The organism is Stenotrophomonas sp. YJH_SMC_81 (genome assembly GCF_059370875.1).
Window position 1 is genome coordinate 1 of record NZ_JCAFUB010000013.1, and the last position, 56,740, is coordinate 56,740.

General features: G+C 67.6%; 51 protein-coding genes, 1 other RNA gene and 1 riboswitch (1 of these 53 cut by a window edge). Of the genes, 37 read left to right on the forward strand and 15 right to left on the reverse strand.

Features of this window, described 5'->3' with window-relative positions; all coding sequences use genetic code 11:
- The 4 genes from AC5P8U_RS18360 to pncB form a co-directional block, all read left to right on the forward strand.
- Positions 1-96, forward strand: a 96-nt coding sequence (locus AC5P8U_RS18360; RefSeq protein WP_156476642.1) for an IS3 family transposase, incomplete at its 5' end; no start/stop codon positions are given.
- A gap of 487 nt (positions 97-583) precedes the next feature.
- Positions 584-1,435, forward strand: coding sequence for a glycosyltransferase family 2 protein (locus AC5P8U_RS18365; RefSeq protein WP_111200818.1), 852 nt, complete (start codon positions 584-586; stop codon positions 1,433-1,435).
- Entirely contained in the window at positions 1,432-2,271 is an 840-nt protein-coding gene (locus AC5P8U_RS18370; RefSeq protein WP_088496282.1) for a glycosyltransferase family 2 protein, read from the forward strand. Before AC5P8U_RS18365 ends, AC5P8U_RS18370 begins: the two co-directional genes overlap by 4 nt.
- 108 nt (positions 2,272-2,379) lie before the next feature.
- Entirely contained in the window at positions 2,380-3,558 is a 1,179-nt protein-coding gene (pncB, locus tag AC5P8U_RS18375) for a nicotinate phosphoribosyltransferase (RefSeq protein WP_447897407.1), read from the forward strand.
- A gap of 10 nt (positions 3,559-3,568) precedes the next feature.
- Here the strand turns inward: pncB and AC5P8U_RS18380 are convergent, their stop codons facing one another.
- Positions 3,569-3,934: a hypothetical protein gene (locus AC5P8U_RS18380; RefSeq protein WP_072167823.1), complete on the reverse strand. Its 366-nt coding sequence runs from the start codon at positions 3,932-3,934 to the stop codon at positions 3,569-3,571.
- A 459-nt stretch (positions 3,935-4,393) separates the two neighbouring features.
- On the opposite strand from AC5P8U_RS18380, the gene AC5P8U_RS18385 reads away from it, so the two are divergent.
- From AC5P8U_RS18385 to AC5P8U_RS18420, 8 genes are all read left to right on the forward strand, one after another.
- Positions 4,394-4,933: a fimbrial protein gene (locus AC5P8U_RS18385; protein WP_005415238.1), complete on the forward strand. Its 540-nt coding sequence runs from the start codon at positions 4,394-4,396 to the stop codon at positions 4,931-4,933.
- 85 nt (positions 4,934-5,018) lie between these two features.
- Positions 5,019-5,747 (forward strand): fimbrial biogenesis chaperone, encoded by a 729-nt coding sequence (locus AC5P8U_RS18390; RefSeq protein WP_447897406.1) that lies wholly within the window; start codon positions 5,019-5,021, stop codon positions 5,745-5,747.
- A 92-nt stretch (positions 5,748-5,839) separates the two neighbouring features.
- Entirely contained in the window at positions 5,840-8,404 is a 2,565-nt protein-coding gene (locus tag AC5P8U_RS18395; protein WP_088496284.1) for a fimbria/pilus outer membrane usher protein, read from the forward strand.
- Positions 8,395-9,429, forward strand: a complete 1,035-nt coding sequence (locus tag AC5P8U_RS18400) for a fimbrial protein (RefSeq protein ID WP_088496285.1) — start codon at positions 8,395-8,397, stop codon at positions 9,427-9,429. Before AC5P8U_RS18395 ends, AC5P8U_RS18400 begins: the two co-directional genes overlap by 10 nt.
- Before the next feature lie 266 nt (positions 9,430-9,695).
- Positions 9,696-10,880, forward strand: a complete 1,185-nt coding sequence (wecB, locus tag AC5P8U_RS18405) for a non-hydrolyzing UDP-N-acetylglucosamine 2-epimerase (RefSeq protein ID WP_495214249.1) — start codon at positions 9,696-9,698, stop codon at positions 10,878-10,880.
- Positions 10,877-13,078, forward strand: a complete 2,202-nt coding sequence (locus tag AC5P8U_RS18410) for a hypothetical protein (protein ID WP_111007846.1) — start codon at positions 10,877-10,879, stop codon at positions 13,076-13,078. The genes wecB and AC5P8U_RS18410 overlap by 4 nt, the downstream gene beginning before the upstream one ends.
- A 6-nt stretch (positions 13,079-13,084) precedes the next feature.
- Positions 13,085-15,232 (forward strand): glycosyl transferase family protein, encoded by a 2,148-nt coding sequence (locus AC5P8U_RS18415; RefSeq protein WP_111177889.1) that lies wholly within the window; start codon positions 13,085-13,087, stop codon positions 15,230-15,232.
- Complete coding sequence (locus AC5P8U_RS18420) at positions 15,229-18,063, forward strand: NfrA family protein (RefSeq protein ID WP_447899873.1); 2,835 nt, start codon at positions 15,229-15,231, stop codon at positions 18,061-18,063. Before AC5P8U_RS18415 ends, AC5P8U_RS18420 begins: the two co-directional genes overlap by 4 nt.
- On the opposite strand, the gene AC5P8U_RS18425 is transcribed toward AC5P8U_RS18420, so the two are convergent.
- From AC5P8U_RS18425 to ettA, 3 genes are all read right to left on the reverse strand, one after another.
- Positions 18,057-19,061 (reverse strand): DUF4434 domain-containing protein, encoded by a 1,005-nt coding sequence (locus AC5P8U_RS18425; protein WP_227838184.1) that lies wholly within the window; start codon positions 19,059-19,061, stop codon positions 18,057-18,059. The two genes, AC5P8U_RS18420 and AC5P8U_RS18425, sit on opposite strands and share 7 nt — an antisense overlap.
- Positions 19,062-19,144: 83 nt before the next feature.
- A complete protein-coding gene (locus AC5P8U_RS18430; RefSeq protein WP_072167830.1) occupies positions 19,145-20,461 on the reverse strand; it encodes an NCS2 family permease in 1,317 nt (438 codons plus the stop codon).
- Between the two features lie 183 nt (positions 20,462-20,644).
- Positions 20,645-22,309, reverse strand: a complete 1,665-nt coding sequence (gene ettA, locus AC5P8U_RS18435) for an energy-dependent translational throttle protein EttA (RefSeq protein WP_005415249.1) — start codon at positions 22,307-22,309, stop codon at positions 20,645-20,647.
- Between the two features lie 252 nt (positions 22,310-22,561).
- Between ettA and AC5P8U_RS18440 the strand changes: the two genes are divergently transcribed.
- The 6 genes from AC5P8U_RS18440 to ribD all read left to right on the forward strand — a co-directional run bounded on the left by AC5P8U_RS18440 (position 22,562) and on the right by ribD (position 27,332).
- A complete protein-coding gene (locus tag AC5P8U_RS18440) occupies positions 22,562-23,041 on the forward strand; it encodes an RcnB family protein (protein ID WP_049414548.1) in 480 nt (159 codons plus the stop codon).
- Positions 23,042-23,226: 185 nt separating this feature from the next.
- Positions 23,227-24,480: a serine hydroxymethyltransferase gene (glyA, locus tag AC5P8U_RS18445; RefSeq protein WP_057494411.1), complete on the forward strand. Its 1,254-nt coding sequence runs from the start codon at positions 23,227-23,229 to the stop codon at positions 24,478-24,480.
- Between the two features lie 67 nt (positions 24,481-24,547).
- A complete protein-coding gene (locus tag AC5P8U_RS18450; protein WP_072167831.1) occupies positions 24,548-24,967 on the forward strand; it encodes a hypothetical protein in 420 nt (139 codons plus the stop codon).
- A 27-nt stretch (positions 24,968-24,994) separates the two neighbouring features.
- Positions 24,995-25,444: a hypothetical protein gene (locus tag AC5P8U_RS18455; protein ID WP_447897405.1), complete on the forward strand. Its 450-nt coding sequence runs from the start codon at positions 24,995-24,997 to the stop codon at positions 25,442-25,444.
- 144 nt (positions 25,445-25,588) lie between these two features.
- Positions 25,589-26,110 (forward strand): transcriptional regulator NrdR, encoded by a 522-nt coding sequence (gene nrdR / locus AC5P8U_RS18460; protein WP_005415256.1) that lies wholly within the window; start codon positions 25,589-25,591, stop codon positions 26,108-26,110.
- 136 nt (positions 26,111-26,246) lie between these two features.
- Positions 26,247-27,332 carry a bifunctional diaminohydroxyphosphoribosylaminopyrimidine deaminase/5-amino-6-(5-phosphoribosylamino)uracil reductase RibD gene (gene ribD / locus AC5P8U_RS18465; protein WP_072167921.1) on the forward strand — a complete coding sequence of 362 codons (1,086 nt, stop codon included), beginning with the start codon at positions 26,247-26,249 and terminating at the stop codon, positions 27,330-27,332.
- A gap of 34 nt (positions 27,333-27,366) precedes the next feature.
- On the opposite strand, the gene AC5P8U_RS18470 is transcribed toward ribD, so the two are convergent.
- From AC5P8U_RS18470 to AC5P8U_RS18480, 3 genes are all read right to left on the reverse strand, one after another.
- Positions 27,367-27,651: a hypothetical protein gene (locus AC5P8U_RS18470; protein WP_447897404.1), complete on the reverse strand. Its 285-nt coding sequence runs from the start codon at positions 27,649-27,651 to the stop codon at positions 27,367-27,369.
- 204 nt (positions 27,652-27,855) lie between these two features.
- Complete coding sequence (locus AC5P8U_RS18475) at positions 27,856-28,740, reverse strand: hypothetical protein (protein ID WP_447897403.1); 885 nt, start codon at positions 28,738-28,740, stop codon at positions 27,856-27,858.
- A gap of 149 nt (positions 28,741-28,889) precedes the next feature.
- Positions 28,890-29,510, reverse strand: coding sequence for a hypothetical protein (locus AC5P8U_RS18480; protein ID WP_072167834.1), 621 nt, complete (start codon positions 29,508-29,510; stop codon positions 28,890-28,892).
- A gap of 239 nt (positions 29,511-29,749) precedes the next feature.
- Positions 29,750-29,895, forward strand: a riboswitch (FMN riboswitch).
- Positions 29,896-29,969: 74 nt separating this feature from the next.
- Here AC5P8U_RS18480 and AC5P8U_RS18485 point away from each other — a divergent pair.
- The 5 genes from AC5P8U_RS18485 to thiL all read left to right on the forward strand — a co-directional run bounded on the left by AC5P8U_RS18485 (position 29,970) and on the right by thiL (position 33,891).
- Positions 29,970-30,596, forward strand: a complete 627-nt coding sequence (locus tag AC5P8U_RS18485; protein ID WP_065178777.1) for a riboflavin synthase — start codon at positions 29,970-29,972, stop codon at positions 30,594-30,596.
- Positions 30,593-31,693 (forward strand): 3,4-dihydroxy-2-butanone-4-phosphate synthase, encoded by a 1,101-nt coding sequence (gene ribB / locus AC5P8U_RS18490; RefSeq protein WP_088496293.1) that lies wholly within the window; start codon positions 30,593-30,595, stop codon positions 31,691-31,693. Before AC5P8U_RS18485 ends, ribB begins: the two co-directional genes overlap by 4 nt.
- A 171-nt stretch (positions 31,694-31,864) precedes the next feature.
- On the forward strand, positions 31,865-32,332 hold the full coding sequence (ribH, locus tag AC5P8U_RS18495) for a 6,7-dimethyl-8-ribityllumazine synthase (RefSeq protein WP_005415267.1): 468 nt from the start codon (positions 31,865-31,867) through the stop codon (positions 32,330-32,332).
- The gene (nusB, locus tag AC5P8U_RS18500) at positions 32,329-32,808 is read left to right on the forward strand and encodes a transcription antitermination factor NusB (protein WP_005415268.1); all 480 of its coding nucleotides are present in this window, start codon (positions 32,329-32,331) and stop codon (positions 32,806-32,808) included. Before ribH ends, nusB begins: the two co-directional genes overlap by 4 nt.
- Positions 32,809-32,928: 120 nt before the next feature.
- On the forward strand, positions 32,929-33,891 hold the full coding sequence (gene thiL / locus AC5P8U_RS18505) for a thiamine-phosphate kinase (RefSeq protein ID WP_334272054.1): 963 nt from the start codon (positions 32,929-32,931) through the stop codon (positions 33,889-33,891).
- Positions 33,892-34,083: 192 nt separating this feature from the next.
- Here thiL and AC5P8U_RS18510 read toward each other — a convergent pair whose 3' ends face one another.
- Positions 34,084-34,455: a DUF805 domain-containing protein gene (locus AC5P8U_RS18510; protein ID WP_188241511.1), complete on the reverse strand. Its 372-nt coding sequence runs from the start codon at positions 34,453-34,455 to the stop codon at positions 34,084-34,086.
- Between the two features lie 128 nt (positions 34,456-34,583).
- Positions 34,584-34,994 carry a hypothetical protein gene (locus AC5P8U_RS18515; RefSeq protein WP_447897267.1) on the reverse strand — a complete coding sequence of 137 codons (411 nt, stop codon included), beginning with the start codon at positions 34,992-34,994 and terminating at the stop codon, positions 34,584-34,586.
- A gap of 422 nt (positions 34,995-35,416) precedes the next feature.
- On the opposite strand from AC5P8U_RS18515, the gene AC5P8U_RS18520 reads away from it, so the two are divergent.
- Positions 35,417-37,438: an acyltransferase family protein gene (locus AC5P8U_RS18520; protein ID WP_353080396.1), complete on the forward strand. Its 2,022-nt coding sequence runs from the start codon at positions 35,417-35,419 to the stop codon at positions 37,436-37,438.
- 227 nt (positions 37,439-37,665) lie between these two features.
- Here AC5P8U_RS18520 and AC5P8U_RS18525 read toward each other — a convergent pair whose 3' ends face one another.
- The 4 genes from AC5P8U_RS18525 to AC5P8U_RS18540 form a co-directional block, all read right to left on the reverse strand.
- The gene (locus AC5P8U_RS18525; RefSeq protein ID WP_447897268.1) at positions 37,666-39,051 is read right to left on the reverse strand and encodes an FAD-binding oxidoreductase; all 1,386 of its coding nucleotides are present in this window, start codon (positions 39,049-39,051) and stop codon (positions 37,666-37,668) included.
- Entirely contained in the window at positions 39,048-39,629 is a 582-nt protein-coding gene (locus AC5P8U_RS18530; RefSeq protein ID WP_353080398.1) for a metal-dependent hydrolase, read from the reverse strand. The genes AC5P8U_RS18525 and AC5P8U_RS18530 overlap by 4 nt, the downstream gene beginning before the upstream one ends.
- Before the next feature lie 85 nt (positions 39,630-39,714).
- Positions 39,715-40,083, reverse strand: a complete 369-nt coding sequence (locus AC5P8U_RS18535; RefSeq protein WP_049439300.1) for a YraN family protein — start codon at positions 40,081-40,083, stop codon at positions 39,715-39,717.
- On the reverse strand, positions 40,073-41,794 hold the full coding sequence (locus tag AC5P8U_RS18540; protein ID WP_088497867.1) for a penicillin-binding protein activator: 1,722 nt from the start codon (positions 41,792-41,794) through the stop codon (positions 40,073-40,075). The genes AC5P8U_RS18535 and AC5P8U_RS18540 overlap by 11 nt, the downstream gene beginning before the upstream one ends.
- Positions 41,795-41,875: 81 nt before the next feature.
- Here AC5P8U_RS18540 and rsmI point away from each other — a divergent pair, with 81 nt between their 5' ends.
- Positions 41,876-42,694, forward strand: a complete 819-nt coding sequence (gene rsmI, locus AC5P8U_RS18545) for a 16S rRNA (cytidine(1402)-2'-O)-methyltransferase (protein WP_065178763.1) — start codon at positions 41,876-41,878, stop codon at positions 42,692-42,694.
- 155 nt (positions 42,695-42,849) lie between these two features.
- An RNA gene (gene rnpB / locus AC5P8U_RS18550) (RNase P RNA component class A) lies at positions 42,850-43,201 on the forward strand.
- 127 nt (positions 43,202-43,328) lie between these two features.
- On the opposite strand, the gene AC5P8U_RS18555 is transcribed toward rnpB, so the two are convergent.
- Positions 43,329-43,808, reverse strand: coding sequence for a DM13 domain-containing protein (locus tag AC5P8U_RS18555; RefSeq protein ID WP_005415283.1), 480 nt, complete (start codon positions 43,806-43,808; stop codon positions 43,329-43,331).
- Between the two features lie 354 nt (positions 43,809-44,162).
- Entirely contained in the window at positions 44,163-44,951 is a 789-nt protein-coding gene (locus AC5P8U_RS18560) for an NRDE family protein (protein ID WP_111200834.1), read from the reverse strand.
- A 324-nt stretch (positions 44,952-45,275) separates the two neighbouring features.
- Between AC5P8U_RS18560 and mraZ the strand changes: the two genes are divergently transcribed.
- The 11 genes in view from mraZ to AC5P8U_RS18615 are tightly spaced (at most 40 nt apart) and all read left to right on the forward strand, a layout consistent with a single transcriptional unit that may run on beyond the window.
- Positions 45,276-45,722 carry a division/cell wall cluster transcriptional repressor MraZ gene (mraZ, locus tag AC5P8U_RS18565; RefSeq protein WP_004143635.1) on the forward strand — a complete coding sequence of 149 codons (447 nt, stop codon included), beginning with the start codon at positions 45,276-45,278 and terminating at the stop codon, positions 45,720-45,722.
- Between the two features lie 14 nt (positions 45,723-45,736).
- Entirely contained in the window at positions 45,737-46,705 is a 969-nt protein-coding gene (gene rsmH, locus AC5P8U_RS18570) for a 16S rRNA (cytosine(1402)-N(4))-methyltransferase RsmH (RefSeq protein ID WP_049468237.1), read from the forward strand.
- Positions 46,702-46,965 carry a cell division protein FtsL gene (ftsL, locus tag AC5P8U_RS18575; RefSeq protein ID WP_005415286.1) on the forward strand — a complete coding sequence of 88 codons (264 nt, stop codon included), beginning with the start codon at positions 46,702-46,704 and terminating at the stop codon, positions 46,963-46,965. Before rsmH ends, ftsL begins: the two co-directional genes overlap by 4 nt.
- The gene (locus AC5P8U_RS18580) at positions 46,962-48,806 is read left to right on the forward strand and encodes a peptidoglycan D,D-transpeptidase FtsI family protein (protein ID WP_069139504.1); all 1,845 of its coding nucleotides are present in this window, start codon (positions 46,962-46,964) and stop codon (positions 48,804-48,806) included. The genes ftsL and AC5P8U_RS18580 overlap by 4 nt, the downstream gene beginning before the upstream one ends.
- Positions 48,803-50,311, forward strand: coding sequence for a UDP-N-acetylmuramoyl-L-alanyl-D-glutamate--2,6-diaminopimelate ligase (locus tag AC5P8U_RS18585; protein ID WP_447897270.1), 1,509 nt, complete (start codon positions 48,803-48,805; stop codon positions 50,309-50,311). Before AC5P8U_RS18580 ends, AC5P8U_RS18585 begins: the two co-directional genes overlap by 4 nt.
- Positions 50,308-51,702 (forward strand): UDP-N-acetylmuramoyl-tripeptide--D-alanyl-D-alanine ligase, encoded by a 1,395-nt coding sequence (locus tag AC5P8U_RS18590; RefSeq protein WP_334272047.1) that lies wholly within the window; start codon positions 50,308-50,310, stop codon positions 51,700-51,702. The genes AC5P8U_RS18585 and AC5P8U_RS18590 overlap by 4 nt, the downstream gene beginning before the upstream one ends.
- Positions 51,692-52,777 carry a phospho-N-acetylmuramoyl-pentapeptide-transferase gene (mraY, locus tag AC5P8U_RS18595; protein ID WP_005415291.1) on the forward strand — a complete coding sequence of 362 codons (1,086 nt, stop codon included), beginning with the start codon at positions 51,692-51,694 and terminating at the stop codon, positions 52,775-52,777. Before AC5P8U_RS18590 ends, mraY begins: the two co-directional genes overlap by 11 nt.
- Before the next feature lies 1 nt (position 52,778).
- Complete coding sequence (gene ftsW, locus AC5P8U_RS18600) at positions 52,779-54,098, forward strand: putative lipid II flippase FtsW (RefSeq protein WP_072167850.1); 1,320 nt, start codon at positions 52,779-52,781, stop codon at positions 54,096-54,098.
- On the forward strand, positions 54,095-55,183 hold the full coding sequence (murG, locus tag AC5P8U_RS18605) for an undecaprenyldiphospho-muramoylpentapeptide beta-N-acetylglucosaminyltransferase (protein WP_088497850.1): 1,089 nt from the start codon (positions 54,095-54,097) through the stop codon (positions 55,181-55,183). The genes ftsW and murG overlap by 4 nt, the downstream gene beginning before the upstream one ends.
- A gap of 40 nt (positions 55,184-55,223) precedes the next feature.
- Positions 55,224-56,660: a UDP-N-acetylmuramate--L-alanine ligase gene (gene murC, locus AC5P8U_RS18610; protein WP_088497868.1), complete on the forward strand. Its 1,437-nt coding sequence runs from the start codon at positions 55,224-55,226 to the stop codon at positions 56,658-56,660.
- Positions 56,657-56,740 carry the 5' end (the start) of a D-alanine--D-alanine ligase gene (locus AC5P8U_RS18615; RefSeq protein ID WP_151354731.1) on the forward strand. 879 nt of this gene lie beyond the right edge of the window, so the window shows 84 of its 963 coding nt (coding positions 1-84); its start codon is at positions 56,657-56,659; its stop codon lies off the right edge, out of view. The genes murC and AC5P8U_RS18615 overlap by 4 nt, the downstream gene beginning before the upstream one ends.

Here is a 56,740-nt window from a genome sequence, read left to right on the forward strand (position 1 = left end):
GAGTACATCAAGTACTACAACCAAGAGCGAATCAGATTGAAATTGAAGGGGCTAAGCCCGGTAAAGTACCGGGAACAGGCCCAAGCAGCCGCCTGACCCCACCGTCCAAGTCTCGGGGGTCACTTCACCATGGGGGCTTGGTCGCCGCATCCATGCGGCTCACACCCCGCAAACCCACAGTGCCCGCCTTCGACAGTGTGCTGCTGTTGGTAGGTGTCGACCTTGGTCGACACGGTAGATCCACGCCATGCGTGGATGACTGTCTGTCAGATTTCGAAATCAGAAAAAGGGGTCAGATCCGTTTTCCAGAGGAAAACGGATCTGACCCCAGCTTTTGCTGGCAGAGCGAAGAAATCTGTCGAAGGCGGGGTGGGTCCGGTTGCGGGGGCGTCCGCGGCATGGATGCCGCGGCCAAGCCCCAAGGATGGGTTTACGGCGTCCCCCGCAACCGGACCCACCCCGCCATTCCAAGGATAGCCGGCTTCTGCTGTTGCTTCGGCTCCGGCCTCTGCAGGCGCCGGGTGCAACCCGGCCGATACCCTCCCGGTGCTACGCTGTGGCCACCGACAACCACGGAGGCGGGATGGGGGCGATCGTGTTGTTGCCGCTGTGTGTGGACGATGCCGCGCTCGACCGCTGCCTGGCCGCACTGGATGCCGGCACCGCGCCGGGCACCGCGGTCTGGCTGGCCGATGACGCGCAGGCAGGGCCGCGTGCGCAGGCCGTGGTCGAGCACTGGTTGGCGCATACGCCGCTGCAGGCCGAGTACACCCGGCGCGCGCGGCCACTGGGCGAGGTTGCCCATCTGGATGAGATGCTGCGCGCCTGCGATGGCCTGGACGTGGCCGTGCTGGCGCCGGACAGCGTGCCGTCGCCCGGTTGGTTGCAGCAGTTGCAGGATGCCTTCGCCCGCGATGCCGCCATCGCCACCGCGACCCCCTGGTGCAATGCCGGCGAGACCGCGGCGTGGCCACGGCTGGGCGAGATCAATCCCGAACCCCATGACCCGGCCTTGCTGGCGCATACCTGCGCTACATTGCCGACGCTGCACCCGGAGTTGCCATCGGCGGTCACCCACGCGGTGCTGGTACGTGGCAACGCGCGCCGCCGTGCCGGTGGCCTGGACGTGGACAGCTATGCCGGCTGGAATGCCGCGCTGATCGATCTCAGCCTGCGCATGGCGGGCCTGGGGTGGCGCAATGTGTTGTGCGAGACCGCGTTCGTCAGCCGGGCAGGGGAGGCGGTCAGCCGCGATGGCGACCTGGAGGCCCTGGCGGCACGCTGGCCGGCCTGGGTGCCGCGGCTGGCCGATTTCCTGATGCACGATCCACTGCACGGTCTGCGTGACGACCTGCAGCAGCGCATGCGGCAGGCGATAATGCCGAAGGAACAGGGCGACCTGTTTGTCCCGCCCGCGCCGGAGCCTCCCGTTTGAATGCAACCATTGCCGCCATCGTCGTCACCTACCAGAGTGGCAGCACCATCGATGCCTGCCTGTCGCGCCTGCGCCAGGCGCAGGACATCGCCGAGATCCGGGTGATCGACAATGGTTCGCTGGATGGCACGCTGGACATCGTGCAGCGGCATGCCAGCCATGACCCGCGCGTGCGCTTCGTCGGCAATCCGGACAATCCCGGCTTTGCCGCCGCCAACAACCAAGGCGTGGCCGACTCGCACAGCCCGTGGCTGGCCTTCATCAACCCGGACCTGATGATTGAGGCGGACACCCTGACCGAATTGCGCAGCCGTGGCGAGGTGCTGGGCGATTGCCTGCTGGGCGTGGAGCAGGTGGACGAGCACGGCCACGCCGATGAAGCGGTGCGCCGTCGCGATCCGGATTTCCTGCTGATGCTGCGCTCGCCGGGCAAGGGCTCGAAGCTGGCGGTTCCGCGCGATCCACACCAGGCCGTGCAGCCCGTGCCGGCGTTGTCCGGTGCGCTGCTGATGATGCCGCGTACCCTGTTCGAGCGCATCGGTGGTTGGGATGCGGGTTACCGCCTGCATGCCGAGGACCTGGATCTGTGCCGCCGCGCACGCGAGGCCGGCGCGGTGGTGGCGATCGCCAACGACCTGCAGGTTACCCATGTGCGCGGCGTCTCCAGCCGCTCGCGGCCATTCTTCGTGGAATGGCACAAGCACAGGGGGCTGTGGCGCTACTTCCAGAAGTTCGAGGCGAAGCAGCGGTCGCTGCCGGTACGCGTTGCGGTGTGGGCCGCGATCTGGGCGCATGCGGCGATGCTGGTGCCGAGGCTGCTGCGCAGGTCGCTGTAGCGCCGCAGGAGCATCCACGTATGGCGTGGATCTACCAATGCTGTTCCCCGTGAGCCGAGCGTGGCCGCAGGCACCCCGGTTCACGCCGCCGGGCGCATAATCCGCTCCATGCCTATCATCCAGTCCCTGCTCGACACCGACCTGTACAAGTTCACCATGATGCAGGCGGTGCTGCACCAGCACCCCGGCGCCCAGGTGCAGTACCGGTTCAAGTGCCGTACGCCCGGCATCGACCTGGCCCGCTACATCAACCAGATCGACGAAGAAATCGACCACCTGTGCAGCCTGCGCTTCAGCGACGCGGAGCTGGACTACATGCGTGGCCTGCGCTTCGTGAAGCCGGATTTCGCCGATTTCCTCGGCCTGTTCCACCTCGACCGCAAGTACATCCAGCTGCGCGCGTCGACGGCCGTGCCCGGCGAGATCGAACTGGACATCACCGGCCCGTGGCTGCACACCATCCTGTTCGAAGTGCCGCTGCTGGCGATCATCAACGAAGTCTGGTTCCGCAACACCACCACGGCCGACTTCGCCGAAGGCGAGCGCCGCCTGCAGGCCAAGGCCGCGCTGCTGCGCGATACCCCCGGCTTCGAACAATGCCGCATTGCCGACTATGGCAGCCGTCGCCGCTACTCGCGTGACTGGCACGCGCGGCTGCTGCCGCTGCTGCGCGATGCACTCGGCCCGCAGCTGGTCGGCACCAGCAACGTCCACTTCGCGCGCCTGTACGGCATGACCCCGCACGGCACCATGGCCCACGAGTACCTGCAGGCGTTCCAGGCGCTCGGCCCGCGCCTGCGTGATTCGCAGGTGGCGGCACTGGAATCGTGGGCGCGCGAGTACCGTGGCGATCTGGGCATCGCGCTGTCCGACGTGGTCGGCCTGGACGCGTTCCTGCGCGACTTCGACATGTATTTCTGCAAGCTGTTCGACGGTGTGCGCCATGACTCCGGCGATCCGTTCGACTGGGGCGACCGCATGCTGGCGCACTTCCAGCAGCGTCGCGTCGATCCACGCAGCAAGGTGCTGGTGTTCAGCGATGGGCTCGACATCGCCAAGGTCATGCGCCTGTACGACTACTTCCGCGGTCGCTGCCAGGTCGCGTTCGGCGTCGGCACCCACCTGACCAATGACCTGGGCCCGACGCCGCTCAACATCGTCATCAAGATGGTCCGCTGCAACGGCCAGCCGGTGGCCAAGCTCAGCGATTCGCCCGGCAAGAGCATGTGCGACGACCCGGGTTACCTGGCCTACCTGCGCCAGGTCTTCGAGCTGCCGCCGGCGTAAATACGTCGGCTTACAGGTAGTCGACCACCACCAGGTAGGCGCCCTGCAGCGGCTGCTGCTTCGAAGCCTGCACGCTGTAACGCTCGGAGAAGGCGATATCGCCGGCGCGCATCGCGCTGGCCGACACCGACAGCTTCTGGCCCTGGCGCTTGCCATCGCGCAGCATCGCGGCCTGGCCATCGGCCAGTGCCGTCACTTCCACCGTCGAGCCCTTGGCCGACGGCGGGCAGGCCGCCAGGCTCAGCTCACCCTGGGACAGGTTCGTCGTGCAGCCCGGCTCGGCGATGCGGCCGCTGAAACGGATGCTGCCGCTGCTGGCCTGGGCCAGCGCACTGACGGACATCAGGGCCACACACAGCAGAATGGAATTCCTCATGACACGTTCTCTGGTTCGGTGTGTCCTAGTTAGCGACAGGATCGATCCGCCTTTAATAGGACAAATCCGAATCTGCTAGGGCCATCACCAAGAAAGAGTGATGCGCATCAAATAAGGTGATTTCCGCCTGAAAAATCCCTGTTTCCGCGCCTGCCGAACGCGCCTCTCAACGCGTCATCCACGGTTGTCCGCGACCTGGCGGCCCCGTCGTCAAATCTTCCACACGTCCCAGGTGCTGATTCCGCCTATCACGTCACATTTAGGGCGTCAATGAATTGGCGTTCAGAAAAATAATGAGACTTTCATCACAGTTGTGCATATACTTGCGTCACGGATTCAGGGGAAGGTATGTCCGAGTCCGGCCACAGGTGAGACGCAAGGATGGGTCTTGTTAGCCCGGCAGTGCTCCTTGCTTCCTCCTCTACTTCTCATCTCTTCAGTAGGGTTAGGTAAAAGCGAATGCACAAGATCAACCTCATTGCCGCTCTGATGCTGGCCGCCGCTCCGCTGGCCGCCAACGCCGCCGACGGCACCATCACCTTCAATGGCAAGGTGACCGACAAGACCTGCACCATCTCGACCCCGGGCGGCAAGGACTTCGCCGTGACCCTGCCGACCGTGTCGAAGAACACCCTGGCTACCGCCGGTGCCGTTGCGGGCCGTACCCCGTTCGCCATCAACCTGACCAAGTGCAGCGCCGGCAACGTCGCCACCTACTTCGAGCCGGGTTCGACCGTCGACTTCAACAGCGGCCGCCTGGTCAACCAGGCCTCGGCCAACGCTGCCACCAACGTGCAGCTGCAGCTGCTGGGCTCGAACAACCAGTTCCTGCCGATCAAGGCTGCCGGCGCTGGCCTGGCCCAGACCAACTCGCAGTGGGTCACCGTCGGCACCGACGGCTCGGCCGACCTGAACTACTACGCTGAGTACTACGCCACTGCCGCCGCCACCCCGGGCGACGTCACCAGCAGCGTCAAGTACACGATCATCTACAACTGATCGTAGCTGTACCCGCATTGGCCGGCGTACGCGCCGGCCAGTGCTCCGCGGCCCCTGGCCACACCCCTCGAGCGTAGTACTTCCGATGAAAGCACTCTTTCCCCGGGCGCTGCTGCTGGCAGCGTTCACGCTGCCCCTCTGCCAGAACGCACTGGCCGGCGTGGTGGTCAATGGCACGCGGGTGATCTACCCGGCACAGGCGCGCGAAGTCACCGTGCAGGTCGACAACGTGGGCGACTCGCCCGCACTGGTCCAGGCCTGGATCGACAGTGGCGACGCCAACCAGACCGCCGATACCAGTGATGCTCCGTTCGTGCTGACGCCGCCGATCGCGCGCGTCGAGCCGGGCCGCAGCCAGGCGCTGCGCCTGATCTTCTCCGGCGCACAGCTGCCGACCGATCGCGAGACGGTGTTCTGGCTCAATGTGCTGGACGTACCGCCGTCGCCGGACAACGCCGACAGCGGTGACCAGAATTACCTGCAGGTGGCGTTCCGTTCGCGCCTGAAGCTTTTCTACCGGCCGCAGGGCCTGAAGGGCGTCGCCAACGACGCACCGGCAGCGCTGCGCTGGACCCGCAATGGCGACCGCCTGCGGGTGGAAAACCCGAGCCCCTTCCACGTCACTCTGGCCGAAGTGCATGCCGTGACCGGCAGCAGTGAAAAGGCCGTCGAGGACAAGGGCGCGATGGTCGCGCCGAAGCAGAGCCTGGAGTTCGCCGCACCGGCGGGCACGCAGCAGGTGCGCTTCATCACCATCAATGATTACGGCGGCCGGGTCGAGCACTCCGTCCGCCTCGACAGCACCGGGAGCTGAACGCGCCGCGCCGGCCAAGGGCCTGCGCATCCCGCCACCGCCGCCGTGCGGCGAATTGAAGGAATGTCAGTGTGATCGGAAACAGATTGACATTGTCGATCCATCAGGCGCTTTGCCTGCTGGTTGTTGGCGCGGCCTGCCCAGGATGGGCGCTGGCTGCACCGGCCAATCTCGGCGAACAGGCGCTGATGGCGCAGAGTGGTGCGGCCAATGCGCGTGCACCGGAATCGGCCCAGTTCAATTCCAGCTTCCTGTCCGGCCAGGCCAAGCAGGTCGACCTGGCGGCCTTCAGCAACGGCAACCCGATGGTGGCCGGCAATTACCGCGTCGACGTCTACGTCAACGGCGCCTGGCAGGGCCGTCGTGACCTGCAGTTCAAGGCCGATGCACAGGGCCGTGTCGACGCCTGCCTGCCGCTGCCGATGCTGGAAGAAATGGGCGTGGACAGCGAGGCCGTGCTGCTGCAGCAGGACCCGACGCTGCCGACCGACACGACCAGCTGCGTGCCGGTGCAGCAGCGCATGGCCAATGCCTATGGTGTCTACGACAGCGGCAACCTGCGCTACGACCTCAGCATCCCGCAGGTGTTCCTGCGCCGCGAGGCGCGCGGCTACGTCAACCCGGCGCTGTGGGACCGCGGCATCAATGCCGGTTTCGTCGGCTACAGCTTCAATGCCATCGACAGCAACAGCCGTGTCGAAGGTGGCCAGCGCAACCGCAGTGCCTATCTCGGCCTCAATGCCGGCCTGAACCTGGGCGGCTGGCAGTTCCGCCACGACTCCAACCTGACCTGGTCCGAGGGTGACGGCCGCCATTGGCAGAGCATTGCCACCTACGCACAGCGCGGCATCCCGCAGGTGCGCGGCATGCTCACCATCGGTGAGGCCTATACCACAGGCGAGCTGTTCGACTCGATCGGCTACCGTGGTGCCAGCCTGGCCAGCGACGACCGCATGCTGCCCGATTCGCTGCGCGGTTACGCGCCGGTGGTGCGCGGCATCGCCGAGACCAACGCGCGCATCGAAGTGCGCCAGAACCAGCAGCTGATCTACTCCTCCACCGTTTCGCCGGGCAACTTCGTCATCGACGACCTGTACCCGACCGGCTACGGCGGCGACCTGGAAGTGAGCGTGATCGAGGCCGATGGCCGCCGCCGCGAATTCAAGGTGCCGTTCGGCTCGGTGCCGCAGATGCTGCGCGAAGGCGTGTCGCGTTACTCGCTGACCGCCGGCCAGGTGCGCAACAAGCTGCTGGCCGACGAACCCTGGCTGGTGCAGGGCACCTACCAGCGCGGCATCGGCAACCAGCTGACCCTGTACGGCGGCAGCGCGCTGAGCGATGGCTACCTGTCGCTGCTGTACGGTGTCGGCCTGTCCACGCGGGTCGGTGCCTTCGCGGCAGACGTCACCCATGCACGCACCTCGTTCGACCACTACGGCAGCCACACCGGCGCCAGCGTGCGCTTGAGCTACAGCAACATGATCGGTGAGACCGGCACCAACCTGACCCTGGCCGCCTACCGCTACTCGACCGAAGGTTTCTACAGCCTGCAGGACGCGCTGTATGGCCGTGACTCGGACAAGCGCGGCATCGATCCGACCACCCGTGGTCGCCAGCGCAGCCAGTTCCAGGTGACCTTGAACCAGCCGCTGGGCCGTCGTGGCGGTGCGCTGTACGTGACCGGTTCGGTGCGTGACTTCTATGACCGCTCCGGCACCTCCAAGCAGTACCAGGTGGGCTACAACAACGCCTGGCGTTCAGTGAACTACGGCTTCTCGGCGCTGCGCACCGAAGAAGGCGTGCTCGGCCGTTCCGACACCCAGTACCTGCTGTCGATGAGCGTGCCGCTGGGCCGTGGTACCCACCCGGTGTCGTTCAGTGCCGATCTCGGCGTGCGCGACCGCGGTGGCTACGACAACAGCCGCGTCGGCATCACCGGTTCGGCCGGCGTCGACAACAACTTCAGCTACGGCGTGGCCCTGTCCGATTCCCGCGAGGGTGGCACCACGGCGGTCGGCAATGCCGAATACCGCAGCCGCTACTCCGCGTTGAATGCCACCTACAGCCACTCGCGTGATTTCCGCCAGGCCTCGGTCGGTGCCAACGGCAGCGTGGTGGTGCATCCGGGCGGCTTCACGTTCACCCCGCAGCGTGGCGACACCATGGTGCTGGTCGAGGCCCCGGGCGCGCGCGATGCGATCGTCAGCAACGCCCCGGGCCTGCGCGTCGATGGCCGCGGCTACGCCGTGGTGCCGTACGTGTCGCCGTACCGCCTCAACACCGTCACCCTCGATCCGCAGGGCATGGCCCACGACGTCGAGCTGGAAAGCACCAGCCAGTCGATCGCACCGTTCGCCGGTGCCATCAGCTACCTGCGCTTTGATACCCGCAAGGGCAACGCGTTGCTGATCCAGGTACGCAACCCGGATGGCCGCAGCATGCCGTTCGGTGCGCAGGTCAAGGATGAGCAGGGCCAGCCGGTCGGCATGGTCAGCCAGGGCGGCCGCCTGTACGTGCGCAGTGAAAACAACCAGGGTCGCCTGCTGGTGGAGTGGGGCGCCGGTGCCGACCAGCGCTGCACCATCGATTACCAGGTTCCGGCGGGCGCCGATGCGTCCAAGACCGGCTTCATCCCGCTGGAGGCAGCATGCCGATGATTTCTTCCCGTGGCCGCAAGGCGCTGACGGGCCTTGTACTGCTGGGTGGCGCACTGCTGGCACAGCAGGCCAGCGCGTCGTGCCGCATCCAGTCCAGCTGGTTCACCGCGCAGGACGTGACCATGGACATGGGCCAGATCGTGATCCTGCCCAGCACGCCGGTCGGTGGCGTGATCAAGGAGATCAGCGAGCCGATCAACCAGCAGAACAGCGTGGCACGTTGCGACTGGTCCGGTGGCCGTTCCATTGGCGAGTACGTCAACGCCGCGCAGAAGCGTCCGGTGGCCGGCTTCTCGAACGTCTATGAAACCGATGTGGCGGGCGTGGGTATCCGCCTGTACCGGGACTCCGGTGCGATCCAGACCTACTATCCGCACACCATCAATTTCGGCAGCAGCAGCACCATCTCGCTGGTGGGAGGCACGTTCCGCATCCAGCTGATCAAGACCGCTGCCCAGACCGGCTCGGGCGTGATCGCGCCGAACGGCCGCTTCACCACCTACTACTTCGACGGTGATGGCCCCGGTCGCCCGGTGCTGACCTCGACCTTCAAGGGCTCGGGCACCACCGTGGTCAGCCCGACCTGCGAAGTGCAGGCCGGCAGCCGCAACATCGCCGTCGACTTCGGCAGCGTGCCCAACACCACCTTCACCGGTGTCGGTTCGCGCGCGGTCGATCGTGATTTCGAGATCCGCCTGAACTGCCAGGGCAGCAATGTTGCCGCCTACCAGAGCAAGATCGGCATCCGTCTCGATGCCGACCAGGACAGCTCGAACATGCCGGGCGTGCTGAAGCTCAGCGCGGCCACCAACAGCGCCACCCGCATCGGCATCCAGATGGTCCAGCGCGTTGGCACCACCGAGCGCGAAGTGCGCTTCGGCCAGACCATCAACGTCGGCACCACCGCGCCGGGGACCAGCGTCATGGCGCTGCCGCTGCGTGCGCGCTATGTGCAGACCCAGGCTGGCACGGTGGGTGCGGGTGTCGCGAACGGCCAGGCCACCTTCACCATCCAGTACGAGTAAGGCCGCCCGGGCGGCTGCCCCTGCTGCGTTCCGCCGCAACGTCGCCCGTCCCACGGGCGGCGTTGACTGCGTCTTGATCTTCCAACGATGAAGATCACTGCCACGACGCACGTGCCATCAATCGATTGTGATGGACGTCGCGAATTTGGAGTTTCCTCATGAGGTGGCCGTCTCCTGCCTGCGGGCATTGGACGGTAACGCCGAAAGGATCCAGACGTGGCTACAGCTCCTGGCATTTTCCAGCACCGGCCTTCCGGAGCCCCCCGGTGAAGGTCCTGTCGGTGTTCGGTACCCGGCCGGAAGCGATCAAGATGGGGCCGCTGGTGCGCGCCCTGGCCCAGGCTGCGGATGTCGAATCGGTGGTCTGCATCACCGGCCAGCACCGGGCGATGCTCGACCAGGTGATGTCGCTGTTCGAGATCACCGCCGACCATGACCTGGATGTCATGGTGCCCAACCAGTCCCTCAATGGCCTGTGTTCCAGGCTGTTCGAGCGGCTTGACGCGCTCTACACGCAGGTCCGCCCGGATCGCGTGCTGGTGCACGGCGATACCACCACGGCGATGACCGCCGCCCTGGCCGCGTTCCACCACCGCATTCCGATCGGCCATGTCGAGGCCGGCCTGCGCACCGGCGACATCAACCGGCCATGGCCGGAGGAGATGAACCGGCGGGTGATCGACGTGGTCGGTCATCAGCTGTATGCACCTACTCCCGGCTCGCGCGCCAATCTGGCCCGTGAGCATCTGGGCGGGCAGATCCTGGTCACCGGCAACACCGTCATCGATGCCCTGCAGCAGACCGTGCAGCGCCTGGATGCCGATCCGGCACTGCGTGCCCAGGCCGACGAACCCTTCCACATGCTCGACCCCGGGCGCCGCCTGCTGCTGGTCACCGGCCATCGCCGCGAGAGCTTCGGCCAGGGCTTCGAGGACATCTGCCGTGCGCTGGCCGAACTGGCCCAGCGGCCGGACCTGCAGGTGCTGTACCCGGTGCACCTCAATCCGAACGTCCAGGCACCGGTCAACGCACACCTGGGCAACCTCGACAACGTGCACCTGGTGCCGCCGCAGGACTACCTGCGCTTCGTGCGCCTGATGCAGCGCGCCGACGTCATCCTCACCGACTCCGGTGGCGTGCAGGAAGAAGCGCCGGCATTGGCCAAGCCGGTGCTGGTGATGCGCGACGTCACCGAGCGCCCGGAGGCGGTCGAGGCCGGTGTGGTGACGCTGGTCGGGACCACGCCCTCGCGCATCGTCGAGGGGGTCAATGCGGCCTTGGCGCAGCCACCGCAGCCGACCCGTTTCGACCCCGATGGCAGTCCCTATGGCGACGGCCGCGCCAGCGCCCGCATCGTCGCCGCCCTGTGTGGCGCTCCTCTTCCCGAGTTCTCGCCCGGTCTCCGCAGCGGCGGTGCCGCCCACCACCCTCTCCATGAAGTGACGCCATGAGCCAGACCGGCCGCTGTCCCCTGTTTGTTTCCGCCGCCGCGTTCGTCCTGTCGTGCGCGGTTGGCAGTGCCCACGCCGCCGACAGCGTCGCCGGCCAGTTCGCAGAATGGAGCGGCGACAGCACGGTGAGCCGGCAGATGACCCTGCGCGAACTCGGCTTCCGCCAGCCGCTGGTACTCAGTGGGCAGGAGAGCCAGCGCGAGGTCTACCTGCCGGTGCCGGCCGGTGTTGCCACTCGCGATGCACAGCTGCAGCTCGATGGCCGCTATGTGCGTGGCCACGCCGGGCGAACTTCAGGCCTGTGGTCGGTGGATGGCGATCCGATCGCCGCGCGTTCGATCACCGATGCCCAGGGCGATGCCAGCCAGCTGCTGGCCATCGATGGCGAACCCCGCCAGAACGGCTTCGTGCGGGTCGGTGTCGGCTGGTGGTCGATCGTGTCCGACTACCAATGTGCCGACCAGAGCGCGCCGGCGAACGTGCTGCGGCTGTCGCCGGACTCGCGCTTCAGCTACCGCTTCGATGGGCGTGCCGTGGATACCGTGGCCAAGGCCTGGGGCGCGCTGCCACCGCGGGTGCGCCTGCTGGTGGAGGGCAAGGCGCTGCAGGCGCCCACCTATGATGCCGCCTGGCGCATTGGTACCGCGTTGCAGGCCGGAGGCAAACAGGTTCAGGTGGTGGCGCTGCCCAAGGTCGGCGACAGCGTCGACCTGGCCGGCATCAGCATCCCGGCCAGCCTGCAGGGCGTGCCGGCGTACGCCGCGCTGGCCGCGGGCGAGCGCGTGCACGCGATCAAGGACCTGGCCGAAGTGGGAGCGCTGCTGTCGTTGCGTGACAGCGGGCCGTTGGCCGCCGATGTGATGATCGGCAGCGATGCATTGCGCGTCGGCGTACGCGCGGCGCTGGATGCGCTGGCCGCACAGGTCGGCGCGGCGGGCACCGATGCGGGCGCAGCGTTTGCCACGTGGCGCGATACTGACATGGGCGGCCTGGAGAAGCCCGCCGCCAACGCGTCGGTCAGCGTGGTGGCCGTTGCAGGCCGTCCGACGCTGGTGGTCGACCCGGCGGCAGCGGGCAAGGTTGCCGGACTGTTCGCTGAACAGTGGCGCAGCTATGCGCTGGGCCGCAGCCTGCAGGTCAGCGCAGCAGGAACGCCCAAACTGGACGGTGACCAGGTACTGCTGAGCCGGCTCGGAAACATCGCCGGAACCATGGATGTGGTGACCCGCGCCGACCGCAGCGCCAGCTTCGATCTGGGCACGCTGTCGGCCGATGGCCGCCTGCCCGAGCAGGTGGTGATCGATGTCTCGGCGGCCCCCAATGCGGCGGGTCAGGGCGCGGTGGCCACGATCTACCTCAACGACTACCTGCTGGGCGGCAAGGTGCTGTCGGCCAACGGCCAACCGCAACGGCTGGTGGCCAAGGTACCGGCCTACGCGCTGTCGGCGCGCAACGAGATCCGTGTCAGCTTCCTGCGCCAACCGGCACGCCCCTACTGCCACGATCCGGCGACCGGCTATCCAGTCTCGATCCTGCCCAGCAGCCACCTGACCCTGGCCAGGCGCTCGCTGGGCAGTGATTTCGTCGGTGCCAGCAGCCAGCTGTCACGCGGCAACCAGGTGTTCGTGCCCGGCGCCTGGCTGCAGGATGCACCGGCCTCGCTGGGCAAGGTCATCGCGGTGGCCAGTGCAGTGGGCGCTTCGCCGGAGGTGTCGGAACTGAAGGTGGTCGACGCCGGTGCCGCGGTCAGCCCGGGCGCGCCATGGCTGGCCTTCGGCGTTGCACCGGCCGGTGTCGATGTGGCCGGCCTGAAGGATGGCCACCTGCGCGTCGGTGGCACGTCGCAACCGCTGCTGGATGTCAGCGGCCTGGATCACGCCGCGGTGGTGCAGGTGGGTTCGTCCGGCGGCCAGCTGGGCGTTCTCTACAGCGACCTCGGCGCACAGGCACCGTCGTTCAGCGCACCGTTCCGGTTGCTGCGCGGCGATCTGGCCGTGCTTGACGGCACTGATGTCGTGCGCGAATTCGACCGCCAGGATCCTTATGGCACTCGCCTCGCGCACGACGGCAATCCGCAATCGAAGTGGGAACGGCACATGGTCTGGTTGCTGCTGCTGGTTGGCGTGATCGTATTCGCGCTGCTGGCCGCCCGCGTCACCCAGGTGCGCCGCCGCAAGTCCGCCAACGCAGGACATTGATCCACCGTGGACGGTCTGTTCTGGAACATCCAGCTGGCCAACTACTACGCTGCCCTGGAAACCACGGCGGCGGCGGTGGCCGTGCTGATCCTGATCTCCAGCCTCGATGACCTGTTCATCGATGTCTGGTACTGGGTGCGCGAGAGCTGGCGCGCGCTGACCGTCAAGCGCCGCGACGCGTACCGGCCGCTGACCCAGGAAGACCTGCTGCAGCGGCCGGAACAGCCGCTGGCGATCATGGTGCCGGCGTGGATGGAGTACGACGTCATCGCGCAGATGGTCGAGAACATGATCAACGTGCTCGACTACCGCGAGTACGTCGTGTTCGTCGGCACCTATCCCAACGACCAGCAGACCATCGACGAAGTCGAGCGCATGCGCCGTCGCTACAAGCGCCTGCGCCGCGTGGAGGTGCCGCATGACGGACCGACCAGCAAGGCCGACTGCCTGAACTGGCTGATCCTGGCGATCTTCGACTACGAGAAGCGCCACGACATCGAGTTCGCCGGGGTGATCCTGCACGACAGCGAAGACGTGCTGCACCCGATGGAACTGCGCTTCTACAACTACCTGCTGCCGCGCAAGGACATGATCCAGCTGCCGGTCACCTCACTGGACCGCGAATGGTACGAACTGGTGGCCGGTGTCTACATGGACGAGTTCGCCGAATGGCACGCCAAGGACCTGGTGGTGCGCGAGAGCGTGTCCGGCATGGTGCCGTCGGCCGGCGTCGGCACCTGCTTTTCGCGGCGTGCGCTGCTGGCGCTGAGCGCGCAGACCGACAACCAGCCCTTCAACACCGACAGCCTCACCGAAGATTACGACGTCGGTGCGCGGCTGGCGGCCATGGGCATGCAGTCGATCTTCGCCCGCTTCCCGGTGCAGTTCCGCGTGCGTCGGCCGTCATGGTTCGGCTGGGGGCCGGTGCGCGAGCGCACCCAGCAGATGGCGCTGTGCGTGCGTGAGTACTTCCCCGACAACTTCCGCGCCTCGTACCGGCAGAAGGCGCGCTGGGTGCTGGGCATCGGCCTGCAGAGCTGGGAGTCGCTGGGCTGGCGCGGTTCGCTGGCTACCAAGTACCTGTTGGCGCGCGATCGCAAGGGCATCATCACCTCGTTCGTCAGCATCATCGCCTACCTCATTTTCCTGCAGTTGCTGCTGTTCTGGCTGTTGAAGGCGACAGGGGTGTGGACGATGCAGTTCCCCAGCGTGTTCCAGGCCGGTACCTGGCAGATGAATGTCGCGCTGCTGACCACGGCGGCACTGGCGACCCGCGTCGTGCAGCGCTTCTACTTCGTCAACCGCCTGTACGGCTGGGAGCATGCGCTGATGTCGATCCCGCGCATGGTGGTCGGCAACATGATCAACTTCATGGCCACCGCCCGCGCATGGAAGGTGTTCCTGGCCTACCTGCTGTTCGGCAAGCGCATGGTCTGGGACAAGACCATGCACGACTTTCCCGATGCGGCACAGCTGGTGCAGACCCGCAAGCAGCTCGGTGAGCTGTTGACCACCTGGCAGGCGGTGGAACCGGAGCGGCTGCAGCAGGCGCTGGCGCAGCAGCATGCCGGCCGGCGGCAGCCGCTGGGCCGCATCCTGCTCACCCAGGGCTGGCTGGATGATGAAACCCTGGCCGAAGCCATCGCCTTCCAGGGCGACCTGCCGCGTGCGGTCATCGACATCGATTACCTGCGCGCGGGCTCATTCCCGGTCAGCGCCGATGCCTGCGTGCAGTGGCGCATGCTGCCGCTACCGCCGCGGCAGCAGCAGACACTGCGGCTGGCCGTGGCCAGCCCATTGCCCGAAGACGCGCTGGCGCTACTGAAGCAGGAAACCCGCAGCGCACACATCGAACAGAGCATCGCCCGCGAAAGCGAAATCAACGCAGGCCTGCGCCTGATCGGCGGCGACCAGCACTGGCAGCTGGACAACGTGCCCTTGCTGGGCGACCTGCTGGTGGAGATGCGCCTGATCGACCACGCGCGCTTCGAGATTGCACTGGATGCGTACAAGCCGCAGCGCGATGGCCGCATTGGCGATTACCTGGTCAAGCAGGGCATCACCACCGAGGACGCCGTCGCCCAGGCCATGCAGGAGCAGCGCCGGCGTGCGGCCGCGCTGCAGTCGCCGCCTCCCGGAGCCTTACCGGCATGAAGACCACGCTGCTGTCCACCGTCATCGCTGTCGCCCTGGCAACGGCTACCGCGCCGGCACAGGCGCAGGCCGATGCGCCGCTGCCGTTGTCCGGTGCGGCCTACCGCGTCGCCGAGCAGGCCTTCGCCGCCTACGAGCGCGGTGATTACGCTGCGGCCTACCAGCAGTCCAGCGAAGCGATCCGGTTGCGCCCGGACGTGGTGCGGCTGCGCCTGCTGCAGATCTATGCGTTGCAGAAACTGGGCCGGCCGGCGGAGGCGCAGCAGCAGGCGCGCCGTGCACTGGATGCCGGGTTGAAGGATCCGGCCTTGCCGGCATTGGCCGCTGCCACCGCTGCGCGCAGCACGCCCCCGGATGCCCGGGGCGGGCGCGCACCCTCTCCACCGCGCGCGGCCGGCAGCGGCGCAGACCGCGCCAGGCAGCAGGCCTACACGCTGGCCACCGAGGCCTATGCTGCCTATGACGCCGGGCGCATGTGGGAAGCGGCCAGCAAGGCCGAGCAGGCCTTCCGCCAGCAGCCGAAGCAGGGTGCCTGGGCGATGCTGTGGGTGGCGGCGCTGGAAGCACAGCAACAGGCCGAACTGGCCGACGCGGCCATCGGCACGGCGCTGCAGCTGGGCGCACCGAACGTCGAGGAACTGCGCGCGCGGCGCGTGGCGCTGGCCCGCCAGCGCGCGCTGCTGCAGGCCCAGCAGGCCTACCAGTCGCTGTCCACGCAGAACGATGCGGCGGCCGTCGCGCAGGCGCGCGCCGCCGTCGAGCTTGCGCCGGATGTTGCTTCGTACCGGTTGCTGTTGATCACCGCGCAGCTGCAGCAGGGGCAGCTGGCCGACGCCGAGCGCAGCGCCGACCAGGCACTGCAGGCCGACGGCGGGGATCTCAATGCCCGGGTGATGCGCGGCTATCTGCGCCAGCGCCAGGGCAAGACCGTGCTTGCCAATGAGGACTTCGACACCGCGCTCGCCATGCCGGGGTCCACAACGCAACAGCGCAACGTGCGCCTGCTGGCCGTGGATGCGGCCCTGGCCGCTGGGGATCGCGCACGTGCGGCTGCACTGCTGGCGCCGCTGCGGCCGGTATTGCCAGCCGATGCAGGCGATGCACGCGCGCAGCAGTTGCTGCAGCAGGGCATCGAGCAGCGCGCCAGGGCGACCGGATCCAGTCGCGAGCTTCCGCGCATGAGTGCGCAGGCCTATCCAGCGCCGTTCCAGCATTGCCAATCGGATGACGCCGCCAATATCTGCGAGCTGATGCCGGCTGACCTGCAGGGCGACGGTGGCGCTGCACAGCGCGCATATGCAGCCTACGCGCGGCAGGACTTTGCCGAGGCCATAGATGAAGCACGGCAGGCCGTGCAACTCGCACCGGACGATGCAGACCTGCAAGGCCTGCTGACCACCACGCTGGCGGCAGGCAACCGCAGCCAGCAGGACGAAGCACGGCTGCGCCTGGATGCGACGCTGGCACAACACCCTGATGACGCGGTGGCGCTGATGCAACGCGGCTACCTCAACCAGAAGGCCCGTGAACCGGCGCGCGCACTGGCCGACTTCCGTGCCGCCGAGGCCACCGGCAAGGCACCCGAGAGCGTGGTGATCGACCAGGCGTACGCGAGTGCGGCCAACGGCGATCATCCTCAGGCGGTGTCGCTGCTGCGTAGCGCCATTGATCGCGCCGACGCCGGTGAGCTGCCTCTGGATGCGCATCAGCGCTACAACGTGCGCAATGCCATCGCCAACTATTCGCGCGAGTGGGGCGTGATCGCCTCGGCCGGCTTCCGCGGCGCGCGCCAGGCCGCGACCAATGTCGGCGGCGCGGCGATCAGTACGCCGGGCGATTCGGTGTTCAGCACGCTGGAAGCGTTCTGGCGGCCCCCGGCGTTCAACGACCAGCATGGCACGCTGGAGCTCTACACGCGGCTGCTCAACACGCTGTACGACGAGGGCGGCACCTACGAATCGATCCGCGCAGTGGACCCGTGCACCGGCGAATCGACACCCGACGCACGTGCACGCGCCGACCGTCTCAGCCGTTCGCGTTCCACCACCGGCTGGCCGTCCACCATCGCCTCGTTCGGCATGCGCTACGCCTTCGGCCAGACCGGCCTGAGCGCCGGCATCGAGCGCCGCCAGTTCCTCGGTAGTGCCACGCGCACGGGCGATGTCTATCCCGCCTCCGCGGCCGTGCAGTGCAGCCTGCAGCTGGCCCTGAACCCGCCACTGGAATCCAGCACCCTGGCCCGCTACCGCCTGGCCAGCGGTTCCGGTGGCTGGATGTCCTACCTGACCTACGGCTATTACCACGGTACCGACCTGCGCACCGACGTGAACCAGTGGTGGATGGTCAGCGGCTACGCGCAGGGCGGTTACACATGGGATGACAACAGCGCGCATTTCACCCTGGATGCACTCGATGCCAACGGCATGCCAGTGCGGCGGATCGGTGATGCCAATGGGCGCCTGCATCGCGAACAGTGGTTCGCTGCCGCTGAACTGCGCGCCGGACGCAGCTTCCGTTTCGGTGCCGGGCAGACCCACTGGGTGGTCACGCCGTATGTTGTGGTGGGGGCGGACTGGCTGGACCAGCGCTCGCGCGTGCGCGGCATCCGCTACCCGCTGTTTCCGGTACAGTCGTTCGCGCTCAACGATACGCAGCGCAGCTGGTCAATGGGCGCAGGGCCGGGCCTCGGCGTGCGCTACTGGTTCCGCGAGGACCACTACAACACGCCGCGTTCCTACCTCGACCTGACCGTGCAGTACCGCTTTGCGATCGGTGGCGGTGATACGCAGCGCGCCAAGGGCCTGTTCGCCACCGCCATCCTATATTACTGAGGCAGCCCCCACCGGCGCCGCAGCGCCGCCGCCTGCGGCGTGTCCTGGGTCAGCCACGGCTCCAGCGCATAGACCAGCACGTGCTGTGCGCCGCTGTCGCGTGCCCACGCCAGCTGCCGTTGGATTCGTGCGGTATCGGCAGTCTCGCCCTTGAACCCGCTGCCATCAGCGGCGCTGCCGGGCAGTTCGCGGAACAGCTCGACGATCACATCGAAGCCGATGTCGTGCGCGTGGAAATGATCGAGCAACGGCTGAAGCTGCTGCACGTTGCCGGCGCCGGCAACGCCCACGCCGTCCTGCACCATCGGCCGCAGCGTGGCCTGGGCCAGTACCGCCTGCCATAGCGTGACCAGGTCGCCATCGGACTGCAGGCGGCTGAAGTAGCAGGAGATCGCGCAGTCACCGCCGCGCGCGCCGGTGGCGTCTGCCAGCCCGTGCAGCCATTGCGCCAGCCATTGCTGGCGGGCCGGATCGGCCCAGTGGTACTGCTCCAGTTCGTAGGGCAGGTACCAGCCCCCGAAGGCCGGCTGCTCGGCCCACGGCGCCTGTGCCAACCAGCTGCGTGCGTGCGCCAGGCTGTCGGCCAGGAACGCCTGCAGCGCGGCGTCGTCGGCGCCGATCGCCTGCCACCAGCGCTGCTGGAAGGGTAGGCCGACACGGATGCGCAGGTTGTTCTGGCTGGCGGCGGTGAACAGCTGCTGCAGGCTGCCGTCGGGCAGTGACCAGTCGCCGTCACTGCCGCCGACGATGCCGGTCCATTGCAGCACCAGCTGACGGCAGCCCAGCGTATGTGCAAGCTTCAACGAGCGCTGCCAGTCGGCCGGTCCCCACTGCAGGTGGCTGCGCCAGGGCTGCAGGAAGGTGCCGTCGACCTGCACCGGCAGCGAGCAGCCGGGCAGGGTAGCGAGCGTACCGGCCAACGGCGCCAGCACGGCCGCGCGCAGCAGGCGGCGGCGCAATGGCGAAGACGGATCTGCGGGAAGGACGGGCGCAACCATGCCCGCATCATCCCAGAGCACCGTGCGCAGCAGGTGAACCCAGCAACGGGTGGTGCCGGCCGCTGGCCGGCATCGCCCCCCGATTATTCCAACGCGTAGCGCAGCGCGAACAACACCGCCACCAGCCACACCGCCGGATGCACCTCGCGCCAGCGCCCGGTGCCTGCCTTCAGCGCCGCATACGCGATGAAGCCGAATGCCAGGCCGTTGGCGATCGAATAGGTGAACGGCATCGCCAGCGCACACAGTGCGGCCGGCACCGATTCGGTCAGGTCGCTCCAGTCCACTTCCACCAGTTCGCGCAGCATCAGGCCGGCCACGAACAGCAGCGCCGGTGCGGTGGCATAGCTGGGCACCATCGCCGCCAGCGGCGAGAACAGCAGCGCGGCCAGGAACAGCGCCGATACGACCAGCGCAGTCAGGCCGGTACGGCCACCCACCTGCACGCCCGAGGCGCTTTCAGCGAAAGCGGTGGTGCTGCTGGTGCCGAGCACCGAACCGGCCACGATGGCGGTGCTGTCGGCCAGCAACGCGCGACCGAAGCGCTTCTGTGCGCCCGGCAGCTTCAGCAGACCGGCGCGGCCGACCACGCCGTACAGGGTGCCGGTGGCATCGAACACTTCCACCAGCACGAACACCAGCACCACCTGCAGCAGCACCGCGATTGGTGCGCCGCCGTCATGGTGCAGCAGGCCCGGCAGGTCCAGCTGCAGGAAGGTGGGGGCCAGGCTCGGCGGCAGCGAGACCAGGCCCTGGTACTGCACGTCGCCCAATGCCCAGCCCGCACCGGTCACCGCCAGGATGCCGATCAGGATCGCGCCGCGGATCCGGCGTGCTTCCAGCACTGCGATCAACAGGAAACCGGCCAGCGCCAGCAGTGGCGGCGCCGTGTTCAAGGGACCCAGCGCCACCAGCGTGTCCTCGTTGCCGACGATCACGCCGGATTTCTGCAGCGCGATGATCGCCAGGAACAGGCCGATGCCGGCCACGATCGCCGAGCGCAGCGACGAAGGGATGCCCGACACCAGCCATGCCCGCACACCGGTCAGCGACAACACCAGGAACACCAGTCCGGAGATGAACACCGCCCCTAGCGCCTGCTGCCACGGCAGGCCGGCAGCGCCGACCACGGTGAACGCGAAGAACGCGTTCAGGCCCATGCCCGGTGCCATGCCGACCGGGAAGTTGGCCGCCAGCGCCATTACCGCCGAACCCAGCGCGGCGGCCAGGCAGGTGGCCACGAACACCGCACCCGCATCCATGCCGGTCGTGCCGAGGATCTCCGGGTTGACGAAGACGATGTAGGACATCGTCAGGAAGGTGGTGATGCCGGCCAGCAGCTCGGTACGCACGGTGGTGCCGTGCTGCTGCAGCTGGAACATGCGCTCGAACAGGGACATGGAGATTCTCGCGACGATAAGGTGTCACGACCAACGGTCGTGACCTACCCGAATGCAGAACGTGGGTACCGACCGTTGGTGGTGGGTACCGACCGTTGGTCGGTACGCTTCAAAGCGTCACCACCAACGGTGGTGACCTACCGAAAGGAGAAAGGCCGCGCGAGCGCGGCCTTTCCGGTTGCCTTACTTCAGCGCCTTGAAGCGCAGGCGCTTGGGCGCAGCGTCATCGCCCATCCGGCGCTTCTTGTCTTCCTCGTACTCGCGGTAGTTGCCCTGGAAGAACTCCACGTGCGAGTCGCCTTCGAAAGCGATGATGTGCGTGGCGATGCGGTCCAGGAACCAGCGGTCGTGCGAGATCACGAAGGTGTTGCCCGGGAACTCCAGCAGCGCGTCTTCCAGCGCACGCAGGGTTTCGATGTCCAGGTCGTTGGACGGTTCGTCGAGCAGCAGCACGTTGCCACCCTGCAGCAGGGTCTTGGCCATGTGCAGGCGGCCACGCTCACCACCGGACAGCGAACCGACCATCTTCTGCTGGTCCTGGCCCTTGAAGTTGAAGCGGCCGATGTAGGCGCGAGACTGGATCTCGATGCCGTTGATGTTGAGGATGTCCAGGCCGCCGGCGATTTCCTGGAAGACGTTGTGGTTGCCTTCCAGCTTGTCGCGGCTCTGGTCCACGTAGGACAGCTGCACGGTCGGGCCGATCACGATCTCGCCCGAATCCGGCTTTTCCTGGCCGGTGATCATCTTGAACAGGGTCGACTTGCCGGCGCCGTTCGGGCCGATGATGCCGACGATCGCGCCCGGCGGAATCAGCATCGACAGGTTGTCGATCAGCAGGCGGTCGCCGAACTTCTTGGAGACGTTCTTGAACTCCATCACCATGTTGCCCAGGCGCTCGCCCGGCGGGATGAAGATTTCGTTGGTCTCGTTGCGCTTCTGGTAGTCCTGCGACTGCAGCTCTTCCAGGCGGGCCAAGCGGGCCTTGCCCTTGGAACGGCCGCCCTTGGCGTTCTGGCGCGACCACTCCAGTTCCTTCTGGATCGCCTTCTGGCGGGCCTTTTCCTGGTTTTCTTCCTGCTTCAGGCGTTCATCCTTCTGCACCAGCCATTCGGTGTAGTTGCCCTTCCACGGAATGCCGCGGCCGCGGTCCAGTTCCAGGATCCACTCGGCGGCGTTGTCCAGGAAGTAGCGATCGTGGGTGACGGCCACCACGGTGCCGGTGTAACGCGCCAGGAACTGCTCCAGCCATTCAACCGACTCGGCGTCGAGGTGGTTGGTCGGTTCGTCCAGCAGCAGCATGTCCGGCTTCTGCAGCAGCAGGCGGCACAGTGCCACGCGGCGCTTTTCACCACCGGACAGGTTGGCGATCTTGGCGTCCCACGGCGGCAGGCGCAGCGCATCGGCAGCCACGTCCAGCTGGTTTTCCAGGGTGTGGGCATCACCGGCGGCCAGGATCGCCTCCAGGCGCTCCTGCTCCTTGGCCAGCGCGTCGAAGTCGGCACCTTCTTCGGCGTAGGCGGCGTACACCGCTTCCAGTGCGGCCTGGGCCTGCAGCACTTCGCCCACGCCTTCCTCGACCGACTCGCGCACGGTCTTGTTCGGGTCCAGTTCCGGTTCCTGTGCCAGGTAGCCGACCTTGATGCCCGGCTGCGGGCGGGCCTCGCCCTCGAAATCGGTGTCCACGCCGGCCATGATCTTCAGCACGGTGGACTTGCCGGCGCCGTTCAGGCCCAGCAGGCCGATCTTCGCGCCCGGGAAGAAGGACAGCGAGATGTCCTTGATGATCTGCCGCTTGGGCGGGACCACCTTGGACACGCGGTTCATGGTGTAGATGTATTGCGAGGACATGAGGTCTCCGTAGGCGCGGCCCTGCGCCCGGCCCATCACGGGAACATCCCGTTGTGGCAGCGGGCACAGACTGGAAAGGAATACCGCCAATTATAGCCGGAACCGGTTCCGGGCCGCGCCCGTGGCAGGGGCGCTGGCTGGCCGCGGCCTGAATACTTCGTCACAGTCCTGCAGCGGGAAGCGTTTCCAGCCGGAAACGGTTCAGATCGGGTGCGCAATATGGGCTCACCACCACCCAAGCAGAGGTCTGACATGCGCATCAATCGAGTAATGGCCAGCGCCGTGGCCTCTGTGCTGGCGCTCGGCGCCGTGGCCCCGGCCTTTGCCGACAACGACCACCGTCGCGGCCATGACCGCCGCGAGTGGCGCGAGGACCGCCGCGAATGGCGACAGGACCGCCGTGACTGGGAACGCGACCGCCGCGAGGCACGCCGCGACTGGGAGCGCGACCGCCGAGACTGGCACCGCGACCACGACCGCTACTACCGTCCGGCCCCGCCGCCGCCGCGCGTGGTCTACCGCCCGGCCTACGGCCCGGGCTACGGCTGGAAGGTCGGCCACCGCTACCGCGATTACTACCGCGGCCCGATCTATGTGGTGAACGACTACCCGCGCTACCACCTGCGCCGCCCGCCGTATGGGCACCACTGGATCCGCGACGACCGCGGCAACATGCTGCTGGTGGCGGTGGCGACCGGCATCATCGCCGACTACATCATCAACAGTCGCTGAGGATCGCGGCTGGGGTCGGATCCCTTTCCACGGAAAGGGCTGTGATCCCACAACGTCCCTCGAAACCATACGGGGCCGGATTCCTTCGGGAGTGCCGGCCCCGGCCTTTCCGGCCCCGGCAGGCCGGTGCGGGGCTACAATCAGGGGCTGAGCCGTACCCCTTTCCCTGCCTGCTGGAGTACCCGATGTTCCCGCGTGACGTCCGCATCGAAACCTACGATCCCGAACTGGCCAAGGCCATCGCCGCTGAAACCCAGCGCCAGGAAGACCACGTCGAGCTGATCGCCAGCGAGAACTACACCAGCCCGGCCGTAATGGAAGCCCAGGGCAGCCAGCTGACCAACAAGTACGCCGAAGGCTATCCGGGCAAGCGCTACTACGGTGGCTGCGAATACGTGGACATCGCCGAGCAGCTGGCGATCGACCGCCTCAAGCAGCTGTTCGGCGCCGACTACGCCAACGTGCAGCCGCACAGCGGCTCGCAGGCCAACCAGGCCGTGTACTTCGCCCTGCTGCAGCCGGGTGACACCATCCTCGGCATGAGCCTGGCCCACGGCGGCCACCTCACCCACGGTGCCAAGGTCAATGCCTCGGGCAAGCTGTTCAACGCCGTGCAGTACGGCGTCAACGACCAGGGCCTGATCGATTACGACGAGGTCGAGCGCCTGGCCCTGGAGCACAAGCCGAAGATGGTCGTGGCCGGCTTCTCCGCCTACTCGCAGGTGATCGACTGGGCGCGCTTCCGCGCCATCGCCGACAAGGTCGGTGCCTACCTGTTCGTGGACATGGCCCATGTCGCGGGCCTGGTCGCCGCCGGCGTCTACCCGAGCCCGCTGGACCACGCCCACGTCGTCACCTCGACCACCCACAAGACCCTGCGCGGCCCGCGTGGCGGCATCATCATCGCCAAGGGCGCCGACGAAGACCTGGTCAAGAAGCTGCAGTCGATCGTGTTCCCGGGCATCCAGGGCGGTCCGCTGATGCACGTCATCGCCGGCAAGGCCGTGGCCTTCAAGGAAGCGCTGGAACCGGGCTTCAAGGCGTACCAGCAGCAGGTGGTGAAGAACGCCCAGGCGATGGCCAACACGCTGATCGCGCGCGGCTACAAGATCGTTTCCGGCGGCACCCAGAACCACCTGATGCTGGTCGACATGATCGGCAAGGACGTGTCCGGCAAGGATGCGGAAGCGGCGCTGGGCAAGGCTCACATCACCGTCAACAAGAACTCGGTGCCGAACGACCCGCGTTCTCCGTTCGTGACCTCGGGCCTGCGCCTGGGCACCCCGGCCGTGACCACCCGTGGCTACGTCGAGCAGGACTGCGTGGACCTGGCCAACTGGATCGCCGACGTGCTGGACGCGCCGAACGATGATGCCGTCATCGCCCGCGTGCGCGACGCGGTCAGCGCGCAGTGCCGCAAGTACCCGGTCTACGGCTGATCGGCGCAGGGGGTCGGATCCCTTCCCGCAGGGAAGGGCTCTGACCCCGTCACCAGGAATCCCGCGCATGGATGAGCGCCGCCTCAAGTATCTGTACGCCACCCTGGCGGTGGCATTCGGCCTGCCCAGCCTGGTGGTGGGCGGTGCCGCGGCGACGATGCTGCTGCTGACGGGGCTGGGCCAGTTCGGCCATGGCACGCTGGCCGCGGTGACGGTGATGCCGCTGTGGGGCCTCGCCGGCATTGCCGGCTGCCTGGCCTGGTTGTGGCTCAGCGCCGGGTATCTGCTGCAGGGGCGTGCCGGGCTGCAGGTGCATCGCCTCTGGTGGTGGCTGCTGCTGGCCGGCGGTCTTGCCGCCGTACCCCCGCTGGGGCTGGCGCTGTGGTGGAGCATCACCGTCCACGCCGAAGGCATCGCCCTGTTGCTGTTGGGCCCATCGATGCTGGTGCCGGCGGCGATGCTGGTGTGGATCAAGCGCCGCGCATGACGTGGCCCATGGAAGGACATCGAACGCATGGATGAGCGCCTGCACAAACGCGCGATGGCGATTGCCGGCCTGCTGGTAGGCCTGCCCACCGTGGCGGCAGGCGGCACGGGTGCCATGCTGGGGCTGATGGCCGTATGGGACGGCAAGTACCTGACGGGCGACGAGTACACGCTGTTGCTGCTGTGGTCGTCGGCCGGCATCATCGGCCTGCTGTCGTGGTTGTGGCTGAGCGGGCTGTTCCTGTGGCGCGGTGTTGCCGGCCTGCGCCAATCACCGGTTGTGGCCTGGGTCGGCTTGGCGTTGGGTGGCTTGGCCGCGTCGGGCGTGGTCGTCGCCACGCTGTACTCCACGATCAGCAATGGCGAGATCTCGACATTGGGCTTTCTCGGGTTTGGCCCGCCGCTGCTGGTGATGGCCGGGCACCTGGCCTGGCTGCGCTGGGCACGCGTGGCATCGCCGCCGCCCGAACCGGGTTGAGCCGGGCTCCCCAACTCGTCGGACACGCTGGGTGGCCAGAATGCAGGCGCTTCCGCGCAGGCAGCATTTGCTGCGGCGCCCTTTCTCAGGTACCTTTGCGACGCTGCCATGATGGTGGCAATTGCTCCCTGAGCCAGGCGTTCCATGCATTGCCCCTTCTGCCAACATGCCGATACCCGGGTCATCGACTCGCGCGTCTCTGAAGACGGCGCGACGATTCGCCGTCGGCGGGAATGCGAAGCCTGCGGCGAGCGCTTCAGTACCCTGGAAACGGTCGAGCTGAAGCTGCCGGCCATCGTCAAGAGCGATGGCACCCGTGAAGCGTTCGACCAGCGCAAGGTCCGCGCGGGGTTCGACCGCGCGCTGCAGAAGCGTGCGGTTCCCGAAGACAAGATCGAAGCGGCGGTACGTGCGGTGGTGCACCAGCTGCGCATCAGCGGCGAGCGCGAAGTGCCCTCGATCAAGGTAGGCGAGTTCGTCATGAACGAACTGCGCAAGCTCGACCACGTGGGCTATGTGCGCTTCGCTTCGGTCTACCGCAGCTTCGAGGACGTGGCCGATTTCCGCGAGGAGATCGAGAAGCTCGAGCGCGACCTGCCGTCCAGCACCGAACAGCTCCAGCTGCTGGGCGATGTGATCGCCCTGACCAAGAAGAAGAAGGGCTGACCGACACCGCTGTGGTGGCACGGAGGCGCCCATGATCTGGTGGGTGCCAACCTTGGTTGGCACGGAGGTGTCCATCCACGCATGGCGTGGATCTGCCGATGGCGTGCATCCACACCGGCGGCGTTACCATGGCCGCATGACACCTTCGTTCTCCGTCCTCGACCACCTGCACATGGCCAACGCGCTGCGCCTGGCCGAACGTGCCGCTTACACCACCCGCCCCAATCCGATGGTCGGCTGCGTGATCGCCCACGGCGAACGCGTGGTAGGGCAGGGCTGGCACCAGCGCGCAGGCGGCCCGCATGCCGAGGTGTTCGCGCTGCGCGAAGCCGGCAGCGAGGCCCGCGGTGCGACCGCTTACGTCACCCTGGAGCCCTGTGCCCACTACGGGCGCACGCCGCCGTGCGCACTGGCGCTGATTGAAGCGGGCGTGACGCGCGTGGTGGCGGCGATGCGCGATCCGTTCCCGAAGGTTGATGGCGGTGGCTTCGATCTGCTGCGCAATGCGGGTATCGAGGTTGCCGAAGGACTGATGGCGGCGCCGGCGCGCGAGCTCAACAAGGGCTTCCTGTCGCGCGTGGAGCGCAACCGCCCGTGGCTGCGGGTGAAGCTGGCCGCCAGCCTCGATGGCCGCACCGCGATGGCCGACGGCAGCTCCAAGTGGATCACCGGGCCGGCCGCGCGCGAGGACGTGCAGCACTGGCGCGCTCGCGCCGGTGCGATCCTGACTGGCGCCGATACCGTGCTGGCCGACGACCCGATGTTGACCGTGCGCCTGGCCGGTACCGAAGTGATGCCACCACTGCGCGTGGTGCTCGATTCGCGCCTGCGCTCGCTCGAATGCAGCCGTGTGCGCGAGGGCGGTGCGCCGACGCTGTACCTGCACGATGCGGCGGTCAGTGCGCCGGATGCGGCCGACGCCGAATTTGCCAGCGTGCCCTGCGTTGAAGGGCGGCTGGACCTGGGCGCGGTGCTGGCGCTGCTGGCCGAGCGCGGCATCAACGAGGTGCATACCGAAGCCGGCGCGACACTGGCCGGTGCGCTGCTGCGCGCTGGCTGGGTGGACGAACTGCTGCTGTATCAGGCGCCCACGCTGCTGGGCGACAACGGTCGTCCGCTGCTGGCCGGCCTGGGCATCGATGCCATGGACCAGCAGCGTCGCCTGCACGTGGTCGACCAGCGCCAGATCGGCGAGGACATCCGGCTGCTGTTGCGCCCGTGAGGCAATGGCGGGGCACCGGCCCCGTTCCGGTGCCTCAGGTGCCCTCGTCCTCGTGGGCGGGGCACTGCTCTTTCCATTGCTGCTTCCACAGCACATGCAGGTCACGGCAGTAGGCACCGAGTGCTTCTCCCGTCAGCTGCGTTGACTTCCACCGCAGCCTGCGCCGGCTGATGCCCTGGTCGTACTCGTCCGGCAGTACCGACGGTGCGCACTGATCGTGGTACTGCAGGAACGCGCGGCAATCGTCGTTCTCGCTCAGTTGCGCGTCGATGTCGCGGTCGCGCAGCTGGGTCGACTCGAAGGCAACCGGAGGTTGCACGTAGAAGGTCCTGGGTCTGGACGCTTCGGCCTGCCAGCACGCCATTAGCGCGACAAGCAGGACCGTGGTCGAGGTTATGCGGTGCTTCATGCTGTTGCCCTCGTGGAAGAGGGCAACAGCATTGATCACGCAGTGTGCGCAAGACCATGCAACGGTTCTGAAAGTGCCGTTGATCCTGCTGCAGGCAACGGCGCTACGTCGTGCTTATGGGCACTCGTCGGTCCACATCATCTCGGCGATCGGGCGCAGTGCCTTGCACTCCTGCGTCATCTCATCGGCTGACTTGAGCTGTGCCTTGGCCTTCAGTTCCTCGGCCATCGCATCCACGCCGCTGATCTGGTCGGGTGCGACCTTCGCCACGCAGCTGCGGTGCTGCTGCAGCAGCAGGTCGCAGCCGGGTACGCCGGTCACCTTCGGTGCGCTGGCCGCCTGCACGTCCTGCATCCATTCCTCGAACGGTGCCAGCGCCCCGGTCACGCTGCCCACCAGATCATCGAAGTTGCCGCTGTACCAGTAGCCGTTGTCCTTGGCCGGGTACAGGGTGAAGGTGCCGCTGACCGGCACGCGCGCGCCACTCTGCAGCGCCTGGCTGTAAGCGTCGGTGAACTGCTTGCGCGAAGCCGGGCTGGCGTCGGAGGCAAGGCTGGCGGCGAACAGCGGACGTACCTTGCCCAGGTCGGGCATTTGGCAGCTGAAGGTGATGCGCGCCAGCTTCTGGTCGTCCACGTACTCGTTGTCTTCAATCACGCTCTTGCTGGCGCGGCACTTCGAATCACGCAGGGCCTTGGCATACATCGCCTCGCTGGCGGCCGCGTCGGCCTTGGCGCCGGTGCTGGCAAGCACGACCTGCCACGGTTCGGCCAGCGCCTTGGCCAATGCGCCCGGGTTCGGGGTTACCGCGTCCTGGCCGTCGAAGGCGGGCTTCAGCGCATCGTTGAGGGTGCGGGTCGCGGCGGCGTCGTCTTCCAGCAGGACGCGGGCATACAGATCGAAGGCCTGTTCGGGCGTCAGCGTGGCCGGGGCGGCGCTGGCCAGCAGCGGGGCAGCCAGCAGGGCGCTGGCCAGCAGGGTACGCAGGGGAGTCTTCATGACGGTGTTTCCTGTTCCAGAGGCGCGCAAGCCTAGCGCATCTTTGCGCAGGCCCGACGGTGCCCTGTGATCACGTGCCGACGCGCGGGCAAAAAAAACGGGCCCCTTGCGGGGCCCGTTCGATCGCACGACGAGGAGCGACCGTTGGATCAGAAGCTGGCGCGGACGCCGGCCGAGTATTGGGTGACGTCGCGGTAGCCGGAGATCTCGCCCACCAGGCCCCAGGTCTTGGTGAAGTTGATCTGGCCGCCAACAGTGCCGACCCAGGTGCCCTTGTAGTTGTTGCCGCCATCCATGTAGCCGGCCTTGACCCAGGCTTCGGTCATGCGCGACGGCTTGCCGCGGATGCCCATGGTGACGCGGCCCAGATTGGTGTGGTCCTTGCCGTGGTAACGCACACCGTCATAACGCAGGGTCGATTCGGCGTTCTGGCGCACCCAGGCGGCATCGGCGGTGAAGTCCAGGCGGTCGGTCCACGGCATGTGGTAGCCGATACCCAGCTCCGGCTGGTTCAGTTCCAGCTTCAGCGAGTCTTCGCCGTAGTGGCGGGTCTTGCTGGTGCGCGACCAGCCACCGAACACGTAGACCTGCTCGGCCAGCGCGACCGAACCGCGCAGGTAGCCACCGTCGACCTTCGGGTCGTCCAGCAGGTTGTCGTCAACCTGGACCTGGGTCCAGCCGCCTTCAACGTAGGTGTAGCTCAGGGCCTCGGCCGAAGCCGAGAACGGGGCGGCGGCCAGCAGGGCGGCCACGATCAGGATCTTGCGCATGGAAATTCCTGTGAGTTTCAGTCCATTGGCGGGCCTGCCCTCGCGGCTGCCCGTGGCGACCTCATGTCGTCCGCTGCGGATTTTAATGAAAGTTTTACAAAATGCGAGAGACGGCCGTCACAGGCTGGCCAGACGTGGTCGGGGTCAGAGCCCTTTCCTGCGGAAAGGGATCCGACCCCGGGCATCCCACCCCGTTCAGGCCGGGCTGGTACACTGACCAGACCGGTTCGCCGGTACACAAACGTCTTCAGGGCGGGGTGCAATTCCCCACCGGCGGTAGGTGCGCAAGCACGAGCCCGCGAGCGCCCCGGCTCACGGCCGGGGGTCAGCAGATCCGGTCCAATGCCGGAGCCGACGGTCATAGTCCGGATGAAAGAAGACGGTGCCACAGGGCTCTTGCCCTGCGTGCACCTGTTTGCCTTGCGGCGTTTTTCGCTCACTTTTCGCGGAGAACGTTACTTGTTTACTGGAATCATCGAAGGCGTCGGCCGTCTGGCCGCACGCGAGTCCATCGGCGGCGATGTCCGCTTCACCTTCAATGTCGGGAATCTGCCGTTCGACAACGTGCAGATGGGCGAGAGCATTGCCATCAACGGCGTCTGCCTCACCGTCATCGCATTCGACGCCCGCAGCTTCCAGGCCGATGCGTCCACCGAGACCCTGGGCCTGACCACGCTGGGCCAGTTGGGCGAAGGTGCGGTCATCAACCTGGAGCGCGCCATGCGCCCGACCGACCGCCTCGGCGGCCATCTGGTCAGCGGCCACGTCGACGGCCTCGGCCAGGTGTTGTCCATCCACGAAGATGCACGTGCCCAGCGCTGGCGCTTCGCCGCGCCGGCCTCGCTGCGCCGCTACATCGCCAGGAAGGGTTCGATCTGCGTGGACGGCGTCAGCCTCACCGTCAACGAAGTGGACGATGAAGGCTTTGAAGTCGCCCTCATTCCGCACACCGTGGCCAACACCGCCTTCTCCGCCACCGGCGTGGGCAGTGCAGTCAATCTGGAAATCGATCTGGTCGCCCGTTATGTGGAGCGCCTGATCAGTGTGCCGACCAACGGTCAGCACCCACACGGAGATGCCGCATGAATTTCGCCCCGATTCCGGAAATCCTGGAAGACATCCGCCAGGGCCGCATGGTGGTCATCGTCGATGACGAAGACCGCGAGAACGAAGGCGACCTGATCATGGCCGCCGAACTGGTCAAGCCGTCGGACATCAACTTCATGGTCACCCACGGCCGTGGCCTGGTGTGCCTGCCATTGACCCGCACCCGCGCCGCCGACCTCGGCCTGGCGCCGATGGTGCAGGCCAATACCGCGCAGTTCCAGACCAACTTCACGGTCAGCATCGAGGCCGCCGAGGGCGTTACCACCGGCATCTCGGCCCACGACCGCGCCCACACCATCCGCACCGCGGTGAAGCCCAACGCCAAGCCGTCGGACCTGCACCAGCCGGGCCACATCTTCCCGCTGATCGCCCAGCCCGGCGGCGTGCTGACCCGCGCCGGCCATACCGAAGCCGGCGTCGACCTGGCCATGCTGGCTGGGCTGGAACCGGCCGGCGTGCTGGTGGAAATCCTGAACCCGGATGGCAGCATGGCGCGCCGCCCGGAGCTGGAAGTGTTCGCGCGCGAGCACGGCCTGAAGATGGGCTCCATCGCCGACCTGATCGCCTACCGCCTGGCCACCGAAAAGACTGTTGAACGCGTGGACGAGCGCGACATCGACACCGAATTCGGCCCGTTCAAGCTGGTGACCTACCGCGACCGCATCGCCCACGACCTGCATTTCGCGCTGGTCCGGGGTGCCCCGGATGCGGAGACCCCGACTTTGGTGCGCGTGCAGGTGGAAAACCCGCTGGCCGACCTGCTGCATTGGCGCCGTGACGACTTCGGCGTGGCCGCCACCGACGCCCTGCGGGCGATCGATGCCGAGGGCGCTGGCGTGATGGTGGTGCTGTCGGCCCCGCGCGATGGCGAAGCCCTGCTGGCCCGCCTGCGCCAGCAGCCGGTGCCGGTGGTGCCGGGCAAGGATAAGGACGTGGGCCAGTGGCGCCGCAACGGTGCCGGCGCACAGATCCTGTCCGACCTGGGCCTGGGCAAGCTGCGCGTACTGGGCACCCCGCGCCGCCAGATCGGCTTGGCCGGGTACGGCCTGGAAGTGGTGGAGACGGTGACCCTGTAATGAGTAGTGCCGGCCGCTGGTCGGCAACCGCATCCCCGGGATTGCCGGCCAGCGGCCGGCACTACCGGTGGGGGCCGACCCTTGGTCGGCACACCCTGCAGGCCCCCGCCAGCCACGGCCGGGGCCCATCCACGCTAGAATTACCCCCTTATCGAGTCCCCCAAGCCGCATATGAGCCACTACGAAGGCGATCTTCGCACTCCCGAGTCGGCGCGCTTCGCCATCCTGGCCAGCCGCTGGAACGCCCGCATCACCGACGCGCTGGTCGCAGGCGCCCGCCTGAGTCTGGCCGGCAACGGCATCACCGAAGCCAACATCGACGTGATCCGCGTGCCGGGTGCCTGGGAACTGCCGCTGGTGGCTGCACGCCTGGCCGCCGCGCATGAACACGCCGCCATCCTCACCCTGGGCTGCGTGATCCGTGGCGACACCCGCCACTACGAACACGTGGCCGACCGCTGTGCCGAAGGCCTGATGCGCGTGCAGCTGGATTTCGGCGTGCCGGTGCTGAACGGCGTGCTGGCGGTGGAACGCGTTGAAGACGCCGAGGCCCGCGCAGGCGGCAGCCACGGCAACAAGGGCGAGGAAGTCGCACTCGCCGCATTGGAAATGGTCAATCTTCTGGAGCAGCTGCCATGAACAAGAACACCCAGGGCAAGCCCTCCGGTAAACCCGTCCGCCGCGATGGCGTGGATCCCGTGCTGCGCTCGCGTGCGCGCCGTCGTGCTGTGCAGGCCATCTACGCCTGGCAGATTTCCGGCGGCAACGCGCAGTCGCTGATCGCCCAGTTCGCCCACGAGCAGGCCCGCGAAATCGCCGACCTGGCCTACTTCGAGGCGCTGGTGCACGGCGTGCTCGACAACCGTCGCGACATCGACGAAGCGCTCGGCCCGTACCTGGACCGTGGCATCGAGGAAGTGGACGCGATCGAACGCGCCGTGCTGCGCTTGGCCGCCTACGAACTGCGCTACCGCTTGGACGTGCCGTACCGCGTGGTGATCAACGAAGCGATCGAATCGGCCAAGCGCTTCGGTTCCGAACATGGCCACACCTACGTCAACGGCGTGCTGGATCGTGCCGCCGTGGAATGGCGCAAGGTCGAATCGGGTCACTGACCCACCTGTGGTAGTGCCGGCCGCTGGCCGGCAGCTGCAGGGATCCTGAGGTTGCCGGCCAGCGGCCGGCACTACCGCCCACCGCGCCCTGCGCGGCACGTACAACAGCGGGAACGCTCCATGTCCCTCGCCGAATTCGCCCTCATCGACCGCATCCGCGCCCGCACCCTCGAGCGCGACGACATCCTGCTCGGCATCGGTGACGACGCCGCGCTGCTGCAGCCGCGTGCCAACGAGCAACTGGTGGTCACCGCCGATACGCTCAACAGCGGCGTGCACTTCCCGGTGGAAACCCCGGCCTTCGACATCGGCTGGAAGACCCTGGCCGTCAACCTGTCAGACCTCGCCGCGATGGGCGCGCGCCCGGCGTGGTGCACGCTGGCGCTGTCGCTGCCGGAAGCGTCTGAAGACTGGATCGAGGCTTTTGCCGATGGCTTCTTCGCTCTGGCCGACCAGCACGACATCGCGCTGATCGGTGGTGACACCACGCGCGGCCCGCTCTCGCTGTCGGTCACCGCGATGGGCCAGGTCGGGCGCGGCCAGGCCCTGCGGCGCGACCGCGCGCAGCTGGGTGATGACATCTGGGTGAGCGGCACGCTGGGCGACGCCGCCGGCGCGCTGCGCCTGTGGCAGCAGGGTGCACTGAGCATCGCCACCGCCACGTTGCTGGCCGACTACGAAAGCCTGCGCCTGCGCCTGCTGCGGCCGACGCCGCGCGTCACCCTCGGCCTGCGCCTGCGGGCCTTCGCGCACGCGGCGGTGGATGTATCCGACGGCCTGCTGGCCGACCTCGGTCATATCGCCACGCGCAGCAACGTGGCCGCACATGTCGATGCCGATTCGCTGCCGATCTCGCACGCACTGCGTGAACTGCTCGGCCGCGACGGTGCGCGTGACTGCGCATTGCGCGGTGGCGATGACTACGAGCTGTGTTTCACCGCCGCCGCCGACCAGCGCGACGCACTGCACTACCTGGCCGAATCGCTGGACGTGCCGCTCACCCGCATCGGTCGTATCGCTGAAGGGCAGGGGGTGCACGTGGACGGCGAAGCCGCCGACGGCGGTTACCAGCACTTCGCGTAGCAGCAGCGGTACTGCCCTGCTGGGTCAACCTTCGGGGAGGGGTCAGATCCCTTTGCGCCGCAAAGGGATCTGACCCCAAGTGAAGCACATCGATGTTGCTCTGGTAGGTGCCAAACTTGGTTGGCACAGAGGTGTCAGCCGCCGGTGGCAACGCCGTGCCGACCAAGGTCGACACCTACCAACGCGGGCTGGTTACACGTGCGGAACCGGCGCACCGAAGCGGTTGCCACCCGGCGTGCCGGGCAGCAGCAGGAACACCAGCAGCACCAGGCTGACGAACGGCACGAACCCCAGCAACAACCACCAGCCCGAACGATCGGTATCGTGCAGGCGGCGGATGGTGGCCGCGATGGACGGCAACACGAATGCCAGCCACATCACTACGCCCAGGCCGGTGACGACCAGCGCCAGGCCCTGCGAACCGCTGTAGCCGGCATAGAAGCTCAGCAGATACAGCGGGATCGAAACGATCATGATGAACAACTGGAACCACCAGAATTCGCTGCGGCTTGCGCGGCCAGTGAACTGCGCATAGCGGGTGAGCGGAACCATCATCTTGTGCATCGAAACACTCCCTGAAAAGAAGTGCGCACCATTGGTGCTCCTGTGATGATGAGCCATCGGAATCGTTGCAATTGCGCGCAGCGTGCAACTGAACTGAGCGCTCACCCGCACTTCTCTTCGTCGGATGCTCACGCCGCCCGCAGCTGCACATCCACGTACTCGGCCAGCCCACGGCAGGCCAGCAGCAGCCCTTCGCGCGCGCCATCGCCCATCTGCTGGTCGATATCCCCATCCACGCGTACGCGTTCGGTGGCGTGCAGCAGTTCCAGCAGGAAACTCAGCCCCGCATTGGCACGATCAATACGCGTCAGGGCCAGGCGTTGCCCGGGCGTGCGGTTGTTGCCGGGCCATGGTTGGCCATCGGTGGCATCGCCCTGGCGGATGTGCTGCAGGCAGGCCTGCAGGGTAATGGCCCCGGCACTGTTACCGCTCTGCAGCGCGACGAAGGTGTCTTCCAGCGTGCGGGCCAGGTCATCGGGCAGGCGCGTGGCGGCCTCGCCCAGGGTGGCGAACAGGTGCGGGTAGGGGGAATCGGTCATGGCGGCGTCCTTGTGCAAGCAGTAAGGGGCCACCCTGCTTAACAGCGAGGGTGGCGGACGGTGCGTGGTTCCAATACCGGAGGTCGATGTAGAAGCGCCGGCGGGCACGAGGCCCCCACGCACCGCCCGCCATGTAAGCGCGGACAGAATGCCTGCCGACGCCACCCAACAAGGAAAGAGCGGCGCCGGCAGGCAAGCGTAACCAACACATCAACCTAACGGGATTGGAAGCCCGTGCCACCCGTTGTCGGTGGCGCTAGATGATTTGCATGCAGTGCCACGTATGCCAATGAGAAAGATTGGAAATTCGAAAACGTTGCAGACGTGCGGCGCGCCGTCAGTGTGGTGATTACGACATTCCCGCAGGGGCGAACTGGGACCGGAGCTGAACCATGTCCCGCCCTGTCGCGATCGTCCATTGAATGACTGCGCAAACGGTGGCGATGCTGCCGGATCGCTCGCTGCCGGTCACCCGCATGTCTGCTCCCGAACGTTCCCACAACGCTGCCATCGATGGCCTGCGCGCATTGGCGGTGCTGGCCGTCGTCCTCTTCCACACCAATGCGACGTGGCTGCCCGGCGGCTTCACCGGGGTGGACCTGTTCTTCGTGGTGTCCGGCTTCGTGATCAGCCAGTCGCTGGCCTCGCGCACGCCTGCGTCACTGAGCGCGATGCTGCTCGACTTCTACCGGCGCCGCGTGCTTCGCCTGTTGCCGGCGCTGCTGGTCATGCTGGTGGCCACCTTCATACTGTCTGCGCTGTTCATTCCCCGTGCGTGGCGCAATGAACAGTTCGACCAGACCGGCTGGGCCGCGCTGGTCGGCTTCAGCAACATCGTGCTGGCTGGCCAGCAGGACGATTACTTCTCACCCGGCGCCGAACTCAACCCGTTCCTGCACACGTGGACGCTGGGCGTGGAGGAGCAGTTCTACCTGGTCTTCCCGCTGCTGTTCTTCGTCTGGCTGCGCGGGCGTGAGCGCTGGCCGTGGTCGCGTTGGCTGTTGCCGGGGCTCACCGTGCTGTCGCTGGCGTGGGCGGGCTGGCAGGCGCAGACGGCACCAGCGGCAGCGTTCTATTTGCTGCCGGCGCGGTTCTGGGAGCTGGCTGCGGGCGCGCTGCTGTACCAGTGGATGCGTACTCGTACGCCGGGCCAGAACGGTGGTGCGGTTGCAGCGGCCGGCCTGACGCTGCTGGCCGCAGGCGTGGTGATCGCCCCGCAGCTGGCGATGCCGGTGCCGGGTGTGCTGGCCACCGTGGCCGGTACCCTGCTGCTGTTGGCAAGCGTGTCGGCGCCGGGGACATCGCGCCTCGCCCGCGCGCTGGGCTGCGCACCGCTGGCCTACCTGGGCCGGTTGTCCTATTCGCTGTACCTGTGGCATTGGCCGCTGCTGGTGCTGCTGCGCTGGACCTACGGCCTGCACGGTGCCGCGCTGTGGCTGTACCCGGTGTTGCTGCTGGCGGTATCAGCTGCGTCGTATCACTTCATCGAGCGTCCGCTGCGCAGTGCGGCGCCGCTGCTGCGCCTGGCACCGGCCAAGGTGCTGGCGATGGCGTTGCCGGTGGTGGCGCTGTGTGGTGCGGGTGCCTGGGCCACCGTGGAGTACCACGAGCAGGTCTCGCTGAGCGTTACCCGTGACGGCTATGCATGGCAGGCGCGTCGCTACCCCGCGTGGCGCCCATTAGAGCCGGTGAGTGCGCCGGCGCTTGAAGGACGGCGCCTGTTCGTGTCCGGCGATTCGCACGCGGCGGCGTATCGCACCATGACCAGCATGGTCGCGCGCCAGACCGGCATGGAGGTGCGCCAGCAGGATCGCGGCGGCTGCAGCTTCGTCAATCTGCTGCGGGCCAGTCCAGCCGATTGCCAGGAGTTCATTGAGCACACGCTGTCGACCATCGAGCGCGAGGCACGCCCGGGTGACATCGTGCTGCTGGCGGCCTTGCGCATGCCGGAGCTGCGCGGATTCGACTGGCGGCGGCAGGATGCACAGGAAATCTATCGTCAACTGCTGGCCGAGCGCACGCCCGCGCATGCACAAGCTGCACGCGATGAAGCCGATCGAGTGCTGGGGCGTTTGCAGAAGCTGGGTGTGCACGTGGTTGTGGATGCGCCGCTGCCGTTGTTCAAGGCCGGTGCGTACCGCTGTTCGGACTGGTTCAACCGCCGCAACCCGGCCTGTGCCGGTGGCCTGAGCATGCCGCGCGCCGACCTGGAAAGGCTGCGCGCGCCGCAGATGGCGTTGCTGTCCGAACTGGCGGTGCGCTATCCATCGCTGACGGTGTGGGATCCGCTGCCGCTGCTGTGCGGGCCAACGACCTGTTCGGCGGTGAAAGACGGGGAGCCGCTGTTCTTCGACAACGATCACCTGAGCGGGCATGGCAACCGCGTGCTGTTGCCCAGCTTCCGGCAGACCCTGATCGATATTGCAGGCGACACGCCGGTGTAGAGCCGAGCCCACGCTCGGCTTGCGCGCGGTGCGGGCTTCATCGCGATGTGGCCGAAGCGGGGCCGAGCATGGCTCGGCTCCACAGGAGTGTGAGGGTGAACGACACGTGGTTGTAGAGCCGAGCCCACGCTCGGCTCGCGCGCGCAGCGCGGGCTTCATCGCGATCTGGTCGAAGAGCCGCCGAGCATGGGCTCGGCTCTACAGGAGTGCGAAGGAATGTGCGCGGTCTATGCCGGCGGCAGCACCTTGCCCGGGTTGAGGATGCCGTCCGGGTCCAGTGCGGCCTTGATCGCGCGCATCGCCGTCAGCGTTTCCGGGGTGAAAGCCTGTGCCATGAAATCGCGCTTGGCCAGGCCAATGCCATGTTCGCCGGACAATGTGCCACCCAATGCCAGGGTCAGCTCGAAGATCTTTGGCAACGCGGCATGCGCGCGCGTGTTTTCGTCGGCATCCTCCGGGTGGTAGAGGATGTTGACGTGCAGGTTGCCGTTGCCGGCATGGCCGAAGGTGACGATGGTGAGTCTGTAGTCACGCGCCAGTGCCTGCACGCCGGCTACCAGCTCCGGAATGCGCGACACCGGGACCACAACGTCTTCATTGATCTTGCCCGGCGCAACGCTGCGCAGCGCGGGCGACAGCGCCTTGCGTGCGGCCCACAGCTGGTCGCGCGCGCGGCCCTCCATCGCCACGTCCAGCTCGATCATGCCGTCGCCTTCGGCGGCACTGGCCAGTGCCTGCAGCAGATAAGGCAGGGTGTCGTGGTCACCATCGGCCTCGACCAGCAGCATCGCGCCTGCCTCCGGCACATCGGCACCATTCAGCCGCAGCAGCTCCAGGCTGCGCGCGTCCATGAATTCCAGGCGGGTGGGTACCACCGGCTGCGACATCAACCGCGATACGGCGGCTGCGGCGGCATCCGCATCGCGGTACAACACGCGCAGCCCGGCCTGGCTGACCGGCAGCGGGGTCAGTTTCAGCGTGGCTTCCACGATCAATGCCAGCGTACCTTCGCTGCCCACCAGCAGATGGGTCAGATCGTAGCCAGTGGCGTCTTTGGTGTAGGCGCCACCGCAGCGGATCACCTCGCCGGTGCCGGTCACCGCCACCAGGCCCAGCACGTTGTCGCGGCTGGTGCCGTACTTCACCGCGCGCGGGCCACCCGCATTGCAGGCCAGGTTGCCACCGACGCTGCAGATCTCGGCGCTGGACGGGTCCGGCGCCCAGAACAGGCCGTGCGACGCCAGCGCCTGCTGCAGCGTGCCGTTCAACACGCCCGGCTGCACGACCGCGCAGCGATCACCGGCGCGGATCTCGACGATGCGGTCCATGCGGGTGAACGAGAGTACGATGCTGCCCGGCTGCGGGACCGCGGCACCGGTGGTACCGGTGCCGGCACCGCGCGCGACCAGCGCCACGCCATGCGCGCGGCAGGCACGCACCAGCGCCTGCACCTGCTCGATGTCCGCCGGAAACGCCACTGCGGCCGGCCGCTGATGGCGCCATGAGTTGTCCTGCGCATTCGCCTCCAGCGCGCCGTCATCCATGCGCCAGCCCTCCGTGCCCAGCAGGGTGGACAGTTCGGCAACCAGGGCAGCAGGCAGGGCAGGACTCATGACGGATCTCGTGAGGCAGCAGGAGCGGGTTGGATCAGTTTCCAGGCGACAACGGCGCCGGCCAGTGGCAGCCACACCCAGCGCAGTTCGGAGAGCAGGGTAGCCACGCCGCGTGCGCTGAAGAACTGTGGCGCGAACGGTGACACGCGGATGGGGCGCCACGGCGCGAAGAAGCGCTGTTCGCTCCACGGCCAGGCCAGCGCGACGCCCAGACCACCGGAGGTCATCGCATCGAGCAGCGGATGGCTGGCGGCGCAGGCGAAGACGAATACAGCGGCTTGTACGGTAGATGCCAACCTTGGTTGGCACACATCCGCCGACCAAGGTCGGCGACTACCCAAGAGCGCCAACGCCGCGGCCAATGCTGCCAGCACGCCGGCGAACAGCAGTGAGTGGCTGGCGCCGCGATGGCCGAAGGCATCGGCATAGGGAATGTGCAGGGCAAAGGCCAGTACATCGGCATCGGGCAGCATGGCGGCGATCACGCCGGCGGCCAGCAGGCGCGGCGGGATGCGGCCACGATCAGCGGCGCACCACAGCGCCAGCGGCACAGCGGCATGGGTGATGATCGACGGCATCAGTCACGCACCATGGTCGTACCGGCCGCGGGCCGGCTGCAGGTCCGACGGGTAGTGCCGGCCGCTGGCCGGCAAAGAGTAGCCATCAGCAGTCATCCAATCGGAATGCATCCCGCAGCCAATGCAACTGCGGCGGTTCGCCGGTGGCTTCGACCACATCGAAACGGCAGGGCGCATTGGCCAGCGCCGGGTGGTCCTGCAGGTACAGCTGCGCGGCGTGGGCCAGGCGCCGGCATTTGCGCGCATCGACCGAAGCGGCGCCACCGCCGAAATCCGATCGCGCGCGGTAGCGCACTTCCACGAACACCACGGTGCCGGCATCGTCCATCACCAGGTCCAGTTCACCGCCGCGATAGCGCACGTTGCGCGCACGCGGCTGCAGTCCCGCCTGTTGCAGATGCTGCTCGGCGGCGGCTTCCACCGCCGAGCCACGTTGGCTGCGCTCAGCGACCACCGACGATCGGCATCGGCCGGCCGCCATTGAAGGTCGACCAGGCCGGCTGGCGCAGGATGTTGCCGTTGCTGTCCAGGAACAGGGTGCCGGTGGCACCGTCCAGGCCGCCTTCGTTGGACAGCTTGTCCAGGTAGGCGGTGATCTTCCAGGCGTCGGCACCGAAGGCGAACAGGCGGCCGGCCGCACCGCGTGCGCTCGGCAGGGTGCTGGCCACCTGGCTGGCCGACGGCAGGCCGGACACACTGCGCACGTTCCAGGCTTCGTTCGGATAGACGATGCCGTCCAGCGCCACGTCTTCTTCCACCTTGCCGCTGCCAACGGTCAGCTGCGAGGTGCCAACGCGGGTCGCGCCGCCTGCACCGGCCAGCGCCAGCTGCGGCGCCAGCAGGCGCGCCTGCGGCGCACGCACGGCGAGGAATACGGCATCGACCTGGCCGGCGTTGCGCACCTGCGCGCCGACATCGCCGACGGCATCGGTGACGCCGATCGTGGCCACCACCTGGCCACCGCGCTGCGCAAAGCGCTGGGCGAAGGCGGCGGCGGCACGGCGGCCGGTGTCATCGGCGCTGTTGATCACCAGCGCCTTGCCGCGCTCGCGGCCACGCAGGTACTCGGCGGCGACGATGCCGTCGTCTTCCGGTGCCAGCGAGAAGCCGGCACTGCCGGCCGGCGGTGCGTCCTTGCCGCGGTTCAGGGCCAGCACCGGCACCTGCAGCTGCTGCCGGCCGTACACGGCGTCCACTTCGTCGCGGCCCAGCGGACCGACCACGAAGTCGGCACCGGAGGCGACGGCCTTGTCATAGGCGGCCAGGGCACCGGCCGGGGTGCCGGCGGTGTCGAAGAAGTTGATGTCCGGGCGGCGGCGGCTTTCACCGTAATAAGCGCTCAACAGGCCATCGCGCACCGGCTGTGCGGCGGTGGCCAGGCGGCCGCTGAGCGGCAGCAGCACGGCCAGCTTGGCCGGCGGGCGGTAACCGTCGCTCATCGCCGGCGGGCGCTTGCTGGTGTCGAACTGGGCCGCGCCATCGCGGTCGAACGGGCGCGGCAGCGGCAGGCCGCGCGCGATCAGTGCACGGCCGGCGAAGTTGTAGAGCGGGTCGTTGGCCGGCAGGGCGGCGGCACGGCTGCGCAGGGTGGCGTCGTCGAGGGTGCCGAGCAGGCCGGCAATGGCGGCCTGGTTCTCGCTGCGCGCGCTGCCGGTCAGGCTGGAATGGGCGCGCGCTCGCTCGGTGGCGGCGCCGAAGGCATCGCCGGTGCCCTGCAGGGCACTGGCGCGGGCGAGGTACCAGCGCGTACGCAGCGCCGGCAGCACGTTATCGCCGTGGTCCTTCAGCAGGGCCAGTGCCTGCGCCGGCTGCTTGTCGGCCAAGGCGAGCTCGGCACCGGTCAGCTGGTAGCGCTGCAGGCTGGCGCCGGACAGCTGGCGTGCGGTGAGCTGGCCGAGCAGGCTGCGCGCGCGGGCACTGTCGCCGGCCAGGTGCCAGGCCCAAGCCGCATCGGCCAGGGCGTTGCTGCGGGCGCCGCCGCGCAGCGTGGCGGCCAGGCCTTCCAGCTGCAGTGCGGCGTCGCGCGGCTTGCCCTGTTCGATCAGCGCCAGCGCCTGGCTCTGGGCCGGCGAATCGGGGGTGCTGGTCAGGCTGGTGGTGGCACAACCGGCCAGCAGCATCAGCGACAACGACAGGGCGGAGATCCGTGCGGCGGGCTTGTTCATGATCGGGTCCATGCGATGAGGGCAGCGGCCTTGGCCGGGTACACGCTACGATTCTACCCTTGCCCCGTGAGTACCGCTGAAATGAGTGTGCCAACCCTGTACGTCGTCGCCACCCCGATCGGCAACCTGGCCGATCTGAGCCCGCGCGCACAGGAGGTGCTGCGTTCGGTGGCGGCCATCTGTGCCGAGGACACCCGCCGCAGCGGCCAGCTGCTGTCCCATTTCGGCATCCAGCAACCGCTGGTGGCCCTGCACGAACACAATGAAGAGGCCTTGGCGCAACGCCTGGTTTCGCGATTGCAGGCCGGCGAGTCGCTGGCGCTGGTCAGCGATGCCGGTACCCCGCTGGTCAGTGACCCCGGTTTCCGCCTGGTGCGTGCCGCGCGCGCGGCGGGCATCAAGGTCAGCCCGGTGCCCGGCGCCTGCGCCGCCATTGCCGCGCTGAGCGTGGCCGGCCTGCCCAGCGACCGTTTCAGCTTCGAGGGTTTCCTGCCGGCCAAGGCCAGCGGCCGCCGCGACCGCCTGCAGGCGCTGGCCGGCGAAGTGCGCACGATGGTGTTCTACGAATCCTCGCACCGCATCGCCGAGTCGCTGGCCGACATGGCGGCGATCTTCGGCGGCGAGCGCCCGGCGGTGCTCGCCCGCGAGCTGACCAAGCTGTTCGAGACCGTGCTTGATGGCGACCTGGCGGGGCTGCTGGCCCAAGTCGAGGCCGACGACAACCAGCGCAAGGGCGAGTTCGTGGTGATGGTGCAGGGTGCCGGTGACGACGAGGAAGCGCAGCTGGCGCATGGTCGCCGCGTCTACGCGAAGCTGAGCGAGCACCTGCCGCCGTCGACCGCCGCCAAGCTGGCTGCGGAACTGACCGGTGCGCCGCGCAAGGCGCTGTACGGTAGTTGATGGATCGTGCGGACCAAGGTCCGCACCCACCAGATCGGAATCCGCACCCACCAAGGCAGCGGCATCGGTAGATCCACGCCACGCGTGGATGGATGAACCGGACGCCGCGATCGGCACGGCAGGAAAGGCGTGCGTACGCTAGAATGCGCGCTGGCGGAGTCGGCCAGACAGTCGCGTCATCCCTTCGGGGGTGCCGAGGAAAGTCCGGGCTCCATAGGGCAAGGTGCCAGGTAACGCCTGGGCGGCGCAAGCCGACGGAAAGTGCAACAGAAAGATACCGCCTACGTCTTCTTCGGAAGGCCGGTAAGGGTGAAATGGTGCGGTAAGAGCGCACCGCGAGTCTGGCAACAGACCGGCACGGCAAACCCCACCTGGAGCAAGACCAAATAGGGATCCTTTGGCGCGGCCCGCGTTGGATCCGGGTAGGTTGCTTGAGCGTTGCGGTGACGTAACGCCTAGAGGAATGACTGTCCACGACAGAACCCGGCTTATCGGCCGGCTCCGCCTCTTTCTTCGATATGCATGAACCGCGCATCTGTAGTGCCGGCCGCTGGCCGGCAGCTTCACGATGCCAGCAGTGGCGGACAGAGTGCTGCCGGCCAGCGGCCGGCACTACCTCGACGTCGCGCGGTCCTCAGCCCGGCGTGCGGTACTGCCCGGCGGAAATGAACTGCGAGAAGCGCTCGCACCACACCACCACCGTGGTGTAGTCGTCCACGTCCACGTTCGCGGGCACCTCGACCAGGAAGCGGTTGAAGGTCTTTACCTCGCCGATGCGCTGGGCCTGCGCCTTGATCTTCAGGAAGTCGGCCTTGTTGTCGACGAAATCGCGAACCAGATAGACCTTGTAATCCGGGCCCGGTCCCATCTTCCCGTCGAAGGCGACCTGGGTGGCGCTGACGCTGACCTTGCCTTCGGCCCAGTGCACCGCATCGCTGCCTTTGAGGTCGCGGCGGAAGGTGGTGCGGTAGGTGGCGTCTTTCATTGCGGCCTGTACCTGGGCGACCGGCGGGTCATCGGGGGCGATCAGGATCGGCAGCAGATAGACGCCCAGGCCGAAGCCCAGGCCGAGGGTGAGCAGATGGGTGGCGAGCAGGATGAGGATGCGGCGCATGGGGCCTCCTTGTGGTTGCGGTCGATCGCGCGGCGTGATGCCGGGCGCGACCACCCTGGGAGGTCAGGGCCGACATTTATAGACACAGTGCCAAATGCGAAAAGGACACAGTGGGCGGGCTGGAATGCCGGAACCCCTGTGGCACAGGCACATTGCGGTCGCGGCTGGAAGCTGAATGACGTTTCAAGCCCGCTGCGATGGCGACCGCCGTCACGTGGATCGCGACAGCAAGCTGCGGGTAGGGCCGGGCGCTGGCCGGCAGCGTCATGGCGAATCCGAGCATCCAAAGGCTGCCGGCCAGCGGCCGGCACTACCCCCGCCAAGAGCATCCGGCCAGGGGCCGTCACGACCGGGTCAGAAAATGACGTGGCTTTGTCCGCTCGGTGCACCCTGCGGGCCGAAGCGGCGTTCGTGGATCTCGCCGTGGCCGTCGGCGTCGATCAGCAGCACGGTGCTGGCGCGGGTGCCGTAGTCGTCGCCGCGGATGAAGGCCGGGCTCAACCAGCGCTCGCGTTCCAGGCCGATGCCGGTGTCGGGCAGGTCGCTGTCGGCGGGGCGGTGTTCATCGGCCAAGGCATTCCAGAGCGGGGTCAGGTTTGGGGTCAGATCCCTTTCGCGTTGCGAAAGGGATCTGACCCCGTCTTCCTGCAGCCAGGCTTCAAGGGCCGCCATCAACCTGCGGGTCTTCGGCCAGGGCGCGTCCAGAGCGCCGTTGGACATGCCGTGTACGCCCGGGCCAAGCGTCTGCCGTTCGGCGGGATGGTTGCCCAGGTACTCCAGGCTGTCGCTATCGGCCAGCAGGAGATTGAACGGGGCGTAGGCGCCAGCCACGGTCGCCAAGCGGTCGATATGCACGGCGGCCGGGTCGCGGCCGCGCAGGAAGTCGGCCACCAGCGCGCCCCGCGACGGTCCGGTCTGGGCCGCCAGCGGGTCGCGGACGTTGGTGACCACCGCCATCCGGCCCGAGGCGCCGACTCCGGCCCAGCCACCGCCGGAGCGCAGGTCGCGTCCTCCGATGACGGAGGTCTCATCCTGCCAGGTGGCCAGCGCCGCGGTGGGGCGGGCGTGGAACTCATCACGGTTGCCGGTCATCACCAGCCGCCAGCGCGGGTGGTGCATCCAGCCAAGAGCAAGCAGGCACATGGCCTCATTGTGCACCGTTTGCGCAGTCCGGCGCCGTTTCCGGCCCGGCTCGGATGAATGCGCGGCCGATGTTTCACACCCCGTCCACGCCCCTGAACTTCCGTTCAATCTCAAAAATTGAGACGGATCAGCAACTTGTGGATAAGCCTTGAACAAGTCTCTAAAGGTTGTTGCAAGCCATTGATGCGGCTGGCGATTTCCCTGCTGAAAAGTTGTTGACAACCCTCGGCCCGCTGCTAAGGTGGGCATCAGAGGGAAATCCGGGTGTTTTGTGGGTTTTCGTGGTTCAATGTTTCACCGGGCGAAGGACAAGGTGCAGGCGTCGTGTTCCAGGGCGAGACGGCCATCACAGTTGACGACAAGGGGCGCATGGCGGTTCCCACCGCTTACCGCGACCTCGTCGCGCGCGCCAGCAACAACCGTCTCGTGCTGACCTACAACCCGTTCGAAGCCGGCTGCCTGTGGCTGTACGCAGAGTCGGAATGGGAACGGGTCCGCGACGATGTGATGTCCAAGCCCAACACCCAGCGCGTCGTGCGCCTGTTGCAGCAGAAGCTGGTCGGCTCGGCCGCCCATCTGGAGCTGGACGGCAACGGTCGCATCAGCATCCCCGCCAGCCACCGCGGTGCGGTGGGCATTGAGAAGAAGGCGGTATTGCTCGGTATGGGCGACAAGTTCGAATTGTGGAGCGAGCAGGCGCATCGGGCCCTGATCCAGCAGACATTGTCTGACGAGGATCTGGGTGATGGGTTGCTCGACCTGAAGTTGTGAGCCGGGGTGCCCGGATGCGCCCAGAAGCGCAGGCCGGTCACCTTCCGGTGTCGCAGTCGCCGGCGGTGCACCTGCCGGTCCTGTACACCCAGGTCCTTGAAGGCCTGAGGGTGATCGAAAACGGACGTTATCTGGATGGCACGTTCGGTCGTGGCGGTCATGCACGTGGCGTGCTCACCCAGCTCGGTCCCGAGGGGCGCCTGCTGGTCATGGACAAGGATCCGGAAGCCATCGCCGTTGCCGAGCGCGATTTCGCGCCGGATCCGCGCGTGTCCATCTTCCGTGGCAGCTTCGCCCAGCTGCTGCAGTGGGATGCGACGGCCGAAGGCCTGGACGGCGTGCTGTTCGACCTGGGCGTGTCGTCGCCGCAGCTGGATGTGGCCGAACGAGGCTTCAGCTTCGGCAAGGACGGCCCGCTGGACATGCGCATGGACCCGGACAGCGGTGAAAGCGCCGCGCAGTGGATCAACCGCGTGGAAGAGCGCGAGATCGCCGATGTGCTGTGGACCTACGGCGAAGAGCGCCAGAGCCGGCGCATCGCCCGCGCCATCGTGGCCCGCCGCGAGAAGCAGCCGTTCTCCCGCACCGCCGAACTGGCCGAGCTGATCGCCTCGGTGATGCCGCGTGGAAAGGACAAGATCCATCCCGCCACGCGCAGCTTCCAGGCCATCCGCATCCACATCAACCGCGAGCTGGCCGATCTGGAAGCAGGGCTCGATGCGGCGGTGGAACGGCTCAAGCCCGGTGGCCGTCTGGCGGTGATCAGCTTCCACTCGCTGGAAGACCGCATCGTCAAGCAGTACATGAACCGCCTGGCCAAGGCGCCGCCGGCCAACCGCCGCCTGCCCGAGGCCGTTGCGTTCGTGCCGACGCTGGACCTGATCGGTGGGGCCATCAAGGCCACCGACGAAGAGCTGGCCGCCAACCCGCGCGCCCGCAGCGCGGTGCTGCGCGTGGCCCAGAAGCGGGAGGCCGACGCATGAGCCGGTTGCTGCTGATCATCCTGTTGGCCTGCACCGTGGCCTCGGCGATCGGCGTCGTGTTCGTGCGTCACCGTCATCGGCAGACGTTCATCGAGCTGTCGCGCGCCGAGCGCAAGCGCGATGACATCAACCTGGAATTCGGCCGCCTGCAGCTGGAGCAGGCCACGTTGGCCGAAGCCAACCGTGTCGATCGCATCGCCCGCGAAAAGCTCGGCATGAAGTTCCCCGAGGCCGCCGACATCGTGGTGGTGCGCCCATGAGCAAGGCCGGTCGCAACCGTCCACGCAATGCCTTCAACCTGCGCCAGCGCCTGCGCTGGGTGGCGTTGGCGCTCGGCCTGTGCTCGGTGTCGCTGGTCGGCCGCGCGGCCTACGTGCAGATCATCAACAGCGACTTCTACCAGCGCCAGGGTGAGGCCCGCTACCTGCGCGAGCTGCCGATCAAGACCTCGCGCGGCATGATCACCGACCGCAACGGCGAGCCGCTGGCGGTGTCCACGCCGGTTGCCTCGATCTGGGTCAACCCGCAGGACCTGCTGCGTTCGCCCGAGCGCATCCCCGAGCTGGCCCAGGCGGTCGGCATGTCGGTGGATGAGCTGAGCAGCCGCCTGTCGCAGAAGTCGGACAAGGAATTCATGTACCTGCGTCGCCGGATCAATCCGGACGAGGCAGAGAAGGTGGTCGCGCTGAAGATTCCGGGCGTGGCCGCGCAGCGCGAGTTCCGCCGCTTCTACCCGCAGGGTGAGGCGATGGCGCACGTGCTGGGCTTCACCAACATCGATGATCGCGGCCAGGAAGGCCTGGAACTGGCCTTCGACGAATGGCTGCGCGGCAAGCCCGGTGCGAAGCGGGTGATCCGCAACCGCAAGGGCGAGACCGTCGAAAGCGATCTGCTGCGTGCCGCTGAGCCGGGCAAGGACCTGACCCTCAGCATCGACCGCCGCATCCAGTACCTGGCCTTCAAGGAACTGCGCAACGCGCTGGTGGCCAACAAGGCGGCCGGCGGTTCAATGGTGATCATGGACGTGACCACCGGCGAGATCCTGGCCATGGTCAACCTGCCGACCTACAACCCGAATTCGTTGACCGGCGCGATCCCTGATACGCGCCGCAACCGCGCGGTGACCGACCTGGTCGAGCCGGGTTCGACGATGAAGCCGCTGACCATCGCCACCGCGCTGCAGGCCGGTGTGGTGACCAAGGACACCATCATCGACACCAACCCGGGCTACATGACGCTGGGTCGCTTCACCATCCGCGACGTGCCACGCAACAACGGCGTGCTGAACGTGACCGGCGTGATCACCCGCAGTTCGAACGTGGGTGCAGCCAAGGTTGCGGCGAAGATGCCGGACCAGACCTTCTACGACGGCGTGCGCCGCTTCGGCTATGGCTCGGCGCCGCACAGCGGGTTCCCGGGTGAATCGGCCGGTGTGGTGATGCGTCCGGCGCGCTGGTCGGGGACCACCAAGACCACCATGTCCTACGGCTATGGCCTGTCGGTCACGCCGCTGCAGATTGCCACCGCGTACTCGGCGCTGGCCAACGGCGGGCGCCTTATCGCGCCGACTTTCGTCAAGGGCCAGCGCAACGAAGGCCAGCAGATCATCGATGAAAACGTCGCCAGGCAGGTGGTGGCGATGATGGAGACGGTGGTCACCCAGGGCGGCGCCAAGCAGGCGGCGGTGCTGGGCTACCGCGTGGCCGGCAAGACCGGCACCGCGCGCAAGGCCGGTCCGGGTGGTTACGAGCGCGGGCATTACAACGCGCTGTTTGCCGGCGTGGTGCCGGCCACCAACCCGCGCTTCGCCACCGTCATCGTCATCAACGATCCGCAGGCCGGCAAGTTCTACGGCGGCCTGGTGTCGGCGCCGGTCTATCACAACGTGATGGAAGGCACCCTGCGCCTGATGGACGTGCCGCTGGACGACCTGCAGTCGTGGCTGGCCGCACAGCAGTCGGGCAAGGTCGGCCATTCGGCCTCGATCCTGCCCGCACCGCCGGCCGAGACCGCGCTGCCGGTCGATGCCGCCGCTGAATTCGATGCTGCGCTGCCGAGCGCGCAAGCCCAGACGCCGCCCGCTACGGGAGGCACGCAATGAGTCCTTCGATGTTGCTTTCGCAGTTGCTTCCGGACGTGGCCCTGGCGGGCCATGATCCCGTTCTGACCGGCCTGGTGCTGGACAGCCGCGCCGTGCGCCCCGGCAATGCCTTCGTCGCCATCGCCGGTTTCGGCGCGCATGGCCTGGGCTTTGTCGAGCAGGCCCGTGCGGCCGGTGCCAGCGCCATCCTGTTCGAGCCACCGGCACCGACCGAGCTGCCGGCGCCGGCCGATGCGATCGCCGTGCCGGGCCTGCGGGCGCGCATGGGGGCGATGGCCGACCAGTTCCACGGCGCGCCGTCACGGGCGATGGCGATGGTCGGCGTGACCGGTACCAACGGCAAGACCTCCACCGTGCAACTGCTGGCCCAGGCCTGGCACCTGCTCGGAACGCCCAGTGGCAGTATCGGTACGTTGGGCGCCGGACTTTATGGTGCGGTCGAGCCGACCGGATTCACCACGCCGCTGGTACTGCAGATGCATGCGCTGCTGGCACAGCTGCGCGACGCCGGTGCGCGTGCGGTGGCGATGGAAGTCAGCTCGCACGCCCTGGACCAGGGCCGCGTGGATGCCGTGCACTACGACGTGGCGGTGTTCACCAACCTCACCCGCGACCATCTGGACTACCACGGTGACATGGCCAGCTACGGCGCGGCCAAGGCGCGGCTGTTCCATCGCCCGGGCCTGAAGGCGGCGGTGGTCAACCTGGACGACGCCTTTGGTCGCCAGCTGTTCGCTGGCCTGCCTGCCGGCGTGCAACCGATCGGCCTGAGCTCGCGCGGTGCCGCTGACGCCAGCGTGCGCGCTGAAGCGCTGCAGCTGGATGGGCGCGGTATTGCCTTCGAGCTGGTCATCGACAGCCAGCGCGCCGCGGTGCAGTCGCCGCTGCTGGGCCGCTTCAACGTGGACAACCTGCTGGCCGTGGCCGGCACCCTGCACGCGCAGGGCCAGCCGCTGCCGCGCATCGCCGAAGTGCTGTCGGCGCTGCAGCCGATCCGTGGCCGCATGAACCGCCTCGGCGGCGAAGACGGCCTGCCGACCGTGGTGGTCGACTACGCACATACCCCGGACGCGCTGGAGCAGGCGCTGGACAGCCTGCACGGGCATCTGCAGGGCACGCTGTTCTGCGTGTTCGGCTGCGGTGGCGAGCGCGATACCGGCAAGCGTCCGCAGATGGCGGCGATTGCCGAGCGCCTGGCCAACCAGGTCATCGTCACCGACGACAACCCGCGTGGCGAGAATGGCGACGTGATCGTGGCCGACATCCTGGCCGGCTTCCAGCACGCCGATGCCGTGACCGTGCAGCGCAACCGCGCGCGTGCGATCGGCCTGGCGGTGAAGCGTGCCGGTGCCGGCGACATCATCCTGATTGCCGGCAAGGGCCATGAGCCGTACCAGGAAGTGAATGGCGTGCGTCATGACTTCGACGACACCGAAGTGGCTGCGGCTGCACTGGCGGCCAAGGCCGGTGTTCTGCAGGCACAGGCCGGGGAGGGCGCCGCATGAAGCGCACCCTGCTTTCGCTGATCGCACACTGGGCCGGTGGCGAGATCCACGGCGACGACGTGGCCATCGATGCAGTCAGCAATGACACCCGCAACCTGGGCCCGGGCAGCCTGTATGTGGCGCTGCGCGGCGAGCGTTTCGACGGGCATGACTTCGCTGCCGACGCGCAGGCGCGCGGTGCCAGTGCGCTGCTGGTCGAGCGGCTGCTGCCGATCGAGCTGCCGCAGGTACTGGTGGCCGACAGCGAGCTGGCACTGGCGAAGATCGCTACCGGCATGCAGCGTGACCGTGGCACCGAGGTGTTCGCGATCACCGGCAGCAATGGCAAGACCAGCGTGAAGAGCCTGCTGCTGTCGATCCTGCAGCAGGTGGCCCAGCACGCGCACAAGGTGGTCTACGCCAACCCGGGTAACCGCAACAACGAGATCGGCCTGCCGCTGGCGGTGATCGATGCGCCGGAAGATGCCGACTACGCCGTCTACGAGATGGGCGCTGGCAAGCCTGGCGATATCGCCTACCTGACCGACATCGCCCGCCCGCGCTATGCGCTGGTCAACAACATTGCCCCGGCACACCTGGAACGCATGGGCAGCCTGCTCGGCGTGGCGGTGACCAAGGGCGCGATCTATGCCGCGCTGCCGGCCGATGGCGTGGCGGTGATCAACGCCGACGATGCCTACGGCCGCTGGTTCGAGCAGCACTTCGTCGGCACTCCGGCGCGTTGCCGCGTGCTGCGCTACGGCCTCGAACACTCGGCGGACGTGACCGCGCGCGACATCCGCGCCGGTGCACAGGGCAGCCAGTTCACCCTGGTCGCACCGACCGGCGAAGCCCGCGTGGTGCTGGGCCTGCCGGGTCGCCACAACGTCAGCAATGCGCTGGCCGCCGCCAGCCTGGCGCTGGCCGCCGGTGTCGATCTGGCGCTGATTGCCGCCGGCCTGGCCGAAGCGCAGCCGGTGCCGGGCCGCCAGATTGCCCATCAGCTGCGCAACGGCGCGGTGCTGGTGGATGACAGCTACAACGCCAATCCCGGCTCGCTGGCTGCGGCCATCGATGCCCTGGCCGCCGCCCCGGAAGAGGGCTGGCTGGTGCTGGGCGACATGCGCGAACTGGGCCCGGACGCCGAGGCGCTGCATGCGCAGGCCGGCATCCGCGCACGCGCTGCCGGCCTGAAGCGGCTGTATGCGCTGGGTCCGCTCAGTGCCGCCGCTGCGGCCGCCTTCGGTGAAGGCGGTCGCCATTTCGCTACCCATGGTGCGCTGTCACAGGCGCTGCAGGATGAGTTGCACGCTGGTGTGCGCTGCCTGGTCAAGGGTTCCCGTGGCAGTGCCATGGACCTGATCGTCAAAGCGCTGCTGGCGCAAGGAGAGGAATCCCCGCATGTTGTATGAACTGGCTCGATGGTTGCAGCAGTTGGAGAGCCTGTTCGGGCTGTTCAACTACCAGACGTTCCGCGCCATCCTTGCCGCGCTGACGGCCCTGTTCCTGTCGCTGTGGCTTGGACCGGCGATGATCCGCAAGCTCGCCCAGTTCAAGGGCGGCCAGCCGATCCGCCAGGACGGTCCGCAGACCCATTTCTCCAAGGCCGGCACGCCGACCATGGGCGGTTCGCTGATCCTGCTCACCATCACCCTGTCGGTGCTGATGTGGGCCGACCTGCGCAACCGCTACGTGTGGCTGGTGCTGGCGGTGATGCTGTGCTTCGGCGCCATCGGCTGGTATGACGACTGGATCAAGATCGTCCGCCGTGACCCGAACGGCCTGAAGTCGCGCTGGAAGTACCTGCTGCAGTCGATCTTCGGCCTGGCCGCGGGCCTGTTCCTGTTCTACACGGCCGACGTGCCGGCAGCGCTGACCTTCTACATCCCGATGTTCAAGTCGGTCGCGCTGCCGCTGGCCGGCATCGGCTTCGTGGCCATCGCCTACTTCTGGATCGTCGGCTTCTCCAACGCGGTGAACCTGACCGACGGCCTGGACGGCCTGGCAATCATGCCGACCGTGCTGGTGGCCTGCGCGCTGGGCGTGTTCGCCTATGCCTCGGGCAACGTGGTGTTCGCCAACTACCTGCAGATCCCGCAGATCCCGGGCGCCGGCGAACTGGTCATCATCTGTGCGGCCATCGCCGGAGCCGGCCTGGGCTTCCTGTGGTTCAACACCTATCCGGCCATGGTGTTCATGGGCGACATCGGCGCGCTGGCGCTGGGTGCGGTGCTGGGCACCATCGCGGTGATCACCCGCCAGGAACTGGTGCTGGTGATCATGGGTGGCGTGTTCGTCATCGAAACCCTGTCGGTGATGATCCAGGTCGCCTCGTTCAAGCTGACCGGCAAGCGCGTGTTCCGCATGGCGCCGATCCACCACCATTTCGAACTGAAGGGCTGGCCGGAGCCGCGCGTGATCGTGCGCTTCTGGATCATCTCCGTCGTGCTCGTGCTGATCGGCCTGGCCACGTTGAAGGTGCGCTGAGATGAACGACCTGTCCCGCCAGGCAACACGCCTTGAAGCCATCGAAGGCAGCTACGACAAGTGGCTGCTGGGCGCGATCATCGCGCTCACCGGCGTGGGCGTGGTGATGGTGGCGTCCAGCTCGATCGCCTTGATGAGCAGCCCGTTCTACTACCTCAACCGCCACCTGATCTTCCTGGCGGTGGGTATCGTGCTGGCGGTCATCGCCGCCCGCACCGAGCTGAAATCCATCGAGCAGTACAACCAGATGCTGCTGCTGGGCTGCTTCGTGCTGCTGCTGGCGGTGTTCGCGCCGGGCCTGGGCAGCACGGTCAACGGCGCACGCCGCTGGATCAACCTGGGCATCTCCAAGTTCCAGACGGTCGAGGCGGTGAAGGTGCTGTACATCGTCTGGCTGTCCAGCTACCTGGTGCGCTTCCGCGACGAGGTCAATGCGACCTGGCCGGCGATGCTCAAGCCGCTGGGCGTGGCCGGTGCGCTGGTGGTGCTGCTGCTGCTGCAGCCGGACTTCGGTTCTTCGACCCTGCTGCTGGCGATCACCGCCGGCATGCTGGTGCTGGGCGGGGTGAACATGCCGCGCATGTCGATGCCGGTGGTCATCGGCCTGGTCGGCATGAGCGCGCTGGCGATCATCGAGCCGTACCGCATGCGCCGCATCACCTCGTTCCTGGACCCGTGGGCCGACCAGCAGGGCGACGGCTACCAGCTGTCCAACGCGCTGATGGCGGTGGGCCGTGGCGAGTGGACCGGCGTCGGCCTGGGCAATTCGGTGCAGAAGCTGTACTACCTGCCGGAAGCGCATACCGACTTCATCTTCTCGGTCACCGCCGAGGAATTCGGTTTCCTGGGTACCTGCGTGATCGTGGCGCTGTACGCGCTGCTGGTCGGCCGTACCTTCTGGCTGGGCATGCGCTGCGTGGAAATGAAGCGCCACTTCTCCGGCTACATCGCCTTCGGCATCGGCCTGTGGATCAGCATGCAGACCTTCGTTTCGATCGGCGTGAACCTGGGCATCCTGCCGACCAAGGGCCTGACCCTGCCGCTGATCTCCTCCGGCGGCTCGTCGGTGCTGATGACCTGCGTGGCGATGGGCCTGCTGCTGCGCGTGTCCTACGAGCTCAAGCGCGCCGAGCGTCGCCAGGCCGTGCGCATCGGTGGCGCCGAAGAAACCGCTGCCGAGCCGATGGAACCCGCCGCCACGCCGGCGGCCGCCAGCGTGCCGGTGAGCGCCGAGCCGACGGCTGCCGCTGCGGCGAACGCCGCGCGCGGCACCAGCCGCCTGCAGTCGCGCATCGAACCGACCTTCGGGAGGCTGTCATGAGTGCAGCCAACGAGAAGGTGCGCCCGGTGATGATCCTGGCCGGTGGTACCGGCGGTCACATCTTCCCCGGCTTGGCCGTGGCCCGCGTGCTGCGCGAGCGTGGCGTGCCGGTCACCTGGATGGGCGCCGAAGGCGCGATGGAAACCCGCCTGGTGCCGCAGCACGACATTGCCATCGACACGCTGGCGATCACCGGCCTGCGCGGCAAGGGCAAGCTGGCGCTGCTGGCGGCTCCATGGCGGCTGATGCGCGCGCTGCGCGCGGCCGGCATGATCATCCGCAAACGCCAGCCGCGTGCGGTGGTGGCCTTCGGTGGCTTCGCCTCCGGCCCGGGTGGCATGGCCACGCGCCTGCATGGCCTGCCGCTGATCGTGCATGAGCAGAACCGTGCGCCCGGCCTGACCAACCGCATCCTGTCGCGTTATGCGCGCCGGCTGCTGACCGGTTTCCCGGGCACCTTCGCCCAGCGCGAGGAATTCGTCGGCAACCCGGTGCGTGCGGAGATCGCCGCCATCGCTCCGCCGGAACTGCGCTTCGCCGACCGCAACGGCCCGCTGCGCGTGCTGGTGGTGGGCGGCAGCCAGGGTGCGCGCGCACTCAATGCCGGCGTGCCGCAGGCGATCGCCGCGCTGGGTGCCGGCGTGCCGGTGCAGGTGCGCCACCAGAGTGGCGAGAAGATGCATGCCGAGGCGGTCGAGGCGTATGCCAAGGCCGGCGTGCAGGCGGAAATCACCCCGTTCATCGCCGACATGGCCGAGGCCTTCGCCTGGGCCGATCTGGTCGTGTGCCGCTCCGGTGCGTCGACCCTGGCCGAGCTGTGCGCAGCCGGCGTCGGCAGCGTGCTGGTGCCATTCCCCGCTGCCGTCGACGATCACCAGACCCGCAATGCGGAGTACCTGGTCGAGCGCGGCGCGGCGGTGTTGCTGAAGCAGGACGGAACGCTGGCCGACGGCATTGCCGCACTGCTGCGCGATCTGTCCGAAAATCCCGCCCGCCGCATGCAGATGGCGCAAGCCGCGCGTGCCCTGGCCAAGGTCGATGCCGCCGAGCGCATCGCCGATATCATTCTCGAGGAAGCTGTATGAAGAAGGCATGCCACCGCGCCTGCCCTGCGCGAGGCCGCGCATGATCCGCCGCCTGCACGACACCAACGACCTGGTGCGCGCGTTCCCGCGCGTGCATTTCGTCGGCATCGGTGGCACCGGCATGAGTGGCATCGCCGAAGTGATGCTGACGCTGGGCTACGAAGTGTCCGGCTCGGACAACGCCGACAACGTGGCAACCCGCCGCCTGGCCAGCCTGGGAGCGCGCATCATGCGCGGCCACTCGGCAGCCAACGTGCTGGGCACCGACTGCGTGGTGGTCTCCAGTGCCATCCGCGAAGACAACCCGGAACTGATGGAAGCGCGCAGCCAGCGCATTCCGATCATGCCGCGCGCGGCGATGCTGGCCGAGCTGATGCGCTTCCGCCGCGGCATCGCCGTGGCCGGTACCCATGGCAAGACCACCACCACCAGCCTGACTGCGGCGGTGCTGAGCGAAGGTGGCCTGGACCCGACATTCGTGATCGGTGGCCAGCTGCTTGCTGCCGGTGCCAACGCCAAGCTGGGCGGTGGGCAGTGGCTGGTGGCCGAGGCCGACGAAAGCGATGGCAGCTTCCTGCGCCTGAGCCCGCTGATGTCGATCATCACGAACATTGACGCCGACCACCTGGAAAACTACGGCAACGACTTTGCCCGCGTGCAGGCGGCGTTCGCCGAATTCCTGCAGCGCCTGCCGTTCTACGGCCTGGCGGTGCTGTGCATCGACGATCCGGAAGTGGCCGCGCTGGCCGCCAGGACCCCGCGCCACGTGATGAGCTACGGCATGAGCCCGCAGGCCGACGTGCGCGCCGAGAACGTGGTGCAGGAAGGATCGCGCATGCGCTTCACCCTGCGCCTGCCGCAGGGCACCAGCCAGGAAGTGGTGCTGGCGCTGCCGGGCAGGCACAACGTACTCAACGCGCTGGCCGCCGCCGCGGTGGGCTGGCAGCTGGGCGTGGCACCGGACGCCATCGCGCGCGCGCTGGAAGGCTTCGCCGGTGTCGGTCGCCGCTTCAATGATCTGGGCGAAGTGACCACCGCCAGCGGTGCCAAGGTGCGCATCATCGACGACTACGGCCATCACCCGAGCGAGCTGGAGGCGGTATTCGCCGCCGCCCGCGGCGGCTGGGCTGACAAGCGCCTGGTGGTGGCCTTCCAGCCGCACCGCTACAGCCGCACCCGTGACCAGTTCGACAAGTTCGCCGCGGTGCTGTCCAGCGTCGACGCGCTGGTGCTGAGCGAGGTCTATCCGGCCGGTGAGGAACCCATTGCCGGTGCCGACTCGCATGCGCTGGCCCGCGCCATCCGCGCGCGCGGCCGCAGCGAGCCGGTGGTGGTGGGCAAGGCCGCCGAGCTGGCCAGCGTGCTGCCGGACGTGCTGCAGGACGGTGACCTGCTGCTGATGATGGGTGCCGGCGACATCGGTGCCGTGGCCACCCATATCGCGGTGGAAGGCTTCCAGGCGGAGGGCCAGGCGTGAGCGCGCTGACTTTCCCGCCGCTGCGCGTGACCGACCCGGCCGTGTTCGGCCGCGTCGCCGTGCTGCTCGGCGGCAGTTCC

What these genes read in the sequence shown, in the direction of transcription:
- AC5P8U_RS18365 (WP_111200818.1), top strand. Translation starts at nt 584, where the DNA reads ATGGGGGCGATCGTGTTGTTGCCGCTGTGTGTGGACGATGCCGCGCTC.
- pncB (WP_447897407.1), top strand. Translation starts at nt 2,380, where the DNA reads ATGCCTATCATCCAGTCCCTGCTCGACACCGACCTGTACAAGTTCACC.
- AC5P8U_RS18380 (WP_072167823.1), bottom strand. Translation starts at nt 3,934, where the DNA reads ATGAGGAATTCCATTCTGCTGTGTGTGGCCCTGATGTCCGTCAGTGCG.
- AC5P8U_RS18385 (WP_005415238.1), top strand. Translation starts at nt 4,394, where the DNA reads ATGCACAAGATCAACCTCATTGCCGCTCTGATGCTGGCCGCCGCTCCG.
- AC5P8U_RS18390 (WP_447897406.1), top strand. Translation starts at nt 5,019, where the DNA reads ATGAAAGCACTCTTTCCCCGGGCGCTGCTGCTGGCAGCGTTCACGCTG.
- AC5P8U_RS18400 (WP_088496285.1), top strand. Translation starts at nt 8,395, where the DNA reads ATGCCGATGATTTCTTCCCGTGGCCGCAAGGCGCTGACGGGCCTTGTA.
- AC5P8U_RS18410 (WP_111007846.1), top strand. Translation starts at nt 10,877, where the DNA reads ATGAGCCAGACCGGCCGCTGTCCCCTGTTTGTTTCCGCCGCCGCGTTC.
- AC5P8U_RS18420 (WP_447899873.1), top strand. Translation starts at nt 15,229, where the DNA reads ATGAAGACCACGCTGCTGTCCACCGTCATCGCTGTCGCCCTGGCAACG.
- AC5P8U_RS18425 (WP_227838184.1), bottom strand. Translation starts at nt 19,061, where the DNA reads ATGGTTGCGCCCGTCCTTCCCGCAGATCCGTCTTCGCCATTGCGCCGC.
- AC5P8U_RS18430 (WP_072167830.1), bottom strand. Translation starts at nt 20,461, where the DNA reads ATGTCCCTGTTCGAGCGCATGTTCCAGCTGCAGCAGCACGGCACCACC.
- ettA (WP_005415249.1), bottom strand. Translation starts at nt 22,309, where the DNA reads ATGTCCTCGCAATACATCTACACCATGAACCGCGTGTCCAAGGTGGTC.
- AC5P8U_RS18440 (WP_049414548.1), top strand. Translation starts at nt 22,562, where the DNA reads ATGCGCATCAATCGAGTAATGGCCAGCGCCGTGGCCTCTGTGCTGGCG.
- glyA (WP_057494411.1), top strand. Translation starts at nt 23,227, where the DNA reads ATGTTCCCGCGTGACGTCCGCATCGAAACCTACGATCCCGAACTGGCC.
- AC5P8U_RS18450 (WP_072167831.1), top strand. Translation starts at nt 24,548, where the DNA reads ATGGATGAGCGCCGCCTCAAGTATCTGTACGCCACCCTGGCGGTGGCA.
- AC5P8U_RS18455 (WP_447897405.1), top strand. Translation starts at nt 24,995, where the DNA reads ATGGATGAGCGCCTGCACAAACGCGCGATGGCGATTGCCGGCCTGCTG.
- nrdR (WP_005415256.1), top strand. Translation starts at nt 25,589, where the DNA reads ATGCATTGCCCCTTCTGCCAACATGCCGATACCCGGGTCATCGACTCG.
- ribD (WP_072167921.1), top strand. Translation starts at nt 26,247, where the DNA reads ATGACACCTTCGTTCTCCGTCCTCGACCACCTGCACATGGCCAACGCG.
- AC5P8U_RS18475 (WP_447897403.1), bottom strand. Translation starts at nt 28,740, where the DNA reads ATGAAGACTCCCCTGCGTACCCTGCTGGCCAGCGCCCTGCTGGCTGCC.
- AC5P8U_RS18480 (WP_072167834.1), bottom strand. Translation starts at nt 29,510, where the DNA reads ATGCGCAAGATCCTGATCGTGGCCGCCCTGCTGGCCGCCGCCCCGTTC.
- ribB (WP_088496293.1), top strand. Translation starts at nt 30,593, where the DNA reads ATGAATTTCGCCCCGATTCCGGAAATCCTGGAAGACATCCGCCAGGGC.
- ribH (WP_005415267.1), top strand. Translation starts at nt 31,865, where the DNA reads ATGAGCCACTACGAAGGCGATCTTCGCACTCCCGAGTCGGCGCGCTTC.
- nusB (WP_005415268.1), top strand. Translation starts at nt 32,329, where the DNA reads ATGAACAAGAACACCCAGGGCAAGCCCTCCGGTAAACCCGTCCGCCGC.
- thiL (WP_334272054.1), top strand. Translation starts at nt 32,929, where the DNA reads ATGTCCCTCGCCGAATTCGCCCTCATCGACCGCATCCGCGCCCGCACC.
- AC5P8U_RS18510 (WP_188241511.1), bottom strand. Translation starts at nt 34,455, where the DNA reads ATGCACAAGATGATGGTTCCGCTCACCCGCTATGCGCAGTTCACTGGC.
- AC5P8U_RS18515 (WP_447897267.1), bottom strand. Translation starts at nt 34,994, where the DNA reads ATGACCGATTCCCCCTACCCGCACCTGTTCGCCACCCTGGGCGAGGCC.
- AC5P8U_RS18520 (WP_353080396.1), top strand. Translation starts at nt 35,417, where the DNA reads ATGACTGCGCAAACGGTGGCGATGCTGCCGGATCGCTCGCTGCCGGTC.
- AC5P8U_RS18525 (WP_447897268.1), bottom strand. Translation starts at nt 39,051, where the DNA reads ATGAGTCCTGCCCTGCCTGCTGCCCTGGTTGCCGAACTGTCCACCCTG.
- AC5P8U_RS18530 (WP_353080398.1), bottom strand. Translation starts at nt 39,629, where the DNA reads ATGCCGTCGATCATCACCCATGCCGCTGTGCCGCTGGCGCTGTGGTGC.
- AC5P8U_RS18540 (WP_088497867.1), bottom strand. Translation starts at nt 41,794, where the DNA reads ATGAACAAGCCCGCCGCACGGATCTCCGCCCTGTCGTTGTCGCTGATG.
- rsmI (WP_065178763.1), top strand. Translation starts at nt 41,876, where the DNA reads ATGAGTGTGCCAACCCTGTACGTCGTCGCCACCCCGATCGGCAACCTG.
- AC5P8U_RS18555 (WP_005415283.1), bottom strand. Translation starts at nt 43,808, where the DNA reads ATGCGCCGCATCCTCATCCTGCTCGCCACCCATCTGCTCACCCTCGGC.
- AC5P8U_RS18560 (WP_111200834.1), bottom strand. Translation starts at nt 44,951, where the DNA reads ATGTGCCTGCTTGCTCTTGGCTGGATGCACCACCCGCGCTGGCGGCTG.
- rsmH (WP_049468237.1), top strand. Translation starts at nt 45,737, where the DNA reads ATGCGCCCAGAAGCGCAGGCCGGTCACCTTCCGGTGTCGCAGTCGCCG.
- ftsL (WP_005415286.1), top strand. Translation starts at nt 46,702, where the DNA reads ATGAGCCGGTTGCTGCTGATCATCCTGTTGGCCTGCACCGTGGCCTCG.
- AC5P8U_RS18580 (WP_069139504.1), top strand. Translation starts at nt 46,962, where the DNA reads ATGAGCAAGGCCGGTCGCAACCGTCCACGCAATGCCTTCAACCTGCGC.
- AC5P8U_RS18585 (WP_447897270.1), top strand. Translation starts at nt 48,803, where the DNA reads ATGAGTCCTTCGATGTTGCTTTCGCAGTTGCTTCCGGACGTGGCCCTG.
- AC5P8U_RS18590 (WP_334272047.1), top strand. Translation starts at nt 50,308, where the DNA reads ATGAAGCGCACCCTGCTTTCGCTGATCGCACACTGGGCCGGTGGCGAG.
- mraY (WP_005415291.1), top strand. Translation starts at nt 51,692, where the DNA reads ATGTTGTATGAACTGGCTCGATGGTTGCAGCAGTTGGAGAGCCTGTTC.
- ftsW (WP_072167850.1), top strand. Translation starts at nt 52,779, where the DNA reads ATGAACGACCTGTCCCGCCAGGCAACACGCCTTGAAGCCATCGAAGGC.
- murG (WP_088497850.1), top strand. Translation starts at nt 54,095, where the DNA reads ATGAGTGCAGCCAACGAGAAGGTGCGCCCGGTGATGATCCTGGCCGGT.
- murC (WP_088497868.1), top strand. Translation starts at nt 55,224, where the DNA reads ATGATCCGCCGCCTGCACGACACCAACGACCTGGTGCGCGCGTTCCCG.